46 protein-coding genes (2 of these 46 cut by a window edge) are annotated in these 57,671 nt (G+C 67.9%); 24 read left to right on the top strand and 22 right to left on the bottom strand.

Annotated features, from left to right (window positions below; genetic code table 11):
* Positions 1 to 120, bottom strand: the 5' end (the start) of a protein-coding gene (locus WIX39_RS20795) for a DUF1801 domain-containing protein (protein ID WP_106934095.1). The gene continues 306 nt to the left of window position 1, outside the view; the window shows 120 of its 426 coding nt (coding positions 1–120); it begins with the start codon at positions 118 to 120; the stop codon falls past the left edge of the window.
* A 320-nt stretch (positions 121 to 440) separates the two neighbouring features.
* On the opposite strand from WIX39_RS20795, the gene hglS reads away from it, so the two are divergent.
* Positions 441 to 1,820 carry a 2-oxoadipate dioxygenase/decarboxylase HglS gene (gene hglS, locus WIX39_RS20790; protein WP_106934096.1) on the top strand — a complete coding sequence of 460 codons (1,380 nt, stop codon included), beginning with the start codon at positions 441 to 443 and terminating at the stop codon, positions 1,818 to 1,820.
* Positions 1,817 to 3,235: an FAD-binding oxidoreductase gene (locus tag WIX39_RS20785; RefSeq protein WP_106934097.1), complete on the top strand. Its 1,419-nt coding sequence runs from the start codon at positions 1,817 to 1,819 to the stop codon at positions 3,233 to 3,235. The genes hglS and WIX39_RS20785 overlap by 4 nt, the downstream gene beginning before the upstream one ends.
* Before the next feature lie 136 nt (positions 3,236 to 3,371).
* On the opposite strand, the gene WIX39_RS20780 is transcribed toward WIX39_RS20785, so the two are convergent.
* The 5 genes from WIX39_RS20780 to WIX39_RS20760 form a co-directional block, all read right to left on the bottom strand.
* Positions 3,372 to 4,067, bottom strand: a complete 696-nt coding sequence (locus WIX39_RS20780) for a substrate-binding domain-containing protein (RefSeq protein ID WP_106937412.1) — start codon at positions 4,065 to 4,067, stop codon at positions 3,372 to 3,374.
* Between the two features lie 106 nt (positions 4,068 to 4,173).
* The gene (locus WIX39_RS20775) at positions 4,174 to 5,154 is read right to left on the bottom strand and encodes a Bug family tripartite tricarboxylate transporter substrate binding protein (protein ID WP_106934098.1); all 981 of its coding nucleotides are present in this window, start codon (positions 5,152 to 5,154) and stop codon (positions 4,174 to 4,176) included.
* A gap of 35 nt (positions 5,155 to 5,189) precedes the next feature.
* The gene (locus WIX39_RS20770; protein ID WP_106934099.1) at positions 5,190 to 6,500 is read right to left on the bottom strand and encodes a gallate dioxygenase; all 1,311 of its coding nucleotides are present in this window, start codon (positions 6,498 to 6,500) and stop codon (positions 5,190 to 5,192) included.
* 15 nt (positions 6,501 to 6,515) lie between these two features.
* Positions 6,516 to 7,217: a 4-carboxy-4-hydroxy-2-oxoadipate aldolase/oxaloacetate decarboxylase gene (gene ligK, locus WIX39_RS20765; protein WP_199851908.1), complete on the bottom strand. Its 702-nt coding sequence runs from the start codon at positions 7,215 to 7,217 to the stop codon at positions 6,516 to 6,518.
* A gap of 2 nt (positions 7,218 to 7,219) precedes the next feature.
* Positions 7,220 to 8,248, bottom strand: coding sequence for an amidohydrolase family protein (locus WIX39_RS20760; RefSeq protein WP_409195744.1), 1,029 nt, complete (start codon positions 8,246 to 8,248; stop codon positions 7,220 to 7,222).
* A gap of 167 nt (positions 8,249 to 8,415) precedes the next feature.
* Between WIX39_RS20760 and WIX39_RS20755 the strand changes: the two genes are divergently transcribed.
* Positions 8,416 to 9,693: a LysR family transcriptional regulator gene (locus WIX39_RS20755; protein WP_106934101.1), complete on the top strand. Its 1,278-nt coding sequence runs from the start codon at positions 8,416 to 8,418 to the stop codon at positions 9,691 to 9,693.
* A gap of 6 nt (positions 9,694 to 9,699) precedes the next feature.
* Here the strand turns inward: WIX39_RS20755 and WIX39_RS20750 are convergent, their stop codons facing one another.
* The 3 genes from WIX39_RS20750 to WIX39_RS20740 form a co-directional block, all read right to left on the bottom strand.
* The gene (locus WIX39_RS20750; RefSeq protein WP_106934102.1) at positions 9,700 to 10,149 is read right to left on the bottom strand and encodes a GNAT family N-acetyltransferase; all 450 of its coding nucleotides are present in this window, start codon (positions 10,147 to 10,149) and stop codon (positions 9,700 to 9,702) included.
* Between the two features lie 64 nt (positions 10,150 to 10,213).
* Positions 10,214 to 11,863, bottom strand: coding sequence for a methyl-accepting chemotaxis protein (locus tag WIX39_RS20745; protein ID WP_106934103.1), 1,650 nt, complete (start codon positions 11,861 to 11,863; stop codon positions 10,214 to 10,216).
* 156 nt (positions 11,864 to 12,019) lie between these two features.
* A complete protein-coding gene (locus WIX39_RS20740) occupies positions 12,020 to 12,853 on the bottom strand; it encodes an alpha/beta hydrolase (protein ID WP_106934104.1) in 834 nt (277 codons plus the stop codon).
* Between the two features lie 145 nt (positions 12,854 to 12,998).
* Between WIX39_RS20740 and WIX39_RS20735 the strand changes: the two genes are divergently transcribed.
* Positions 12,999 to 14,900, top strand: a complete 1,902-nt coding sequence (locus WIX39_RS20735; RefSeq protein WP_106934105.1) for a GspE/PulE family protein — start codon at positions 12,999 to 13,001, stop codon at positions 14,898 to 14,900.
* A gap of 133 nt (positions 14,901 to 15,033) precedes the next feature.
* Complete coding sequence (locus WIX39_RS20730; protein ID WP_106934106.1) at positions 15,034 to 15,861, top strand: HDOD domain-containing protein; 828 nt, start codon at positions 15,034 to 15,036, stop codon at positions 15,859 to 15,861.
* A gap of 12 nt (positions 15,862 to 15,873) precedes the next feature.
* Here the strand turns inward: WIX39_RS20730 and kdsA are convergent, their stop codons facing one another.
* The 4 genes from kdsA to WIX39_RS20710 all read right to left on the bottom strand — a co-directional run bounded on the left by kdsA (position 15,874) and on the right by WIX39_RS20710 (position 22,083).
* A complete protein-coding gene (gene kdsA, locus WIX39_RS20725) occupies positions 15,874 to 16,719 on the bottom strand; it encodes a 3-deoxy-8-phosphooctulonate synthase (RefSeq protein ID WP_106934107.1) in 846 nt (281 codons plus the stop codon).
* Positions 16,720 to 16,792: 73 nt separating this feature from the next.
* A complete protein-coding gene (locus tag WIX39_RS20720; RefSeq protein WP_106934108.1) occupies positions 16,793 to 17,752 on the bottom strand; it encodes a S1C family serine protease in 960 nt (319 codons plus the stop codon).
* A 97-nt stretch (positions 17,753 to 17,849) separates the two neighbouring features.
* The gene (locus WIX39_RS20715) at positions 17,850 to 20,099 is read right to left on the bottom strand and encodes a hypothetical protein (RefSeq protein ID WP_234382493.1); all 2,250 of its coding nucleotides are present in this window, start codon (positions 20,097 to 20,099) and stop codon (positions 17,850 to 17,852) included.
* A 283-nt stretch (positions 20,100 to 20,382) separates the two neighbouring features.
* Positions 20,383 to 22,083, bottom strand: coding sequence for an alpha/beta hydrolase (locus WIX39_RS20710; protein WP_409195743.1), 1,701 nt, complete (start codon positions 22,081 to 22,083; stop codon positions 20,383 to 20,385).
* Positions 22,084 to 22,290: 207 nt separating this feature from the next.
* Here WIX39_RS20710 and WIX39_RS20705 point away from each other — a divergent pair, with 207 nt between their 5' ends.
* From WIX39_RS20705 to WIX39_RS20665, 9 genes are all read left to right on the top strand, one after another.
* Entirely contained in the window at positions 22,291 to 22,557 is a 267-nt protein-coding gene (locus WIX39_RS20705) for a hypothetical protein (RefSeq protein WP_081269608.1), read from the top strand.
* A 184-nt stretch (positions 22,558 to 22,741) separates the two neighbouring features.
* Entirely contained in the window at positions 22,742 to 24,652 is a 1,911-nt protein-coding gene (gene glgB, locus WIX39_RS20700; RefSeq protein WP_409195742.1) for a 1,4-alpha-glucan branching protein GlgB, read from the top strand.
* A complete protein-coding gene (locus tag WIX39_RS20695) occupies positions 24,649 to 26,715 on the top strand; it encodes an alpha-1,4-glucan--maltose-1-phosphate maltosyltransferase (protein WP_409195741.1) in 2,067 nt (688 codons plus the stop codon). Before glgB ends, WIX39_RS20695 begins: the two co-directional genes overlap by 4 nt.
* A gap of 14 nt (positions 26,716 to 26,729) precedes the next feature.
* Positions 26,730 to 30,074 (top strand): maltose alpha-D-glucosyltransferase, encoded by a 3,345-nt coding sequence (gene treS / locus WIX39_RS20690; RefSeq protein ID WP_409195740.1) that lies wholly within the window; start codon positions 26,730 to 26,732, stop codon positions 30,072 to 30,074.
* 33 nt (positions 30,075 to 30,107) lie between these two features.
* A complete protein-coding gene (locus WIX39_RS20685; protein ID WP_081269604.1) occupies positions 30,108 to 30,869 on the top strand; it encodes a mechanosensitive ion channel family protein in 762 nt (253 codons plus the stop codon).
* 40 nt (positions 30,870 to 30,909) lie between these two features.
* Complete coding sequence (glgX, locus tag WIX39_RS20680; RefSeq protein WP_285411118.1) at positions 30,910 to 33,072, top strand: glycogen debranching protein GlgX; 2,163 nt, start codon at positions 30,910 to 30,912, stop codon at positions 33,070 to 33,072.
* On the top strand, positions 33,069 to 34,937 hold the full coding sequence (gene treZ / locus WIX39_RS20675; protein WP_409195739.1) for a malto-oligosyltrehalose trehalohydrolase: 1,869 nt from the start codon (positions 33,069 to 33,071) through the stop codon (positions 34,935 to 34,937). The genes glgX and treZ overlap by 4 nt, the downstream gene beginning before the upstream one ends.
* A complete protein-coding gene (locus tag WIX39_RS20670) occupies positions 34,930 to 40,104 on the top strand; it encodes a malto-oligosyltrehalose synthase (RefSeq protein ID WP_409195738.1) in 5,175 nt (1,724 codons plus the stop codon). Before treZ ends, WIX39_RS20670 begins: the two co-directional genes overlap by 8 nt.
* Positions 40,105 to 40,174: 70 nt before the next feature.
* On the top strand, positions 40,175 to 40,501 hold the full coding sequence (locus WIX39_RS20665; RefSeq protein WP_106934116.1) for a cell envelope biogenesis protein TolA: 327 nt from the start codon (positions 40,175 to 40,177) through the stop codon (positions 40,499 to 40,501).
* Positions 40,502 to 40,536: 35 nt separating this feature from the next.
* Here WIX39_RS20665 and WIX39_RS20660 read toward each other — a convergent pair whose 3' ends face one another.
* Complete coding sequence (locus tag WIX39_RS20660; protein ID WP_285411115.1) at positions 40,537 to 40,743, bottom strand: hypothetical protein; 207 nt, start codon at positions 40,741 to 40,743, stop codon at positions 40,537 to 40,539.
* A 72-nt stretch (positions 40,744 to 40,815) separates the two neighbouring features.
* Positions 40,816 to 41,049 (bottom strand): hypothetical protein, encoded by a 234-nt coding sequence (locus tag WIX39_RS20655; RefSeq protein ID WP_106934118.1) that lies wholly within the window; start codon positions 41,047 to 41,049, stop codon positions 40,816 to 40,818.
* A gap of 177 nt (positions 41,050 to 41,226) precedes the next feature.
* On the opposite strand from WIX39_RS20655, the gene WIX39_RS20650 reads away from it, so the two are divergent.
* The 5 genes from WIX39_RS20650 (at position 41,227) to WIX39_RS20630 (ending at position 45,049) form a co-directional block, all read left to right on the top strand.
* Positions 41,227 to 41,505, top strand: coding sequence for a hypothetical protein (locus tag WIX39_RS20650; RefSeq protein WP_106934119.1), 279 nt, complete (start codon positions 41,227 to 41,229; stop codon positions 41,503 to 41,505).
* 57 nt (positions 41,506 to 41,562) lie between these two features.
* Positions 41,563 to 43,236 (top strand): methyl-accepting chemotaxis protein, encoded by a 1,674-nt coding sequence (locus WIX39_RS20645; RefSeq protein ID WP_409195737.1) that lies wholly within the window; start codon positions 41,563 to 41,565, stop codon positions 43,234 to 43,236.
* A gap of 342 nt (positions 43,237 to 43,578) precedes the next feature.
* Positions 43,579 to 43,830, top strand: coding sequence for a hypothetical protein (locus WIX39_RS20640; RefSeq protein WP_155742590.1), 252 nt, complete (start codon positions 43,579 to 43,581; stop codon positions 43,828 to 43,830).
* Positions 43,797 to 44,261: a hypothetical protein gene (locus WIX39_RS20635; RefSeq protein ID WP_409195736.1), complete on the top strand. Its 465-nt coding sequence runs from the start codon at positions 43,797 to 43,799 to the stop codon at positions 44,259 to 44,261. The genes WIX39_RS20640 and WIX39_RS20635 overlap by 34 nt, the downstream gene beginning before the upstream one ends.
* Positions 44,262 to 44,326: 65 nt before the next feature.
* Positions 44,327 to 45,049: a hypothetical protein gene (locus WIX39_RS20630; protein ID WP_409195735.1), complete on the top strand. Its 723-nt coding sequence runs from the start codon at positions 44,327 to 44,329 to the stop codon at positions 45,047 to 45,049.
* Positions 45,050 to 45,141: 92 nt separating this feature from the next.
* Here the strand turns inward: WIX39_RS20630 and WIX39_RS20625 are convergent, their stop codons facing one another.
* Genes WIX39_RS20625 through metE form a run of 3 tightly spaced genes read right to left on the bottom strand, consistent with a single transcriptional unit; the run spans position 45,142 to position 50,000 of the window.
* Entirely contained in the window at positions 45,142 to 46,986 is a 1,845-nt protein-coding gene (locus WIX39_RS20625) for an ABC transporter ATP-binding protein (RefSeq protein ID WP_409195734.1), read from the bottom strand.
* Between the two features lie 18 nt (positions 46,987 to 47,004).
* Complete coding sequence (gene alkB / locus WIX39_RS20620; protein WP_409195733.1) at positions 47,005 to 47,652, bottom strand: DNA oxidative demethylase AlkB; 648 nt, start codon at positions 47,650 to 47,652, stop codon at positions 47,005 to 47,007.
* Positions 47,653 to 47,708: 56 nt separating this feature from the next.
* On the bottom strand, positions 47,709 to 50,000 hold the full coding sequence (gene metE, locus WIX39_RS20615; RefSeq protein ID WP_409195732.1) for a 5-methyltetrahydropteroyltriglutamate--homocysteine S-methyltransferase: 2,292 nt from the start codon (positions 49,998 to 50,000) through the stop codon (positions 47,709 to 47,711).
* 108 nt (positions 50,001 to 50,108) lie between these two features.
* On the opposite strand from metE, the gene WIX39_RS20610 reads away from it, so the two are divergent.
* The 4 genes from WIX39_RS20610 to WIX39_RS20595 all read left to right on the top strand — a co-directional run bounded on the left by WIX39_RS20610 (position 50,109) and on the right by WIX39_RS20595 (position 55,075).
* Entirely contained in the window at positions 50,109 to 51,026 is a 918-nt protein-coding gene (locus tag WIX39_RS20610; protein WP_081269591.1) for a LysR family transcriptional regulator, read from the top strand.
* An 80-nt stretch (positions 51,027 to 51,106) separates the two neighbouring features.
* Positions 51,107 to 51,337, top strand: a complete 231-nt coding sequence (locus WIX39_RS20605; RefSeq protein WP_081269590.1) for a hypothetical protein — start codon at positions 51,107 to 51,109, stop codon at positions 51,335 to 51,337.
* Positions 51,338 to 51,417: 80 nt separating this feature from the next.
* Positions 51,418 to 53,046, top strand: coding sequence for a phospholipase D family protein (locus WIX39_RS20600; protein ID WP_409195731.1), 1,629 nt, complete (start codon positions 51,418 to 51,420; stop codon positions 53,044 to 53,046).
* A 118-nt stretch (positions 53,047 to 53,164) separates the two neighbouring features.
* On the top strand, positions 53,165 to 55,075 hold the full coding sequence (locus tag WIX39_RS20595) for a hypothetical protein (protein ID WP_409195730.1): 1,911 nt from the start codon (positions 53,165 to 53,167) through the stop codon (positions 55,073 to 55,075).
* 19 nt (positions 55,076 to 55,094) lie between these two features.
* On the opposite strand, the gene WIX39_RS20590 is transcribed toward WIX39_RS20595, so the two are convergent.
* From WIX39_RS20590 to WIX39_RS20575, 4 genes are all read right to left on the bottom strand, one after another.
* Positions 55,095 to 55,610, bottom strand: coding sequence for a murein hydrolase activator EnvC family protein (locus tag WIX39_RS20590; protein ID WP_106934130.1), 516 nt, complete (start codon positions 55,608 to 55,610; stop codon positions 55,095 to 55,097).
* Positions 55,611 to 55,750: 140 nt separating this feature from the next.
* On the bottom strand, positions 55,751 to 56,233 hold the full coding sequence (locus WIX39_RS20585; RefSeq protein WP_106934131.1) for a CreA family protein: 483 nt from the start codon (positions 56,231 to 56,233) through the stop codon (positions 55,751 to 55,753).
* Between the two features lie 14 nt (positions 56,234 to 56,247).
* Entirely contained in the window at positions 56,248 to 56,799 is a 552-nt protein-coding gene (locus WIX39_RS20580; protein ID WP_081269586.1) for an NUDIX hydrolase, read from the bottom strand.
* A gap of 17 nt (positions 56,800 to 56,816) precedes the next feature.
* The gene (locus tag WIX39_RS20575; RefSeq protein ID WP_106934132.1) at positions 56,817 to 57,518 is read right to left on the bottom strand and encodes a fumarylacetoacetate hydrolase family protein; all 702 of its coding nucleotides are present in this window, start codon (positions 57,516 to 57,518) and stop codon (positions 56,817 to 56,819) included.
* Positions 57,519 to 57,633: 115 nt separating this feature from the next.
* Between WIX39_RS20575 and WIX39_RS20570 the strand changes: the two genes are divergently transcribed.
* A protein-coding gene (locus WIX39_RS20570; protein WP_106934133.1) for a tetratricopeptide repeat protein crosses the window boundary here: on the top strand, positions 57,634 to 57,671 show its 5' end (the start). The gene runs 877 nt beyond the window's last position; only the first 38 of its 915 coding nucleotides appear in the window; its start codon is at positions 57,634 to 57,636; the stop codon falls past the right edge of the window.

The raw sequence follows: 57,671 nt of genomic DNA, 5'->3' as shown, positions 1-57,671 counted from the left end.
GATGAGCTTGCGTATCCTGGCGAGCGTTTCACCGCGCCAGTCGCCAAGCTCGGCGATTTTGTTCGAAATGAGCTCCGAGGCCGATGGGCTCGGGTCCGCGTCGTCCGATGACTTTTTCATGTCTTCCTCCTGGAGGGTTGCCTCGACGGTGATGCGAATGGTAGCCGCCGAAGGCGGCGCGGATCCGCGCAGACCTGCCTGGCCCCCAATCAAGATCGCTGCCTCCCCTGCCCATGGCTTCACGCCTGCGTGGCTATCAATGTCAATGCCGAGTCAACAAGGACGCGACGGGAGCGGCAAGTTCATGCGCTGAAGGAATGACATCAGGCGAGAAGATCGTTTGACCCGACTGCCCGCGCTACCGAAAATTTTGGCTGCGCACTCGGCCGATGCGCTCCGGGAATGCCGGGCGCATCGCGACACTTCAAGATCACTCCCCAATGAACGACACCACCTTCCTCTCCAGCGACGAGATCCGTTCGCTGTTCTCCCGCCGCATGTCCGAGATGTACCGCGCCGAGGTGCCGCTGTACGGCGATCTGCTCGACGTCGTTGCCGACGTCAACGCGGACAGCATGCGCGAGCCGACGCTGCTGGCACAGCTGCGCAGGAACGGCGAGCTGGAGCGCATCGACGTCGAGCGCCACGGCGCCATCCGCTTGGGCAAGCCCGAAGAGCTGGCCACGATGCGGCGCCTGTTCAAGGTCATGGGCATGGCGCCGGTCGGTTACTACGACCTCTCCGTCGCCGGCGTGCCGGTGCACTCGACGGCCTTCCGCCCGGTGACCGATGCGTCGCTGTCGAACAACCCGTTCCGGGTCTTCACTTCGCTGCTGCGGCTCGAGCTGATCGAAAACCCCGCGCTGCGTGCGGAAGTGCAGGAGATCCTCGCCCGCCGGAACATCTTCACGCCGCGCGTGTTGGCGCTCATCGAGCAGGCCGAGACGGCCGGCGGCCTGACGGCGGCGCAGGCTGAAGAGTTCGTGGCGCAGGCCCTGGAGACCTTCCGCTGGCACAGCGAGGCCACGGTGAGCAAGGCCACTTACGACAAGCTGCTGGCGGCGCACCGCCTCATTGCCGACGTGGCCTGCTTCAAGGGCCCGCACATCAATCACCTCACGCCGCGCACGCTGAACATCGACGACGCGCAGGTCGAGATGACGCGCCGCGGCATGGCTGCCAAGGACGTCATCGAAGGCCCGCCGCGCCGCAAGGTGCCGATCCTGCTGCGCCAGACCAGTTTTCGCGCACTGCAGGAACGCGTGGCGTTCGTGGGGGAGAGCGAGGCCGAGGCCGGAACGCACACCGCACGGTTCGGCGAGATCGAGCAACGCGGCGTGGCCCTGACCCGCAAGGGCCGTGCGCTCTACGACGCGCTGCTCTCCCGCGTGCGTGACGCGAATGGTGCCGGCAACGCGGGCGCCGACTACCAGGCCCGCCTGGATGCCGCGTTCAGCGACTTCCCGGACGACCTGAAGACGATGCGCGAAGCGGGCCTCGGCTTCTTCCGTTATGCGCTGACCGACGAGGGCCGCGCCGCGAACCAGGACGCACTTGCCGCGAAGTCGCTGCAGGCGCTCGTCGACGAAGGCTGGCTGGATGCCGAGCCCATTACGTACGAAGACTTCCTGCCCGTGAGCGCCGCCGGCATCTTCCAGTCCAACCTCGGCTCGGACGAGCAGAAGAGCTACGCGGCCAACAGTGCGCAGGCCGTGTTCGAGGCCGCCTTGGGCGCGAAGGTGCAAGACGAGATCGCGCTGTATGAAGAAGCTCAGGCGCGTTCGTTGAAAGCGGCTGTTCCTTTCCTGTCCGCAGCGTGACCGCACTGATCGACCAATTGCGCGCCATCGTCGGCGCCCAGCACGTGCTCAACGAGGGCGACCTCACCGCCTACGAACAGGACTGGCGCAAGCGCGCGCGAGGCAAGTCGCTGGCCGTGGTGCGCCCAGCCAACACGCAACAGGTGGCCGACGTGGTCAAGGCCTGTTCCGCCGCCGGCACGGCCATCGTGCCGCAGGGCGGCAACACCGGCCTGGCGGTCGGCTCCATCCCCGACGACAGCGGCACCCAGGTGGTGCTGAGCCTGCAGCGCCTGAACGCCATCCGCACCATCGACGCCGCCAACCTCACCATGACGGTGGAGGCCGGCTGCATTCTTCAAACACTGCAGGAAACGGCCGAGAAGGCCGGCTTCCTGTTCCCGCTGAGCCTGGCCGCAGAAGGCAGCTGCACGATCGGCGGCAACCTGGCCACCAATGCCGGCGGCACCCAGGTGGTCCGCTACGGCAACACCCGCGAGCTGTGCCTGGGGCTGGAAGTGGTCACGCCACAAGGCGAGATCTGGGAAGGCACCAGCGGCCTGCGCAAGGACAACACCGGCTACGACCTGCGCGACCTGTTCGTGGGCAGCGAGGGCACGCTGGGCATCATCACCGCCGCCACCATGAAGCTGTATCCGCTGCCGGCGGCCCAGCTCACGGCCTGGGCGGCGGTGCCTTCGCTCGACCATGCGGTCACGCTGCTGGGCCTGGCGCACAAGCACCTGGGCCCGGGCCTCACCGGCTTCGAGGTGATGGGCAAGTTCGCGCTGAGCCTGGTCGACAAGCACATGCCGCAACTGCGCGTGCCCTTCATCAACGAAGAGGCGGTGCCGTACTGCGTGCTGCTGGAGAACTCCGACAGCGAATCCGAGGACCACGCCCGCGCCCGCTTCGAGGCCCTGCTGGAAACCGCGTTCGAAGACGGCTGCGTCACCGACGCGGTGGTGGCCGAGAACCTCGCGCAGGCGCACCAGCTGTGGCACATCCGCGAGAGCATTCCGCTGGCGCAGGCCGAGGAAGGGCTCAACATCAAGCACGACATCTCGATCCCGGTGTCGCGCATTCCGGCGTTCGTGGAAGAGACCGACGCCTTGCTCAAGCGGGAGATCGAGGGCGTGCGCCTCGTGAACTTCGGACACCTGGGCGACGGCAACCTGCACTACAACGTGCAGGCGCCGGAGAACATCGACACCAAGGCGTTCCTGAAGAACGAGGAAGAGCGCATCAACACGCTGGTGTACGACGCGGTGGAGAAGTTCGGCGGCTCGTTCTCGGCCGAGCACGGCGTGGGCTCGCTGAAGGTCGACAAACTGGAGAAGCACAAGTCGCCGGTGGCGCTGGAGATGATGCGGGCGATCAAGCGCGGGCTCGATCCGAAGAACACGCTCAACCCGGGGCGGGTGGTGCGGGTCTAGTTTTCGGGTATTTCTCCCTCCCCTCCCGGGGGAGGGCCGGGGTGGGGGCATGACGGCCTCATCCCATTCACAACGCTCCTTGGGCACTGCCCCATCCCAGCCTTCACCCGGGAGGGGAAAGAGCAAAAGCCATCGCTCAAGTATCGGCAGGCTCCATGCCGAAGCGGCGCTTTGCCGCTTCGCTTTCTCTTGAGCGCATGTAGGCGAGCAGGTCAGTCACAGCGTCGTGTTGCGACGTACCCGTGCCGGGCGCGGCACAGAAAGTCGTCGTGATCTGAATCTCCGCCGGCAGCGGCCCCAGCAATGCGATGCCCTCGACCCCCATCAACTCGCTCAGCTGCTGGAACCCCAGCGCGGCCTCTCCTCGCGCGATGAGCGATCCCACCGGCACGCCGGCCGGTGCCTGCACCAATCGTTCCCTGACAGTGTCGGCAATGCCCCAGCGTTCGAACAGCGCCATCAGCGCCACGCCGCTCGGCCCGGTCGAGCAGGCGATGCGTTCGGCCTCCAGCACCGCCCGCCGCACCGCGTCTTCGCTGGAGATGTCGGGCCGCGCCGCATTCGCATGCACCGCCACGGCAACGCCGCAGCGGACCACATCGACCTTGCGCGACGCATCCACCTTGCCGTCGGCCGCAAGCTTGTCGATCGCATCCGATGCCAGCACCACCAGATCGAATGACTCGCCCGATGACACGCGACGCGCGGCCTCGACGCCGCCGACCGACTCGAAGGTAACCGCCACGCCGCTCGAGCGCGTGTACGCCGCCGTCAGTTCCAGCATCAGGCCACGCGTGGCCATCGAGCCGATTACCCGGATTGTCCTGCTCATGTGCATCTACCGGAAGGTCAGGCGGCACGGCTTGCCGGCAGAAGAGCGGCCGCTGCTGCCGCAAGGCAGGCCTGGCGACGGGTGATGCTGGTGGACATGGCGTTCGTCAATCGGGCTTGATGCCGGCTTCGCGGATCAGCTTGCCGTAGCGCGCCACGTCGGTTTTCAGCAGCTTGGTGAACTGCTCGGTCGGCCCCGGCAGCGGAATGCCGCCGGCCGCCGCGAGTTGCGCCCGCACCTCTGGCGAGTCGATGGCCTTCTGCACGGCGTCGTGCAGCTTGTCGACCACGGCCCTGGGCATGCCGGCCGGACCGACGAAGCCATACCAGACGCTGGCCTCGAAACCCGGGTAGCCCGACTCGGCCACCGTCGGTACGCCCGGCAGTACGGCGGAGCGCTCGGCGCTCATCACCGCGAGCACGCGCAACTTGCCCGACTTGGCGAGCGGCAGCGCCTCGAGCGCATTCACCGCGACCACGTCGACATGGCCGCCGAGCACGTCGGTGAGCGCCTGTGCGCCGCCCTTGTAGGGCACGTGCCGCAGTTGCAGGCCGGCAGTGTGCTGGAACAGCTCCATGGCCAGGTGCGGCGTCGATCCGTTGCCCGGCGTGGCGACGGTCAGGCCGCCAGGCTTCGCTTTTGCCGCCGCGACCAGCTCGGGCAGCGTCTTGATGGCCGACTCTTCTCGCACGGTGAAAACCACAGGCACGCGGCCGACCGATGCCACCGGTGTCAGTTCGCGCTCCAGGTCGTAGGGCGCGGGCTGGAACAGCGACGGGTTCACCGCCAGCGCATTGGCGGCCAGCAGCAGCGTGTAGCCGTCGGGCGGGCTGGTGATGACCGACTTGATCGCGATGTTGGTGCCCGCGCCGGGCTTGTTCTCGACGATCACCGGCTGCCCGAGGATGGCCGACATCTTCAGGCCCACCGAACGCGCGATGGCATCGACCGCGCCGCCGGCGCTGTAGCCCACGAGCACCTTGACTGGCTTGGACGGGAACGCGTCGGCCGCGCCGGCAGTGCCGAAGTGGCTGGACATGGCCAGCGCGGCCACGCCGAGGAAGAGGCGTCGGGAAAGTAATTTCATTGCTTGTTGTCTCCGGATTCGAAATCGGGCGGGGCTCAGCGCCCCGGGCGGTGCGCTGCGTCGTCGTTGTTCCAGGCTTGCGGGGGCGCGTCCTTGCCGGCCACCGAATAAAGCGCGCCGGGCGCGTTGCGGGTCTGCTGGAAATCTTCGAGCGACTGGCCGCGCATGGCGGCATAGATGTGCAGGTTCGACACGCCCACCACCGCGCCCAGCTTCTCCAGCATGAAGAAGATCACGCCGTACTGGATCAGGCTGCGCCAGTCGCGGTGGCGCACCATGTCGCGTTCCTCCGCGGTCAGCGCCGCGGCCTCGAAGGCGGCTTCCTCGTCGGCCAGGAAGGCGGCGCGATGCGCCGGGCGCGTCATGCCGTGCAGGAACTTGTTGAGGCGGTAGGCGCGCACGCTGGTCTCCAGCGTGAACGGATAGGTGCCGCGCAGCGCTTCCACGCCCGCGAGTTCCTCGTCGATGTGGCGGCGATGCCGCTCGACCTCGCCGGCAACCGGCGGGCTCGCCAGGTTCTCGTAGATGGCCGTGGCAATGCCTGTCATCGAGGGCAGGTAGTAGCTCTGGTGGGTCTTGCGCACGTTGGACGACAGCGCGCCGCGCATCACCAGCCACATGATGACTTCGGCGCCTTCCATGCCGCCGAGCGTGGCCAGTTCGGCCTGCGTCATCTCGGTCAGCCGTACCGGGTCGTTCTCGATCAGGTCCAGAAACTGCGCGTCCCATGCGGTGTTGTTGAAGCCCGCGCGTTCGCCGTGTACCTGGTGCGACAGGCCGCCGGTAGCGACGATCGCCACTTCGATGTCGTCCGGGTAGCTTTCGATCGCGCGGCGCAGCGCCTGGCCGAGCCTGTAGCAGCGGCGCGCCGACGGCACCGGCGACTGCAGCACGCCCACCTGAAGCGGCACCACCGGAATCGGCCATGCCGGCTCGTGCGGGCACAGCAGCGACATCGGCGAGAACACGCCGTGGTCCAGCGCCCGGTCCTGGAAGAAGGACATGTCGAACTCGTCCGCCACCAGCGAGCGTCCGATGTGCCGCGCCAGCGCCGGATGGCCTGCCAGAGCAGGAAGGTCGCGCGCGCCGCCGCCTTCGTCGGCCACCTCGTGCAGTTCGCCCACGCCGAGGGAAAAGGCCGAGTAGTGGTCGAAGAAGAAGGAGCTGACGTGGTCGTTGTAGATGAAGAACAGCACGTCGGGCTTCTTGTCGGCCAGCCATTGCTGCACCGGCGCGAAGGCCTCGAAGATGGGCGCCCAGACCGGGTCCTGCTGCTTGTTCTTGTCGAACGCGAAGCCGATGGTGGGCGTGTGCGAGCAGGCGACGGCGCCGATGATGCGAGCCATGGGTTGTTCCCTCGCTCAGTCGATGTAGCGCAGGCCGGCCTTGGCGAGCGGCTCGCGCATGGCGTACATGTCCAGCCCCAGTTCGCCCGCCGCGAAGCGCGCGCGCTTGCCGGCTTCATTGGCCTCGCGGGCCTGCGCGGCGTCTGCCACGCGCGCTGCAAGCGGCGCCGGCACCACCACCACGCCGTCGATGTCGGCCACCACCACGTCGCCGGGCTGCACCAGCGCGCCGGCGCAGACCACAGGCACGTTGACCGAACCCAGCGTGGCCTTGATCGTGCCTTTCGAGTGGATGGCGCGGCTGAACACGGGGAAGTCCATGGCGATGAGGTCGTGCACGTCGCGCACGCCGCCGTCGATCACCAGGCCCTTGCAGCCGCGTGCCTTGAGCGACGTGGCCAGCAGGTCGCCGAAGAAGCCGTCGGTGCAGTCGCTGGTGCAGGCGGCCACCACCACGTCGCCGGGCTGCACCTGCTCGGCCGCGACATGCAGCATCCAGTTGTCGCCGGGTTGCAGCAGCACGGTGACGGCGGTGCCGCACAGGCGCGCCTCGGGGTGGATGGGGCGGATGCGCGGCGCCATCAGGCCCAGCCGGCCCAGCGCCTCGTGCACGGTGGACACGCTGAAGCGCGACAGCTTCTCGACGGCGGCCGCATCGGCGCGCGCCACACGGCGATGCACCACGCCGAGTTCCTGCAGTACGGGAGCGGTCGTCATGTTCAGAGTCCTTTTTGCGAGAGGGCGCGGTCCAGGCGCGGATACACGCGGCGCGCGTTGCCTTCGTAGATCTGGCGGCGGGCCTTGTCGTCGAGCATGGGCGTGGCGTCGATGTAGCGGCGCGTGTCGTCGTAGTTGAAGCCGGTCTCGGGGTCGATGCCGCGCACCGCGCCGATCATTTCGCTCGCGAAGAGCACGTTGTCGACCGGGATCACGCGCGTGAGCAGGTCGATGCCCGGCTGGTGGTACACGCAGGTATCGAAGAAGATGTTGTTGAGCAGGTGGTCCTTCAGCAGCGGCTTCTTCATCTCCTGTGCCAGCCCGCGAAAACGGCCCCAGTGGTAGGGCACCGCGCCGCCGCCGTGCGGAATGACGAAGCGCAGCGCCGGGAAGTCCTTGAACAGGTCCGATGCAAGGCACTGCATGAAGGCCGTGGTGTCGGCGTTCAGGTAGTGCGCGCCGGTGGTGTGGAAGCAGGCGTTGCAGCTGGTGCTGACATGCACCATCGCGGGAATGTCGAGCTCCACCATTTTTTCGTAGATCGGATACCAGTGCCGGTCGGACAGCGGCGGGCTGGTCCAGTGGCCGCCCGACGGATCGGGGTTGAGGTTGATGCCCACGAAGCCGTATTCGTTCGAGCAGCGCTCCAGCTCGGGGATGCAGCTGGCCGGATCGACGCCCGGCGATTGCGGCAGCATGGCCGCGCCGATGAAATGGTCGGGGAACAACTCGCTCACGCGGAAGCACAGCTCGTTGCAGACGGCGGCCCAGGTCGATGAGACCTCGATGTCGCCGATGTGGTGCGCCATGAAGCTCGCGCGCGGGCTGAAGATCGTGAGGTCGCTGCCGCGCTCCTTCATGAGGCGCAGCTGGTTGCTCTCGATGGACTCGCGCAGTTCATCGTCGCTGATCTTCAGCTCGGACACCTTGGGCCTCTCCGATGGCGCCGTGATGCCGGCGATCTGCCGGTTGCGCCATGTCTCCAGGGCCTTGGGGGCGGTCGTGTAGTGGCCGTGACAGTCGATGATCATTCGCAGCGCTCCGGGCGGTGTGCAGTGGTGGCTTCAGGCATGAGAGAAGTCTGCGCGGACGCGGCGTCGCGTGGCGTGAGTAAGCGTTGCGCTGCCATCATTCTTTTTATCGAAAAGGGTTAACCCTCGGAGTAAAAAAGGCATGATCCAAGCGAAAGAGGCAGTCCGTGGACACACCAGCCGCACATCACAAAGTTATCGGGCATGCCGACAGCGTGGCGCTCGGCATCAACCTGCGGCACCTGCGTGCGTTCTCCGCCGTGGCCGCGGCGGGGAGCGTGGCGGCCGCCGCGGAAGCGCTGTACCGGGTGGCGTCCGCGGTGACGCGATCGGTGCTGGACCTGGAAGCCGCGCTCGGCCGGCCGCTGTTCGACCGGCGCGCGCGGGGCATGGCGCTCAACGCCTACGGAGAACTGGTGCAGGTGCGCGCGCTGCGCATCGAGCGTGAGTTCGAGGAGGCGCGCACGCAGCTTGTGGCGCGCGGCGGAATGGACGGCGGCGCGGACGTCCATTCGCTCTTCACATCGATCCTGAACGGCCGCCGCCTCGCCGTGGTCGCCAGCCTTGCGCAGAAGCGCAACATGCCCGCCGTGGCGCGCGAGTTCGGCATCACGCAGCCGGCCATCAGCAGCGCGCTCAAGGACCTGGAGAGCGGACTGGGCGTGGCGCTCTTCACGCGAACGGCCAGGGGGCTGTCGCCGACGCCGGCCGGCGAAATCGTCGCCTTCTATTTCAAGCGCGTGCTGTCGGAGCTGCGGCACATCGGGCCGGACATCGCGGCCAGCGAAGGCAGCCTGCAGGGCAGCGTGACCGTGGGGGCGCTGCCGCTCGGGCGCACGCAGATCCTGCCGCTGTCGATCGCTTCCCTGCTGGCGCGGCACCCGCAGCTGCATGTTTCAACGGTCGAGAGCCCCTACGACGCGCTGGCGGCGTCGCTGCGCAGCGGTGACGTCGACTTCATCCTCGGCGCGCTGCGCCACAACTCCGGCGAGGTGAAAGACCTGCAGCAGCAGCCGCTGTTCGAAGACCGCATCTCCGTGATCGCCCGCGCCGGCCATCCGCTGGCCCGCGAAAAGCGCATCGATTTCAGGATGTTGCGCGAGGCGCGATGGACGCTCTCGCGGCAGGGCTCGCCGTCGCGCGAGTTGCTTGAGCGCTTCTTCTCGAATGCGCGGCAGGCGCCGCCGTTGCCGGCGGTAGAGACGGGCGACCTCGCGGTGCTGCGCGGGCTGCTGCTGGAGAGCGACATGCTGACCGCGATCTCGCCGCACCAGCTTCGCTACGAGATCCGCGACGGGAGCCTGGTGGTGCTGGATTTTCCACTCGAGGAGACGCGCCGCGAGATCGGGCTGACGCAGCGCCTGGGCGCATTTCCGTCACCGGGCGCGCGTGCCCTGATGGAGGAAATCGGCAAGGTGGTGGCGGGGTCCGCGGACTTTCGCTGAGCCCAGCTACTCGGCGTGCGGCTTGGCCACGAAGGCCTGCTTGCCGTGGCGGTCGAAGCCCGCGCCCTCATAGAACCTGAGCGTTGCCTCGTCCTTGCGGCCGGTCATGAGCATGACCTTGTAGCAGCGCTGCGCCCACGCGAAGGCGAGCGCCTCGTGCAGCACAGCCTTCGCATGGCCATTCTTCCGGTGGTCGGCATGCGTCACCACGTTCTCGATGAGGCCATAAGGCCTGCAGCCCCGCGTGAGATTCGGGATCACGGTGATGGTGCAGCTGCACACCAGTTGATCGCCGACGTAGCCGCCGAAGTAGCGGCAGCGTGGGTTGCCGAGCAGTTCTCGCCAGACGGCCGCCAAATGCGCTTCGTCGGGAATCGGGTCGTCGGCTTCGTGAAGATGGCGGTAGAGCGCCATCAACGCCGGGAGTTCGGATTCGGAGATCTGGCGTATCTGCATCCCGCCATTCTGACGGGGCTGGCCCGGGGCGCGGCTCGGTCTTCCTGAACTCCTGGGCAGGGCCTTACTGGAACCCCAGCTCCGGCATCGCCAGCCCACGCGATGCCTTCTTCTGCTCGCCGGCAATGGCGCGAAGGCCCTTGTCCGGCGCGGGCGCGCCTTGACCGCCTTCCAGCCTGAACCGGCCGACGATCTGCGCGAGGCTTCCCGCCTGCTCCTGCAGCGATTGCGCCGCCGCCGAGGCTTGCTCGACCAGCGCGGCGTTCTGCTGCGTGACCTGGTCCATCTGCGTGATGGCCTGGTTGATCTGTTCGATGCCCGAGGTTTGTTCCTGGCTCGCGGCGCTGATCTCGCCCATGATGTCCGTCACTCGCTTCACGCTGCCGACGATCTCGTCCATGGTGCGGCCGGCGTCGGCCACCTGGCGGCTGCCTTCCTCGACCTTCTCGACGGAGTTTCCGATGAGCGTCTTGATTTCCTTGGCCGCCGCCGCCGAGCGTTGCGCGAGGTTGCGGACCTCCGAAGCCACCACCGCGAAGCCGCGTCCCTGGTCGCCCGCGCGGGCTGCTTCGACCGCCGCGTTCAGCGCCAGGATGTTGGTCTGGAACGCGATGCCGTCGATCACGCTGATGATGTCGACGATCTTCTTCGACGACGCATTGATCGAGCCCATGGTCTCCACCACCTGGAACACGACGCTGCCGCCCCGCATGGCGACTTCCGATGCCGAGGTGGCCAGCTGGTTGGCCTGGCGGGCGTTGTCGGCGTTCTGCTTCACGGTCGAGGTGAGCTCCTCGATCGACGCTGCGGTTTCTTCCAGCGAGCTGGCCTGTTGCTCGGTGCGCGAAGACAGGTCCTGGTTGCCGCTGGCGATCTGCGTGCTGGCGGTCGACACGTTCATCACCACGCCATGCACCTGGGTCAGCGAGCCCTGCAGGGCGTCGCGCATCAGGTCGAGGGCGCGCAGCAGGTGGCCGGTTTCGTCGTTGGCGTAGCTCTGCTGGGGCTTGCCGGTGAGGTCCATGGCGGCGATCGATTGGGCGATGGTCTCTGCGTTGTGCAGCGGGCGGGTGATGCTGCGAGCCAGGAACCAGGCCAGCAGCGCACCCAGCACCAGGCTCACCGTGGAACACACGATGAGCAGCGTGCTGGTCTGCGCGCGCAGGTCGTTGGCGCGCGCCGCGGCGGCGTCGAGCTGCTCGCGCTGCTGGTTCACGACCTGTTGCACGCCTTCGATGTAGCTGACCGACGTGGGCTGGAACTGCGAGTCGAAAAGGCGGTTGGCGCCTTCGAGGTCGCCGCTGATCTTTGCCTTGCTCACCGCCTCGCGTGATGCGAGGTAGCTTTTGCGCAGGGCGGCGACCTTGTCGAGCAATTGCTTCTCCTCGGGCTTGACCAGCTTGCTCCCGACGAACTTCTGCAGCTCGTTGGTGTCCTTGATCGAGGCGGCCGTGGCCGGGGCGAAGTAGTCGATCAGGCTGGAGTCGCTGCTCTTGGCGATGGCGGCCGCGCGCTGGACGCCCGCCGTGGTGTGGCGCAGCCAGTCGGCCCCCGCGCGTTCGGTCCTGACGTTGTCCTCGATCATCGTGTCGATCTCGACGCTCAACTGGCGAAGCTTGAATATCGCGGCCACGCTGGTGGCGAGGAAGAGCGCCAGGATGAGGCCCAGCACGATGGCCAGGCGTTTGCCTATTGAGATGTTGCTCAGGAACATGGTCGGACTCCAATACTCGGGAAATGGCAAGGCCGCCCCGTTGGTCGTGGCGGGCAGCCTTGAAAGGGCAGAAGGGCGGCGGTCGCCGCGCTCCACTTCCGGTTATCGGCAGTCCAATTGCAAACTTTAGGTAAACGATGCGCCCGGCAATGCGATTCAGGCGGCTTCCGAGCTCGGGAGGATGGCCGTGAGGGCGAAATCGATCAGGTAGAGCCAGGTCGCCTCCAGGCCCATGATGTTGTGATGGTCGGAGTCGGGCACCGTCTGCACGCTGATCGGCGTGGGCCAGGCCGCAATGAGCTTCTGCGAGCGCTCGGGCAGCACCACGTCGTCTTTCGCGGCCAGCAGCACCTGGGTCTTGGCCGCCACTTCCTTGCAATGCTCGAGCGAATTGAACTGGTGGCGCAGCAGCAGCGACAGCGGCACCAGCGGAAAGCGGCGCTTGGCGACTTCCAGCATGGAGTCGTAGGGCGTGACCAGCTGCAGGCTCGCGAAGTCCTGCCGCGCCACGAGCTGGATGGCCACGCCGGTGCCCAGGCTGCGGCCGACCACGTGCAGGCGGGCCTGCGGGTAGGCGCGGCGCAGGTGCCTGGCGAACTGGCTCGCGTCTTCCACCGACGCGATTTCCGACGGATGCCCTTGCGAGTCGGCCACGCCGCGGTAGTTGAGCGCCGCGAAGCCGAAGCCTTCCGGCAGCCAGTGCAGCATCTGCGCGGTGGCGCGCACGTCTTCGCCCCGGCCGGCGAAATAAACGAACAGGTCCTGCAGCGCGGCTTCGCCCTGCGGGTGGTACACGTAGCCGCGGACCATGCCGCCGGGCACCGTGTGCGAGTAGGTGGAGAAGTCGTCCGAGAGATGGACGACCGGCAGCTTGCGGGCATTGAAGAGGATCTGGCCCTGGCGCGTTGCCAGCAGGGTCCAGTACGCCGCGATGCTGCCGATGGCCGCGGCAGAAGCCGAGAGCGCGATGCGGGAGACTTTGGATGGCAAGTGATGTGCTCCGAGAGAGGGTGCGAGGTCCGAGTTTCGCTGTTCTTCTAAAGTGTTAACTTGTGTGCTGAAAAATTGAACTGCTGGCCGGTACCCGCGTTGCGTTTTACGATGTGATGCAATTTAAAACAGCCAGGAGGTACCCATGTCATCCGCCGAAGTCATCTCGCCGGCGCAACTGCTGCGCGCGCTCGAATTACAGAGCCACGCGCCCGTCGCGCGAATCGGCGAGGCCTTGGTCTCGCTGGGCATGGTCAGCGATGAGCAACTGCGCGCCGGCCTGTCCCGACAGCGGCGCGAACCTCAGGTGCCGCTGGGCGAGATGCTGGTGCGCATGGGTGTAGTGAGCCGTGCCCAGCTTCAGATCGCGCTGGTGCGCAAGATGGGTTATCCGCTGGTGAACCTGCACCACTTTCCGGCGACGGCCGAAGCGCTGCGCAAGGTCGGCCACGGCGTGGCGCGGCGCCTGCAGGTCATGCCGCTCATGCTGCACGACGGCCGGTTGGTGGTCGCGATCGACGACCCGAGCAGCCGGCACTCGGCGCTCGACGAGATCGAGTTCATCGCGCAGATGAAGGTGACCCCGGTGGTGGGACAGTGCCTGGACCTCGACGGCGTGCTGAACGCCGCCTACGAAAAGATCGGCGACACCTCCGCCAACCCCTTCGCCACCAGCACGGACCCGGGGCGTCCGCTGGAGTTCGACCTGGCCGGCACCAGCGAGCTGCTTCAGACCCTCGAGAAGGAAGGCCCCGCCGCGTCTGCGCCCGCGCCCGAGGCTTCCAGCGAGCAGTCCGACAACTCGCTGGTGCGCATGATCAACAGCATGATCCAGGAGGCGCACCGCGAAGGCGCCTCCGACATCCACATCGAAAGCTACCCCGGCCAGGAAAAGACCCGCATCCGGTTTCGCCGCGACGGCCAGCTCTACACCCACCTGGAGCTGCCGCCGAGCTACCGCAACGCGATCGTCGCGCGCGTGAAGATCATGTGCGACCTCGACATCAGCGAGAAGCGCAACCCGCAGGACGGAAAGATCAACTTCGCCAAGTATTCACCGCAGCACCGCATCGAGCTGCGCGTGGCGACCATCCCGACCAACAACGGCCTGGAAGACGTGGTGATGCGCATCCTGGCGTCGTCCAATCCGATTCCCCTGAGCGAACTGGGCCTGTCGCCGAACAACCTCGCGCAGCTGACCAAGGCCGTCGAGCGGCCCTACGGCATGGTGCTGTGCGTCGGCCCCACGGGCTCGGGCAAGACCACCACGCTGCATTCGGCGCTGATGCACATCAACACGCCCGAGCGAAAGATCTGGACCGCGGAAGACCCGGTCGAAATCACCCAGCCCGGCCTGCGGCAGGTGCAGATCAATCCCCGCATCGACTGGACCTTTGCCAAGGCGCTGCGCGCGTTCGTGCGCGCGGACCCGGACGTCATCATGGTCGGCGAAATCCGAGACGGGGAAACCGCCAGGACCGCGATCGAGGCCTCCCTGACAGGCCACCTTGTGCTGTCGACCCTGCACACCAACAGCGCGCCCGAGACCGTGACGCGCCTGCTCGACATGGGCATGGACCCGTTCAATTTCGCGGACTCGCTGCTGGCCGTGCTGGCACAGCGGCTGGTGCGGCGCCTGTGCAGCCGCTGCACCAGCAGCAGCCCGGCAAGCCCCGAGACGGTCGAGGAACTGCTGGACGACTACCTGCATTCCTTCGGCACCCGCGAGGACGACGCCGGCCGGCAGCGCGACGCGGTGCGCGACGTCTGGCTGCGCCGCTACGGGCGCGAGGGCCAGCTGCACGCCTACGTCAGCGTCGGCTGCAAGCATTGCTCGGGTACGGGCTTCAAGGGGCGCGTGGGCATCCACGAGCTGATGGTGATGTCCAAGACGCTGCGCCGGCTGGTGCAGACCGGCGCGCGCGCCGAAGAACTCCAGCAGGCGGCACTGCAGGAGGGCATGCGCACGCTGCGCCAGGACGGCATCGAGAAAGTGCTTGCGGGGCATACCACCATCGAGGAGGTGCGCGCGACCAGCAACGTGTGATGGCGTCGCTTGGCCGGGCGGCCTACCGGAATCCGTAGAAATTACAGATTCGCACCGAATCGGCGTTGACCGGCCGGGGTACTGGAGCAAAATCTTTTGCATACATACAACGAGGCAACACCGCCCAAGCGCCATGACACTCGACGAACTGTTCGCCAATGACGAGTCGCTTCCTACCGTCCCCAGGGTGGTGTCCGACCTCATCGAGATGCTGCGCGACGACGACGTGCCCTTCGCGGCCATCGCGCATCGCATCGAGCTCGACCAGGTGCTTGCGGCCAGGGTGCTGCAGATGGTCAATTCGCCGTTCTTCGGGCTGCCGCGCAAGATTTCGTCCATCCAGGGCGCGATCCTGATGCTCGGGCTCTCGGCCATCCGGTCGTTGGTGGTGAGCTCGGGCCTGTCGGGCTCCTTCAGGAAGGTGGAAGGCGTCAATCTGCCGGAGTTCTGGGCCCACAGCCTGCGCGTGGCGTCGGTCTCCCGGTATCTCGCTTCAAAGACCCGCCGCGTCGATCCCAACCTGGCGTTCACCGCGGGCAGCATGCATGCCATCGGCCACCTCATCATGGCGCAGGCCATGCCCGGGCGCATGGCCGAACTGAACACCGTCCACCCTTTCGATGCACTGGGGCGCGCCCAGCTCGAACTCGTCGAATTCGGCTACCACTACGGCGACGTGAGCGCCTCGCTGGCGCGGCGCTGGGAGTTCGCGCCCGAGCTGGTCGGTGCGCTCTCCAGCTTCGTGACCCAGGCGAAGGCGGAGCGGCCCGATGCGCTCGGCGGCATTCTTCACATGGCCGTGTGGCGCGTGGCGCTGGAGCGCCAGGGCATGGACCTGGGCAACTTCGGCGCCTTCTGGCCGGCCCAGTCGGCGATGGCCGTGGGCATCACCGAGGACATCGTCCAGGGCATGCCGGCACCGCGCGTGCTGGCCGCCGACCTCGAATCGATGATCGCCTGAGCGGCCGCGTCCTCAGATATCCAGCGGCGCGAACGACTTGACCAGGTCGTCCAGCGCCTTGATCTGCGTCAGGAACGGCTCCAGCTTGTCGAGCGGCAAGGCGCTGGGGCCGTCGCACTTGGCTTGCGCCGGGTCCGGATGCGCTTCCAGGAAGAGCCCCGCCAGCCCCACCGCCATGCCGGCGCGCGCCAGGTCGGCCACCTGCTCGCGGCGGCCGCCCGAGGCCGCGGCGCCGGCTTCGCGCTGCTGCAGCGCATGGGTCACGTCGAAGATGATGGGCAGGTTCTGCGTGACCTTCTTCATGACGCCGAAGCCCAGCATGTCCACCACCAGGTTGTCGTAGCCGAAGCAGGTGCCGCGGTCGCACAGGATGAGCCTGTCGTTGCCGGCTTCCTTGAACTTCTCGACGATGTTGAGCATCTGCGGCGGGCTCAGGAACTGCGGCTTCTTGATGTTGATGGCCCGGCCGGTCTTGGCCAGCGCCACCACCAGGTCGGTCTGGCGCGCGAGGAACGCGGGCAGCTGCAGCACGTCGACCACCTCGGCCACCGGCGCGGCCTGCGCGACCTCGTGCACGTCGGTGATCACCGGTACGCCGAACGCGTCCTTCACCGCCTGGAGGATCTTCAGCCCCTCGTCGAGGCCCGGGCCGCGGTAGGAGTGGATCGACGAGCGGTTGGCCTTGTCGAAGCTGCCCTTGAAGACATAGGGAATGCCCAGCTTGCCGGTAACGCGCACGTACTCTTCTGCGCTGCGCAGGGCCAGGTCTCTGGACTCGAGGACGTTGACGCCGCCGAACAGGACGAAGGGGCCGTCGTTGCGGGCGTGGACGTTGGGGGTGATGGTGACAGTGGTCAAGTTTTTCTCCTGGCTAGGTGCCGATTGTCGGTCGGGCCGGGCTTTCGCCGTCTCGCCGATTTTCCGGCAGGCATCAACCGCCGGGCGTCACCGTCAGGTAAAGCGTCGTCAGGGTGCCCGCCACGGGCCGCAGCAGCTTCAGCAGCAGCGGCCGCCCGTAGCCTTCGCCGGCCAGCCGCTTCAGCAGGTCCGACAGCTGCGCCAGCGGCGTGCCGTCGCAGCCGATCAGGATGTCGCCGCTGCGCAATCCGTCGCGTGCCGCCGCCGAGCCTGCCACCACCTCGACCACACGCACGCCGGTGGCGACGGGCCATTCGTTCTCGCGCACCCAGCGCCGGGGCAGGGCCATCGCGGCGCACTGCACGCCCAGCTTTCCGCGCCGCACCGCGCCGTGGCGCATCAGCTCGCCGGCCACCCAGCGCGCGGTGTCGATGGCCACCGCGAAGCTCAGGCCCTGGGCCGACGGAATCACCGCCGTGTTCACGCCGATGACCTGCGCGGCGCTGTCGAGCAGCGGGCCGCCCGAATTGCCGGGGTTCAGCGCCACGTCGGTCTGGATCACGTCCTCGATCATCCGGCCGCCGCGCGAGGGCAGGCTGCGGCCCAGCGCGCTCACGATGCCTGCGGTCACGGTGAAGTCGAAACCCAGCGGGTTGCCGACCGCCACCGCCAGCTGGCCGGGCTGCAGCGCCGCCGAGCTGCCCAGCGGCAGGAAGGCGCTGGGGTGCGACTCGATGCGCAGCACCGCCACGTCGGTGGAAGCGTCGATGCCGACCAGGCGCGCCACGCTCTCGGTGCCGTCAGCGAAGGCCGCGCGCAGTTCGCTCGCGCCTTCGACCACGTGGGCGTTGGTGATGGTGAAGCCGTCCGGCGTGAAGAGAAAGCCCGAGCCGCTGCCCTGGCCGCCCGCGTTGCCGCGCTGCGGCTGCTTGCGCACCTTGATGTGCGCGACCGCCGCGCTGGCGGTATGTGCCACGCGGGTGACGGTGTTGGAGTAGGAATCGAGCAGGAATTCGTCTTCGCGCGCGCCCATGTGAGCACCTCTTTCAGTCGCCGGCATCTCCGGGAATCCAGCAGAAATGGCGGCGCGAAAGAGCTTTTCAAGCGCCCGGGCCGGGGCTCGGGCAGGCTCAGGCGGCCCCTGGGGGCACCGCGGCCTGCGCGGTCGGCGAATGCTGCAGCGCGGCCGGCAGGCGGTCGTCCAGCCAGTTCATGCGCCAGGCCAGCAGCGTCACCGCGAGCACCAGCACCGCCAGCGCGGCCACGCCCGTCGCGCCGTGGCGGTCGCGGTACGGGTCGCGCACGATGCGCCGTGCGCCCGGCGGCACCCGCGCGGTCTGCGAGAGCATGCCGCCCAGCCGCACATTCACCTTCATGCGCCCGTTGATGGCCCAGCCGCTCGCGTCCAGGATCGGCCCCAGGCTGCGCTGGCGCAGCTTGAGCCACGCGATCAGCATGCTCGGCCCCGAGATGGCGAGCACGATGCCCAGCAGGGCCACCGGTATCCATTGCCCGAGGTCGATGAATTTGCCGAAGATGGCCACCAGCACCGCGCTGATGCTCCCCAGCGCCACGCCGATGGCGGCCACCGTGCCCACGTCGACGCGGCCTGTGGGGCGGGGCGCCGTGGCCGCTGCCTTGGCTGCGTTCGCGGCCTGGTCGGCGGTGGTGAGCTTTGTCGCGAAGCTGGTCAGGCTGCCCTGGCCGGCGGCGTCCTGCGCGGCGGCGCGCTTGGCCACCTGTTCCTCGATCACGCGCACGAACTTCTTGTACGGCGCGAAGAAGGCCTGTGCCACGCTCGTCGGGTTCTCGATCAGCTTGGTGATGGTGGCGTCCCAGTCGCGGCCCTGGCGGTCGTAGAACACGCCGTTGCGACCCACGAAAAGGAAGTCGACGTCGCCGGCCGTGAAGGCGGCGGCAATGCTCATCTTCGCGCCCTGGCGCGTGCAGTCGCAGTAGGCCAGGCAGGTCTTGGCCAGGCCCGCGAGCACCGCGTGCCTGGCCGTGTCCTGCACCTGCACCGTCAGCTCGCAGCTGCGACCGTCGAGGTACAGCGTGCCCGCCTGGAAGATCGCGCCCTCGCGCCGGTAGAAGGCCTTGAACGACACGAAGTTGTCGAGCAGCACCATCAGGTCGCGCTGCAGCCGGATCAGTTTTTCCAGGTCGACCAGCAGTGCGTTGTGTTCCTCGGCGGCTTCGTCGTCGCGGATCAGCCCGAGCAGCGCATCGCGCGTCCGGAGCAGCGCGTCGAGCTTGTCGAGCGGGAGCGCGGCGGCCCAGTTGTCGGGCCGCCTGGCCATCAGGGCCTGCAGCGGCGCGAGCTTGCGGCGAATCGCGAGCCAGTCGGCCTCCGCGAGTTCTTCGCGCGCGCCGAGCAGCGGCGCCACGCTGCGTTCGGCAAAGGCGGCCACGGCATCGGCCCACGCGGGATTGAGCGAGGTGCCGCCCAGCGGCAGCACGCAGCGCGGCGTGACCGGGGCCAGCGGCAGTTCGGCGATGGGCTCCGCATGCAGGTCGAGGCTGTTCGCGGCGAGCGCGTCGTAGGCCTTGGCGGAAGGGTTGAGCGCGGTCACGGCCTGGGCGTCGAAAGCGGCCACGCGGCAGCGCGCGAAGAAATCGTCGAGCTTGGCCTGCACCTTGAGCGCCGCGTCGGCCGCCGCCAGCGTGGGCTCGCCCAGCGGCATCAACTCGGCATTGCCGGCGTCGGCCTGGGCATGCCAGTCGCGCGCTGTCTGCACTTCGGCGAAGAAGGCTTCCACGCGGGCGCGGTCCACGCCGGGCGTCTGCTTGTGGCGGTCGGGCACGCTGCCGTGCAGCCGGATGACTTCGGCGATGGTGGCGCGCACGGATTCGTCCTGCGCCGTGTCGGGCGTGACCACGCCGTCGCCGTTGAAGCGCATGGCGGCCAGCAGCTCGCCCCGGTCGGCGATGTCGGCGAGGGTGAGCGTGTCGGCATCGGGCCTGCCCTTGATCTGCAGCAGGCGGCGCGCTTCCTCCAGCAGCCGCGCGCCGGCGGGGTTGCGGTCGTCAAGGTCGCCCAGCGTCAGCACGTCGCTGCCTTGCAGCAGCACGTCGGGGTTGCGCAGGCGCGCGCAGACCCATTCGCACGCCGCGACCACTTCGGGCGGGCGCACGCGGCCGTCGCGGTCGGTGTCGATCAGGTCGAGGGTGCGGGTGTCGAAGTCGATGCCGCGCGTCGGGCACGCGAGCGCCACCCAGAGCTTCTGGTCGAGCTCCGCGATGCGGGCGATGTCCTCGCCGGTGCGAAAGATCACCTGGTCGGCGCCGCCCGTGCGGATGAACTGCCAGCGGTGCGGCGTGTGCGAGGGAAGGGCGTCGGGGCTCGAAGGATGGGGTCGATTGCTGGGGCTGTTGCGCATGGCAGCACCGTAAGGGACCACGCGCTGCGCGTTTGAGGACGCACGGCGCACAGCCATGTCGTCCGAGGCCGACATGGCTGTGCGCGCATGCGGCAGGCGCCGTAGGTCTTGTCTGTCCCGAGGAGGCGGCATTCCCTTTGAATCCGCCGCGCGCGCCCTCTATAACTTTGGGGTCGACGGTTGTGCCGTCCCTCGTATTCCTCCCTTTGCGAGGGCTTCGCTGCGTGACAGCAACGAGGCTTGGACCCGGCTCCTGCCGGGTTCTTTTTTGTGGGAAGCCCGCTCAGGGCGCCTTGGCGGCCTGCGCCGGTCCCTTCGGCCGCGACGACGGCTCCCACGAGTCAGGCGTGGTGGCCACCAGCGACTTGAAGTCCTTCCACGGCCGCGCGCCCGGCATGGTGCGTCCGCCGACGATCACCGTCTTCGCGAACAGCACCATGCGCTCGCGCAGGTAGTCGCGGTCGGACGCGGGCCAGGTCTCGATGGAGTGCGGCCCGCGAGCCAGCACGATCTCCTTCACGCCGCGAATGCGGTTGTAGGCGGCCACTGTTCCTTCGAGCGTTTCCGCGCGGTCCCACAGGCCCTTGCCGAAGAACGCGGCCGGCCACCGGTCCATGCCCGCCAGGGTGGACGAGTTCGGATAGAAGACGATGTGATGGTCCGCCGCCATGCCGCCCAGGAACAGGTTGCGGTCGGCCAGGTCGGGCGAGTCGCCCACGTAGCCCGCGCCGCTGGCAAACGACGACAGCAGGATGGCGCCGTGGATGTTCTTCAGCCCCTTGGGCGGCGTGCAGCTGGGCTGCGGCATGTCGAAGGTGCATTCGGCCACGTAGTTCTTGGTCATGGCCCAGGCGGTGGACATCGAGCCGCGCGAATAGCCGCCGAGCACCAGCGGGATCTCGTTGGCCTTCATGCCCGCCAGCAGCCGGCCGCGCGCGGTCTCGCCTTCGAACAGTTCGCCCGAGGGCGAGAGCAGCCGCAGGCCGCGTCCGCCTTCCAGCGCCGCCAGCGCGCGGAACACGTCCTCGCCCTGTTCCAGCGTGTTGGTGTCGCTGAAGCCGCCCGACAGGCCTTCGCCGCGCCGGTCGTAGGCCAGCACGTCGAAGCCGGCCTGGTTCAGCGCATGCAGGTTCTCGCGCCACCAGCGCTGGCCCATGGTTTCGGTCGTCGCGTTGGGAAAGTTGACCGGAACGGTGTTGCCGGTCTTCTCGTCGATGCGGTAGGCCGCTTCGTCCGGATGCTGGATGGCCGTGAGCTGGCCGCCGCCGCCCGGCGCCATGATGGCCAGCGCGCGCACCTTCTTGCCCCTGCCGTCGTCGATGCCGGCGCCCTCGATGTACCAGCCGCGCAGCTTGATGTCGCCGGTCATCTTCAGGTCGATGCGCTCGAAGGCGTCGCGCGGCGCGGTGAACTCCACGATCCAGGTGCGGGCGTCGGCCTCGGCGATGCCTTCGCGGTAGGGCGCCTTGGCAAAGAAGGCGGGCCGGCGGATCTGCTTCAGGTCGACGTTGCCGTCCGGATCGATCCTGCCCGACGGGTCGACCACGCCGGTCGAGCGCGTGGCGCGTTCCTTGTTGGGCGGCAGCCAGCGCTGCATCTGCGCGTCGATGCGCTTGAAGCACGCGGGGTCTTCCTTGCAGGCGCGCCAGCGGGCCTTGAGCTTGTCGTCGGTGAATTCGCTGATGTAGTAGTCGCCGCCCGCATAGTCGGGGGGCGGGTGGTTGGCTGTCATGAGCACCGGCACGCACTCCTTGGCGCCGGTTCCCTTGGGACCTTGCCCCAGCAGGTAGCCGCCCATCATGGCGTTGCGGTCGGTGCCGACCCAGGCGGTGCAATCGGTGGGCGGCGGGGCGCTGGCGGTGGCCTGCCGCTGGGCCTCGGTGGGGCCGGTGCAGGCGCCCAGCAGCAGCGCGCCTGCGGCCAGGGTGAAGGCCGCGGCGCGGCGATGCAGGAGCAGGGTGCTCGGAATCTTCTGTGCAGTCATCGAGGCGGATGTTCCAGGGAAGGTGCGGGAGCGCAGCCCGATCTTCGCCGCATCCACGCCCGAAAGCCACGGCCCAAGCCGCGTCCGGCTGCAAGCGAAGGCCGCCCTTGCTGTAGGAAATTTCCTGCATGCGCATGCGCGGAATTCCGCTCTTCTTCGGCCTGCGCCGCGCGCTCAATCTGCGCCGAATTCAAGGAGACAAGACAGATGAACTTCGAAGGCATCTACTGCTTCGACATGGCGAGCGTGCGCTTCGCCTTCTATCCCGAAGGCCCCGGCGGCCCACGCGTCCTCGCGCAGATCTCCGAGGAAACGCTGCACGACAAGTTCGGGGCGCGCGAAATCGGCGAGCGTTTGCTGGAAGCCTGCCGCAAGCACTTCCACGCCATCGAGCCCGCCGCCATCGCGCGCTACCGCAACGCGCCGCGCCGGCCGATCACGCTGACCACCGAAGACTTCGCGCTGCACGCCTGAGCCGGCGCGGCGCCTGAAGGGACACGGGCAACTCTCCGACAAGGCGAGGCGGCTCAGGCCGTAACCGCGGCCACCGGCATCCCAGCAAATTGGCGTTCAAGCCAAGCGAGAACCGCAGTCGTTCCCCGCGTGGCCGTCGCCCCGACGGCCATGAACCCCTGCCTCGCTGGCCTTCAATCAAGGAATGCCGGTGCCTTTGAACCATTCACTCCCAGGCGAGCGAGACGCCTATCTTTTCCACGAAGGAACGCACGCGCGGCTCTACGACTTGCTGGGATGCCACGTGCAGCCGGAAGGCGGCGCGCGCTTCGCCGTATGGGCGCCCAATGCCGAGTCGGTCTCGGTGGTGGGCGACTGGAACTACTGGTCGGGCGACGCCGACCCGCTGTCGCCCAGCCCCGACCAGACCGGCATCTGGATCGGCCACGTGCCCAACGCGGTGCCCGGGCAGGCCTACAAGTACCGCATCCGTTCGCGCCAGGGCGGCTACACCGTCGACAAGGCCGACCCCGTCGCCTTCAGCGCGGAACATCCGCCGGCCACCGGCTCGCGCATCTGCGAACTCGCCTACGAATGGGGCGATGACGAATGGATGGCCACGCGCGGCATGCACAACTCGCTCGAGGCGCCGATGTCGGTGTACGAGGTGCACCTGGGCTCCTGGCGCCGGCATGACGGGCAGTTCCTCGGTTATCGCGAGATCGCGCACGAACTGGCCGCATACGTCAGGAAGATGGGTTTCACGCACGTCGAGCTGATGCCCGTGACCGAGCATCCGTTCTACGGCTCCTGGGGCTACCAGACCACCGGCTACTTCGCGCCCACCGCGCGCTACGGTTCGCCGCAGGACTTCATGTACCTCGTCGACCACCTGCACCAGCAGGGCATCGGCGTGCTGCTGGACTGGGTGCCTTCGCACTTCCCGACCGACGAGCACGGCCTCTATTTCTTCGACGGCACGCACCTGTTCGAGCATGCCGACCCGCGCCAGGGCTTCCACCCGGAGTGGAACTCCAGCATCTTCAACTACGGCCGGCCCGAGGTGCGCAGCTTCCTGGTGTCGTCGGGCCTGTTCTGGCTCGACCTGTACCACCTGGACGGACTGCGCGTGGACGCCGTGGCTTCCATGCTGTACCTCGACTACGCCCGCAAGCACGGCGAGTGGATCCCCAACCGCCACGGCGGCCGTGAGAACCTGGAGGCCATCGATTTCCTGCAGACGCTGAACCGCGCCGTCTACCGCGAGTTTCCGGACACGCTCACCGTGGCGGAGGAGTCCACCGCGTGGCCGCGCGTTTCGCGCCCCACCGACATGGACGGCCTGGGCTTCGGCGAGAAATGGAACATGGGATGGATGCACGACACGCTGGCCTACATGAAGGAAGACCCGGTCAATCGCAAGTACCACCACCACAAGCTGACCTTCTCGCTGGTGTATGCCTTCAACGAGAACTTCGTGCTGCCTTACTCGCATGACGAGGTGGTGCACGGCAAGGGCTCGCTCATCAACAAGATGCCCGGCGACAGCTGGCAGCAGTTCGCCAACCTGCGTGCGCTGTTCGGCTTCATGTGGGCGCACCCGGGCAAGAAGCTGCTCTTCATGGGCGACGAGTTCGGCCAGCGCCGCGAATGGACGCACGACGGCGAGCTCGAATGGTGGGTCACCCAGCAGCAGGGCCACGGCGGCCTGCAGCGGCTGGTGGCGCAGCTCAACCGGGTGTACCGAGAGTCGCCCGCGCTGCACCAGCTCGACTTTTCTTCCGCCGGCTTCGAATGGATCGCGGCCGACGACGCCGAGCACAGCGTGTTCGCCTTCCTGCGCAAGGCGCGCGACGGCAGCCCGCCGCTGCTGGTAGTCAGCAACATGACGCCCGTGCCGCGCACCAACTACCTGCTGGGCGTGCCCGGCGGCGTGGGCAGCGGCTTCTGGCGCGAACTGATCAACACCGACGCGGCCGAGTTCGGCGGCGCCGGCTGGGGCAACTTCGGCGGTGTGGAAGCCGCGCCGGTGCGCTCGCACGGGCGCATGCAGTCGGTGTCCCTGACGCTGCCGCCGCTGTCGACCCTGATCCTGGAACAACGCCCGTCACCATGAAGAACATCTTCTCCACCCGCCACGCGGCCAGCGTGGCTCCCGACATTGCAACCGGCACCGACAACCCCGGCGGCGACGTGCGCGCCGTGATCGATGCCGTGCTGCCCGCCGTCGACAACGGCCGCTTCGCCGTGAAATGCGTGGCCGGCGAGCGGGTGTGCGTGCGCGCGCACTGCTTCACCGACGGCCACGACGTGCTTCGCGTGCAGCTGTGCTGGCGCGCGCACGACCAGGCCGAGTTCCGCGAAGTGCCGATGAAGCCGCTGGGCAACGACGTGTGGGAGGCCGGCTTCTCGCCGCCCGCGATAGGCCGCTACGTGTACACCGCCGTGGCCTGGGTCGACCCGTTCGAGTCGTGGCGCAGCGAGATGACGCGCCGCGTCGACCCCGACGACGTGCGCATCGCCTCGGAAGTCGGTGCGGCCGAAGTGGCTGCCGCCGCCGCGCGCGCCGAGGGTGCCGACCGCATCGCGCTGCAGCGCTGGGCCACCGAGCTCCAGGCCTCGGCCTCCGCGCCGGGCACCGATGCGGTGTCGCTCAAGGCATTGGCGCTCGACGAGGAACTTGCCGAACTCGCGCGCCGCCATCCCGACCGGCGCCACCAGGTGCGTCACCCGGTCGAGCTGCCGCTGGTGGCCGACCGCGAGCGTGCCCGCTTCAGCACCTGGTATGAGCTGTTCCCGCGCTCGGCCGGCACCGAGCCCGGCGTGCACGGCACTTTCAAGGACGTGGAAGCGCGCCTGCCGGCCATCGCCGAGATGGGTTTCGACGTGCTGTACTTTCCGCCGATCCACCCCATCGGCCGCGTACAGCGCAAGGGCCCGAACAACAAGCTGGTGAGCGGCCCCGAAGACGTGGGCAGCCCCTGGGCCATCGGCGCCGCGGAAGGCGGCCACAAGGACATCCTGCCCGCGCTCGGCACCGCGCAGGACTTCCGCCGCCTGCTGGCGCGCGCGGCCGACCACGGGCTGGAGATCGCGCTGGACATCGCCTTCCAGTGCGCGCCCGACCACCCCTACGTGAAGGCGCACCCCGAATGGTTCCGCTGGCGCCCCGACGGCACCGTGCAGTACGCGGAGAACCCGCCCAAGAAGTACCAGGACATCTATCCCTTCAATTTCGAGAGCGAAGACTGGCGCGGCCTGTGGGCCGAACTCAAGAGCGTGATCGACCACTGGGTGGGCGAGGGCGTGCGGATCTTCCGCGTCGACAATCCGCACACCAAGGCCTTCCCGTTCTGGGAGTGGGCCATCGGCGAAGTCAAGCGCGAGCACCCCGACGTGATCTTCCTGGCCGAGGCCTTCACCCGGCCCAAGGTGATGCACCGGCTGGCCAAGCTGGGCTTTTCGCAGAGCTACACCTACTTCACCTGGCGCAACACCAAGGAAGAACTGGTCGAGTACTTCACCGAGCTGTCCACCGCGCCGGGCATCGACTACTTCCGCCCCAACGTATGGCCCAACACGCCCGACATCCTGCACGAGCAGCTGCAGCACGGCGATGCCGCGACCTACATGGCGCGGCTGGTGCTGGCGGCCACGCTGTCGGCCAGCTACGGCATCTACGGCCCCGCCTACGAGCTGCGCGAGCACCTGCCGCGCGAGCCGGGCAGCGAGGAATACCTCGATTCCGAGAAATACCAGCTGCGCCACTGGAACCACGACAACCCCGAAAGCCTGGCGCCCTTCATCGCGCGGGTGAACCGCATCCGCCGCGAGAACCCCGCGCTGCACCAGGACCGCACGCTGCGCTTCCTGCACATCGACAACCCGCAGCTGCTGGCCTATGCCAAGGCCTCGGCCGACGGGGCCAACGTGATCGTGACCGTGGTCAACCTCGATCCGCACAACGCCCAGTGGGGCTGGCTGGGGCTCGAACCCGGCAGCGTGGGTGTGAACCCGCCCTCGCGCGTGTTCCAGATGCACGACCTGCTCAGCGGCCAGCGCTTCCAGTGGCAGGGCGACTGGCACTACGTGCGGCTGGATCCGCAAAGCTGCCCCGCGCACGTCTTCGTCGTTCGTCGGCGTCATGGCGACGAGCGCGACTTCGATTATTTCCTCTGAGAGGTCGCCCGCCCATGAATGCACCCGTTTCGCACATCGCACTGGAAACCGTAGAGATCGACAACAGCGACGACCCCCTGTGGTACCGCGACGCGGTCATCTACCAGCTCAACGTCAAGGCCTTCTTCGATTCGAACAACGACGGCATGGGCGACTTCCAGGGCGTGACCGCCAAGCTCGACTACGTGAAGGACCTGGGCGTCAACACGATCTGGCTGATGCCGTTCTATCCCTCGCCGCTGCGCGACGACGGCTACGACATCTCCGAATACGAAGACGTCCACCCGCAGTACGGCTCGCTCGCCGACTTCCGCCAGATGCTGGCCGAGGCGCACAAGCGCGGCCTGCGCGTCATCACCGAGCTGGTCATCAACCACACCTCGAGCGAGCACCCGTGGTTCAAGGCCGCGCGGCTGGCGCCGCCGGGCTCCCCCGAGCGCGACTTCTACGTGTGGAGCGACACCGACCAGCTCTACCAGGGCACGCGCATCATCTTCACCGACACCGAGACCTCGAACTGGACCTGGGACCCGGTGGCCAAGCAGTACTACTGGCACCGCTTCTTCAGCCACCAGCCCGACCTGAACTTCGACAACCCGGCGGTGCTGGAGGCCATCTTCAAGACCATGCGCTTCTGGCTGGACATGGGCGTGGACGGCTTCCGGCTCGACGCCATTCCCTACCTGGTGGAGCGCGACGGCACCAGCAACGAGAACCTGCCCGAGACGCACGCGGTGATCAAGCGGCTGCGCGCGGCCATCGACGCGCAGTACAAGAACCGCTTCCTGCTGGCCGAGGCCAACATGTGGCCTGAGGACGTGCGCGAGTACTTCGGTGACGGCGACGAATGCCACATGGCCTACCACTTCCCGCTGATGCCGCGCATGTACATGGCCATCGCGCAGGAAGACCGCCACCCCATCGTGGAAATCATGGCGCAGACGCCCGACATCCCCGAAGGCTGCCAGTGGGCCATCTTCCTGCGCAACCACGACGAGCTCACGCTCGAGATGGTGACCAGCAAGGAGCGCGACTACATGTACAACATGTACGCCGCCGACATGCGAGCGCGCATCAACCTGGGCATCCGCCGGCGCCTGGCGCCGCTGATGGAGAACGACCTGGACCGCGTGAAGCTCATGAACGGCATGCTGCTGTCGATGCCGGGCTCGCCCATCATCTACTATGGCGACGAGATCGGCATGGGCGACAACGTGTTCGTGGGCGACCGCAACGGCGTGCGCACGCCCATGCAGTGGAGCCCCGACCGCAACGCCGGGTTCTCGCGCGCCGACCCGCAGCGCCTGTACCTGCAGCCCATCATGGACCCGATGTACGGCTACGAGGCGCTCAACGTCGAGACCCAGGCGCGCGACGCCAGCTCACTGCTCAACTGGACCAAGCGCATGCTGGCCGTGCGCAAGACCAGCCACGCCTTCGGGCGCGGCAAGCGGCGCTTCCTGAAGCCGGGCAACCGCAAGATCCTGGCCTACCTGAGCGAGTACGAAGGCGACGTGATCCTCGCCGTGTTCAACCTCTCGCGCGCGGCCCAGCCGGTGGAGCTGGACCTGTCGGAGTTCCGCGGCTTCGTGCCCATCGAGATGCTGGGCCGCTCCCCGTTCCCGCCCATCGGCGAGCTGCCTTACCTGCTCACGCTGTCTTCGTACGGCTTCTACTGGTTCAAGCTCACCGCGGAGGCCGACGCGCCGAGCTGGCACGAACAGGGCGTGGCGCTGCAGGAGTGGCCCACGCTGGTGCTGTTCGACGGCTGGACCAGCTTCTTCCGCGACCGCGTGATGCCGTGGCGCATCGGCATGTCCGAGCGCATGCGCAACCAGTTCGAGCTGGAAACGCTGCCGCGCCACATCGAGATCCAGCGCTGGTATGCCTCGAAGGGCACCGCCATCGAGCGTGCGCGCATCGTCGACCACGCGGTGTGGGAAGTGAACGGCCTGAGCTGGATGCTGCCGCTGCTCGCGCTCGACGGCCCGCCCGGCGGCGCCACCTATTTCATGCCCCTCGCCCTGGCCTGGGAGGAGCGCGACGAAGAGCGCATGGCCGGCGTGGCGCAGGCCGCGCTTGCCAAGGTGCGCCAGCAGGCGCAGGTCGGCCTGATGGGCGACGCCTTCTATGACGAGGCCTTCTGCCGCGAACTGGTCCGCGCCATCGGAAAGGGCGCCGAACTGCCCACGGCCGGCGGCAAGCTGGTGTTCACGCCGACGGCGGCGTTCGCCCAGCTCGGCGTCGACCTTGACGCGCTGCCGGTCGGGCGGCCCAGCGGCGTGAGCAGCAACACGGTGGTCACGCTCAACGAGACGCTGTTCCTCAAGGGCTACCGCAACGTGCGCGAAGGCATCAACCCCGAGCTCGAGATGGGCCGCTTCCTCACCGAAGTGGCGCACTACCCGCACTGCGTGCCGGTGCTCGGCGCACTCGAATACATGGGCGCCGACGGCCGCACCATGACGCTCGCCCTGGTGCAGAGCTATGTCGCCAACCAGGGCGACGGCTGGGACTACACCCTGGGCTATCTCGAACGCTTCCTGCGCGACGTGGCCACCACCGACGGTGCCATCGACGCGCCCGACGTGCTGGCGGTGCACGGCGGCTTCCTCGCGCTGATCGGCACGCTGGGCCGCCGCACCGCCGAGCTGCACCGCGCGCTGGCCACCCGCACCGGCGCGGCGGCCTTCGACCCCGAGCCGCTGTCGGCCGAAGACGTGGCGGGCTACCGCACCCATGCCGCCGGCGATGCCACGGCCACGCTGGCACTGCTGCGCGAACGCCTCGGCGCGCTGCCTCCCGGCGCGCAGGCCGACGCCGAGAGCCTGCTGCGCGCCGCCGACACGCTGCAGGCCAGCATCGCCGAGCGGCGCTTCGTGGGCGAGGGCGGCAGCGGCGCCGCGCTCAAGAGCCGCTACCACGGCGACTACCACCTGGGCCAGGTGCTGGTGAAGGACAACGACTTCGTCATCATCGACTTCGAGGGCGAGCCCGCGCGCAGCTTCGAGGAGCGCCGCGCCAAGAGTTCGCCGCTGCGCGACGTGGCGGGCATGCTGCGCTCCTTCAACTATGCGCGCTGGTCGGCCTTGCGGCGCGTGGCGCAGAGCCCGGAAGAAGCCGAGAAGCTGGCCGCGCCCGCGGTCGCCTGGGAACAGGCCACGCGCAACGCCTTCATGGAGGGCTACGCCGGCACGCTCGCGCAGCCGGACGGCGCGCCCATCGACGCCGAACTGCTCGCGCTGTTCGAGCTGGAGAAGGCGCTCTACGAACTTCGCTACGAACTCAACAACCGCGCCGACTGGGTACAGGTGCCGCTGCACGGCGTGCTCGCGCTCATCCAGCCGAACGGGGCCTGAGGCCGCCGTCGTCATTCACTCGGGGAAATACACATGGAAAACTTCGGCATTCACCTGGAGCCACTGCGCGCCATCCTCTACCAGGTGGGGGCGTTCGTTCCGCGCCTGCTGGTGGCGCTGGTGGTGGTGTTCGTGGGCTGGCTCATCGCCAAGGCGGCGCGCTTCGCCGTGACCAAGGCCTTGCGCGCCATCAACTTCAACGTGCTGACCGAGCGCGCGGGGCTCGACAACTTCCTGCGCCAGGGCGGCCTGGCAGGCGACACCAGCAGCCTGTTCGGCATCCTGGCTTACTGGCTGGTGATACTGGCGTCGCTGCTCATCGCCTTCAACGGCATGGGGCTGAGCTACATCGCCGACCTGCTGGGGCGCATCGTCTGGTTCGTGCCCAACGTGTTCGTCGCCTTGCTGGTGCTGGCCTTCGGCTCGTACTTCGCCAAGTTCGTGGGCGACGCCGTGGGCAGCTATTTCCGCGGCGTGAAGATGCAGGACGCCACGCTTTTCGCCAAGGTGGCGCAGTACGCGGTGATGGCTTTCGTGATCCTGATCGCGCTGGACCAGATCAAGGTGGGCGGCGACATCGTGCGCGAAAGCTTCCTGGTGATCCTGGCGGGCGTGGTTTTTGCGTTGGCCCTGGCATTCGGGCTGGCCGGCAAGGACTGGGCGAAGGCGCAGATCGAGCGCTGGTGGCCCCGGCAGCAGCAACTGACGAAGACGGGCACCGGCAGGGAAGTGCCGGGCGTGCCCACGCCACCGCCGCCGCCAGCATCGCGTTTCGACGACCGCCCACCCCGCTGACCTGCATTTCTCCCAACGCAAGCAACCGCCCGACGCCTGAATGACAAGAAAAACCAACCCGACCATCACCGCCGTCTGGCCCGGACGCCCTTACCCGCGCGGCGCCACCTGGGACGGTGAAGGCGTCAACTTCGCGCTTTTCTCGCAGCATGCCGACAAGGTCGAGCTGTGCCTTTTCGACGAGCGCGGCCGCCACGAGCTGCAGCGCATCGTGCTGCGCGAGCGCACCGACGGTGTGTGGCACTGCTACCTGCCCGAGGCCCGGCCCGGCCAGGCCTACGGATTTCGGGTGCACGGCGCCTACAAGCCCGAGGAGGGGCACCGCTTCAACCCCAACAAGCTGCTGGTCGACCCCTACGCCAAGGACCTGGTGGGCCAGTTGCGCTGGGGCGACGCACTCTATGGCTACACGGTCGGCAGCAAGCGCGAAGACCTTTCCTTCGACCGCCGCGACAGCGCGCCGCTGATGCCCAAGGGCCGCGTGCTCGAAACCGCCTTCACCTGGGGCGACGACCGCCGCCCCTCGGTACCCTGGCAGGACATGGTCATCTACGAGATGCACGTGCGCGGCTTCACCATGAACCATCCCGACGTGCCGCCCGAGCTGCGCGGCACCTACGCCGGCCTGGCCAGCGCGCCGGTGGTCGACTACCTCAAGCGCCTGGGCGTGACCACCGTCGAGCTGCTGCCGGTGCACAGCTTCCTCAACGACCGGCACCTGGCCGAGAAGGGGCTGCAGAACTACTGGGGCTACAACACGCTGGCCTTCTTCGCCCCCGAGATGCGCTACAGCGCCTCGGGCAAGGTGAAGGAGTTCAAGACAATGGTCAAGACGCTGCACTCCGCGGGCATCGAGGTGATCCTGGACGTGGTCTACAACCACACCTGCGAGGGCAACCAGCTCGGCCCCACGCTGTCGATGCGCGGCGTGGACAACGCCTCCTACTACATCGTGAACTCCGACAACCGGCGCTACTACGACGACTTCACCGGCTGCGGCAACACCGTCAACCTCGAGCATCCGCATGCGCTGCAACTGGTGATGGATTCGCTGCGCTACTGGGCCGAGGAAATGCACGTCGACGGCTTCCGCTTCGACCTGGCATCGGCACTGGCGCGCGAGGCGGGCAAGGTGGAAAACCTCGGTGGCTTCTTCGACGCCATCCGGCAGGACCCGACGCTCAACCGCGTCAAGCTCATCGCCGAGCCCTGGGACCTGGGCCACGGCGGCTACCAGGTGGGCAACTTTCCGCTGGGCTGGGCCGAGTGGAACGACCAGTACCGCGACGGCATGCGTGGCTTCTGGAAGGGCGACGGCGGGCTCATCGGCGAAGTGGCCAAGCGCGTGACCGGCTCCGAAGACCTGTACGGCTGGTCGGGCAAGCAGCCCAGCGCGAGCATCAACTTCGTCACGGCGCACGACGGCTTCACGCTGCACGACCTGGTTTCCTACAACGACAAGCACAACGAGGCCAACGGCGAGGACAACCGCGACGGCAACAGCCACAACGTGTCGTGGAACTGCGGCGTCGAAGGCCCCACCGACGACCCCGAGGTGGTGAGCCTGCGCGAGCGCCAGAAGCGCAACCTGCTGGCCACGCTGCTGCTGTCGCAGGGCGTGCCGATGCTGCTGGCGGGCGACGAGCGCGGCCATACGCAACAGGGCAACAACAACGTCTACTGCCAGGACAACGCGCTGGGCTGGCTCGACTGGACGCCCACGCCCGAGCGGCTGGCGCTGGTCACCTTCGTCGAGCGCATGGTCGCGCTGCGCCGCGCGCATCCGTCGTTCCGCCGCCGCACCTTCTTCGCCGGCAAGCCGGCCGAGGGCGAGACCGTGACCGACGTCTATTGGCTCAAGCCCGACGGCGCCGAGATGCGCACGGAAGACTGGAACGACACCAACGCTCGCTGCATCGCGATGTACATCCCCGGCGGCGGCATCGCCGACCGCGGGCCGCGCGGCGAGCACCAGCACGACGACGACTTCCTGATCCTGATGAACGCCCACCACGACGAAATTCCTTTCACGCTGCCGGCCATGCCGCACGGCGCCTGGCGCCTGCTGGTCGACACCGCGAGCACCACGCCGCCGCCCACCACCGAGGACGCCGCCGCGCTGGCGCCCGCATGGTCGGAGCCGGCCTATCCGCTGCAATGCCGCTCGCTGGTGGTGTTGAGCCGGCCGGACGTGCGGCCATGAACCGCGCGCACCGCATGCCCTTCGGTGCCACCGTCCTTGAGGACGGCGGCGTGGCCTTCGCACTGTGGGCGCCCTCGGGCGGCGACGTGCGGCTGGAACACCGCCCGGTCGGTGGCGAAAACACCACGCACCCGATGGCCCGTGACGCACAGGGCTGGCACACGCTCACGCTGCCCGGGGCGGCCCACGGCGACGGCTACCGCTTCCACCTGCCCGACGGCACCGCCGTGCCCGACCCCGCCTCGCGCTTCAACCCCGAGGACGTGCACGGCCCCAGCGTGGTGATCGATCCGCGCCGCCATCAATGGCGCGACGACGCCTGGCGCGGCCGCCCGTGGGAAGAGGCCGTGGTGTACGAACTGCACATCGGCGCCTTCACCGCCGAAGGCACCTTCAACGCCGCGCGCGAGCGGCTCGGCGACCTGGCCGAGCTGGGCGTGACCGCCATCGAGCTGATGCCGCTCGCCGACTTTCCGGGGCGCCGCAACTGGGGCTACGACGGCGTTCTGCAGTTCGCGCCCGACGCCTCCTACGGCACGCCCGACGAACTGAAGGCGCTGGTCGACGCGGCGCACGGGCTGGGGCTGATGGTGCTGATCGATGTGGTCTACAACCACTTCGGACCAGAAGGCAACTACCTGCATGCGTACTGCCCGGAGTTCTTCAATCCGGCGCATCGCACGCCCTGGGGCTCGGCCATCAACTTCGACGGGCCGGGCGCGCGCACGGTGCGCGACTTCTTCATTCACAACGCGCTGTACTGGGTGGAGGAATATCGCTTCGATGGGCTGCGCATGGATGCGATCCACGCCATTCGCGACGACTCGCATCCGCACATCGTGCAGGAGATCCGCGACGCGCTGCAGGCCGGCCCGGGCCGCGAGCGCCACATCCACATCGTGCTGGAGAACGACACCAACCAGGCCTCGATGCTCGTGCGCGACGGCCACGGCGTGCCGGTGGCAGGCACCGCGCAATGGAACGACGACCTGCACCATGCGGTGCATGTGCTGGCGACCGGCGAGCGCGACGGCTACTACGCCGACTACGCGGACGACCCCGTGTGCAGCTTCGCGTGCGCGCTGGCCGAAGGCTTCGTGTACCAGGGGCAGCCCTCGGCATTCCGCAACGGCGAGCGGCGCGGCGAGCCCAGCACGCGGCTGCCGTCGCAGGCCTTCGTGTCCTTCCTGCAGACGCACGACCAGGTCGGCAACCGTGCCTTCGGCGAGCGCCTGCATGCGCTCGGCGACCCGGTGCTCACGCGCGCGGCCATGGCCTGCCTGCTGCTGTCGCCGCATGTGCCGATGCTGTTCATGGGCGACGAGTTCGCGGCCTCGACGCCATTCCTTTACTTCTGCGACTTCGGGCCCGAACTGGCGAAGGCGGTGTCGGACGGGCGGCGCTCCGAGTTCGGCGGCTTCGCGGCGTTCAAGGACGAGGCGGCGCGTGCGCGCATTCCAGATCCGAATGCGGAGTCGACCTTCCTGGCGTCCAAGCTGAACTGGCGTGAGCGGGGCTCGCGTGCCCACTTCGCGCGGTTCAGCGAGGTGCAGCAGTTGCTCGAACTACGCCACCGGCTCATCGTGCCGCACCTGGCCGGCTCGACCGGCGCGGGCGTGTTCCTCTGCGAGAACGGCACGCTGCGGGTGCACTGGGACCTGGGGCCGCCGCGCGAGGGGCACGAAGGGCGCACCGCAACGCGCCTGCACCTGCTCGCGCACTTTGGCGACGGGCCCGATGCAGCGGCGGTGTCGCCGCCCGGCACGCTGGTCTACAGCAGCGGCGCGCGGCAGGCCGAGCCCGGCGCCTTGCTGCTCGAGCGCGGCGCGGTGCACGCGACGCTGGAGGACATGCGCGGTGGATGAGGTTTTTCATCACGACACGGCGGGCGTGCTGGCGGCGCTGTGCGAACACTACGGCATTGCCACCGCCTACCACGACGCCTTCGGCACGCGCCGGCAGGCCACGACGCAGAGCATGCTCGCGCTGCTGGCGGAATTCGGCGTGCGCATCGGCACCGCGCAGGACGCCCACCGCGCCCTCGAAGCCGCGCATGCCATGCGCTGGACGGAAGCCCTGCCTCACGTGCGGGTGGTCGATGCATCGGCCACCGAATGGAGCGTGCCCCTGCGCCTGCCGCTGGCCATGCGCTCGCTGCGCTGGCAGCTCACCGACGAAGCCGGCCGCACGCGTCACGGCGAGGCCGATGCCTCCACGCTGCACGAGACGGCGCGCAGCGAGCGCGACGGCATCTGGCTGAGCGAACGCGTGCTGCCGATGACGCTCGCGCTCGACGCGGGCTACCACCGGCTGCGCATCGACGGGCTGGCCGGCGAGACGCTGGTGCTTGCGTCGCCGGGCCGCTGCTACCGGCCGCCCGCGGTGCGGGACGGCGGCCGCGTCTGGGGGCCGGCGGTGCAGCTGTACAGCCTGCGCTCGCAGCACAACTGGGGCATCGGCGACTTCAGCGACCTGCAGGATCTGGCGGCCCGCATGGCCGCGCAGGGCGCCGACATCGTCGGCGTGAACCCGCTGCATGCGCTGTTCGCGGCCAATCCGGCGCATGCGAGCCCGTACAGCCCGTCGTCACGCCAGCAGCTGAACGCGCTCTACATCGATGTCGAGGCGGTGGATGAATTCGCGCAGTGCGAGGCCGCGCGAAAGCTGGTCGATTCACCCGCGTTCCAGGCGCGCCTGGCGGCACTGCGCGCTGAACCGCTGGTGGACCATGCGGGCGTTGCATCCGCCAAGTTCGAAGTGCTGGAGCTGCTGTTCGCGCACTTCCGCGAGCGCCACCTGCCGGAAGACGGCGCGCCGGACGAAGAGGGCCTGGCGTTCCTGTCATTCGTGGCGGAGCGCGGCGAGGGCTTGCGGCAGCACGCGCTGTTCGAGACGCTGCATGCGCACTTTCTGACGGCGGACCCCGCGATGTGGGGCTGGCCCGTGTGGCCCGCCGCATACCGCGACCCCGATTCGGCCGAGGTCACCGCATTCGCCGTGCAGCATGCGCAGCGCCTGCAGTTCCACCAGTACCTGCAATGGCAGGCCGCGCGGCAACTGGCGCGGGCTGGCGAACGCTGCGCCGCCCTGGGCATGGGCGTGGGCCTCTACGTGGACCTGGCGGTGTCGGTCGACCGTGCCGGCTCCGATGCCTGGACGGCGCAGTCCGTGTTCGCGGCCGGTGCCAGCATCGGCGCGCCGCCTGACGAGTTCAACCCCGCCGGCCAGAACTGGGGCCTGCCGCCGCTGCGTCCCGGCCGGCTGCGCGCGGACGGCCACCGCTTCTTCATGCAGACGCTGCGCGCGAGCATGCACGGCGCGGGCGCCTTGCGCATCGATCACGTCATGGGGCTCATGCGCCTGTTCTGGATACCGCCGGGCCGCGGCGCGCACGACGGCGCGTATGTGTACTACCCGCTGGACGAGCTGCTCGCCATCGTCGCCATCGAGAGTCATCGCCACCGCTGCATGGTGATCGGCGAAGACCTGGGCACGGTGGAAGACTCGGTGCGAGAGGCGCTGGGCAAGGCCGACGTGCTGTCTTACCGCCTGCTGTACTTCGAGCGGCTTGACCGGCACCAGGGCAGCGGCTTCAAGCCGCCGGCCGCGTATCCGCCGGCCGCGCTGGTGGCCGTGAGCACGCACGACCTCGCGACATTCGCCGGCTGGTGGGCCGGCCACGACCTGCGCACCCGCCTGTCGCTGGGCCTGTTCCCCGACGAGCGCGTCTTCGACAAGCAACTGCTCGACCGCGCGCAGGAGCGCATCGAGCTGATGCTGGCCGTGCAGCAGGCCGGGCTGCTGTCGCGCGAAGAGATCGCCGAGGCCGCGGGCCTCGCGCTGCCCACGGCGCGCGTGGTGGAGGCGGTGCACGCCTGGCTCGCGAGGACGCCGTCGGCATTGATGATGGTGCAGCTCGAAGACATGGCGGGCGTGGTCGAGCAGGCCAACATGCCCGGCACGGTGAGCGAACAGCCCAACTGGCGGCGCAAGCTGCCGGTGCCGCTGCACGCGCTGGCCACGGGCGAGCGCATGCAGGGGCTGGCCGCGCAACTTCGCGCCGCGCGCCCCGCGAGCCGACCCGATGCGCCGCAGCACGCGCCGCAAGACCTGCGCGCCCGCGTGCCGCGCGCCACCTACCGGCTGCAGTTCCACAAGGACTTCGGCTTCGACGACGCGGTGCGCGTGCTGCCGTACCTCGCGCAACTGGGCGTGAGCCACGTCTACTGCTCGCCGATCCAGCGCGCGCGCGCCGGCAGCATGCACGGCTACGACGTGGTGGCGCACGACGAGATCAACCCCGAGCTGGGCGGCGAAGAAGGCTTCGCGCGCTTCGTCGCGGCGCTCAAGGCGCACGGCATGGGCCAGCTGCTGGACATGGTGCCCAACCACATGGGCGTGTTCGGCGCCGACAACGCATGGTGGATGGACGTGCTGGAGAACGGCCCGGCCTCGCTCTACGCGCAACACTTCGACATCGACTGGCAGCCGCTGAACGTCGAGCTCACGGGCAAGGTGCTGCTGCCGGTGCTCGGCGGGCACTACGGCGAGGTGCTCGGCAGCGGCGAACTGGCGCTGCGCTTCGAGGCGGAAGAGGGCGCCTTCGCGATCGGCTATTTCGGCCACCGTTTTCCGCTCGCGCCCGAGAGCTATCCCGCGGTGCTGGCGCGAGCCCTCGCGCAGCTCGACGAATCCGCCGACGACGCGGCGGCGCTCGCGAGCATCGCCACCGCTTTCGGCCACCTTCCGGGGCGGCAGGCGGCGCAGCCGCAGTTGCGCACAGAGCGCGCGCGCGACAAGGAACTGCTGAAGGCCCGCCTCGCGCGCCTGGCGCAGCGCCATCCTTCGGTCGCGAAGGCGGTGGCGACGGCCGTGGCCGAGCTGAACCTGGCCACGCCCGAGGCGCGCGACGCCATGCATGCGCTGATCGAGGCCCAGGCCTACCGGCTGGCCTACTGGCGCGTGGCCTCGGACGAGATCAACTACCGCCGCTTCTTCGACATCAACGACCTCGCGGCCGTGCGCATGGAGCGCGACGACGTGTTCGAGGCCACGCAGTCCTTCGCGCTCGAGCTCGCGGCTGCGGGCACGGTGGACGGCTTGCGCATCGACCACCCCGACGGCCTCTACGACCCCGCGCGCTACTTCGAGAAGCTGCAGCAGGGCTACGCGCGGCGCGCGGGGCTTGCATTGCCCGCGCACGATGCGCAAGGCAGGCCGGCACGGCCGCTCTACGTGGTGGCCGAGAAGATCGCGGCGGACAACGAGGAAGTGCCCGAGAGCTGGCACGTGCACGGCACCACCGGCTACCGCTTCGCGAACGTGGCCAACGGCGTGCTGGTCGATACCTCGGCCGCCGAGACCATCGGCCATGCATGGCGCCGCTTCACCGGCGAGACCCAGGGCTTTCATGCGCTCTCGCAGGCCGGCCGGCGCGAGGTGATGCGCAATGCGCTGTCGTCGGAGCTCAACGTGCTTTCAAGCGAACTGCTGCGCATCGCGCGGGCCGACCGCGCCACGCGCGACTACACGCTCAATGCGCTGCGCCGCGCGCTGGCCGACGTGGCGGCCAACATGCCGGTGTACCGCACCTACATCGTCGAGAAGCCCTCGGCGCAGGACGAACGCTTCATCGGCGAAGCGACGCAGGCGGCCGAACGGCAGAGCGGCGATGCCGACCGCTCGGTCTTCGCCTTCGTGCGCGGCGCGCTGCGCGGCGAGGCCGTGGCGGGTGCGCCGCGCGAACTGGCCGAGCGGGTGCGTCGCTTTGCGGTGCGCTTCCAGCAGTTCAGCGCGCCGGTCACGGCCAAGGGCGTGGAAGACACGGCGTTCTATCGCTTCTTCCCGTTGAGTTCGCTCAACGAGGTGGGCGGCGAGCCCGACCACTTCGGCTTCGAGGTGGACGAGTTCCATGCGCTCAGCGCCGACCGCGCGCTGCGCTGGCCGCACACCATGCTCGCCACGTCGACGCATGACAACAAGCGCTCCGAAGACGTGCGCAACCGCATCGACGTGCTCTCCGAAATGCCCAACGACTGGGTGCTGGCGCTGACCCGCTGGCACGGCATGTGCCGCGACACGCGGCGCAAGCTGGAGACCGACGACGCACCATCGCGCGCCGACGAATACCTTTTCTACCAGACGCTGCTGGGCACGCTGCCGGCAGGCGGCCTCGACGCGGCCGAAGCGCCGGCCTTCGCCGACCGGCTCTGCCAGTACATGCAGAAGGCCGCGCGCGAAGCCAAGCTGCGCACGCGCTGGACCCAGCCCGACGCCGCCTACGAGGCCGCGCTCGAAGGCTTCGTGCGGGGCGTGATCGGCAACATGGAAGAGGGCGGCTGCCTGGCGGACATCCAGCTCTTCGCGAAGCGGCTCGCCTGGTTCGGCGCATGGAACGGGTTGACGCTCACGCTGCTGAAGTACGCATCGCCGGGCGTGCCCGACCTCTACCAGGGCAGCGAGCTGATCGAGCTGAGCCTCGTGGATCCGGACAACCGCCGGCCCGTGGACTACGCGGCGCGGCAGCAGCGGCTCCATGAACTGCAGGCCATGGCCGCCGATGCGCCTAGCCTCGCCGCGCGGGTGCGCGCGCTGGCGGCGTCGCCGCACGACGGGCGCGCCAAGCTGTGGTTCATCTGGCGTCTGCTGTCGCTGCGGCGCGAGCATGCGGAGCTGTTTCGCGATGGCGGGTACGAAGGGCTGGCTGTGGAAGGCGCGTTGTCGCGCCATGTCGTGGCCTTTGCGCGGCGGCATGGAGACGAGATGCTGGTGGTTGTGTCGGGGCGGCTGTTCGTCGGGTTGGCATCCGGCAACGGCGGCATGCCTTCGTTGCCCGAGGCCGGCATCTGGAGCGACACGGCGGTGCAACTGCCGGCGGAGCTGGCAGGCGCGCAGCTTCAGAACCTGCTGACCGGCGAAACGCTGCACGCGGGCCAGGATGCATCGCTGCCGCTGGCCCAGGCGTTCGGAAGCATCCCGTGGGCCGCTTACAAGGTGCGCACTCCTAAGCATGCGAGCCGCATTCCTACATGAGCGGCGATCGGCAACCCCGAATCTCCTTCGCTGACCGCCCCTTCCGGGGTTTTTATCCAGGAGATCTCCAATGACGAAATCTGTGTCCGTGTTTTCCGTGCTGGTGGCAGGCTTGATTGCGACCGTGGCGCATGCCCAGTCGAACCCGCCCGGCGCGGCCGTGCCGCCCAACTCGCCCGGCTACGCCACGGGCAAGTCGGAAATGGCCGGCGAAGCACGCAAGGACCGCCGGCCGCAGAAGGGTGTTGCACCCGCTGCGGGTGACGAAGCCAAGACTCCGGAAGGCGGCGCCATTGGCACGGACCGCGCGGCCAGGGCCGGTGAGCGCCGTGCGGAGACGCGCGACGCTCGCCGCCCGGGCAAGCCGGTGCCGGTGCCCGGCGGTACGCCGAAGTAAGTCAAGCCGCAGTAAAACGGCCGAGGCCTTGAGCCTCAGTGCTGACGTGGGCTCGCGCGCTGGCGGATCTCGCTGCGCAGCGCGCGCTGGCCCGCTGAGAGGGCGGTCTCGTAGCTGTCTTCGGCATCGAATGCGCGCCGCAGCAGACGAGGGCTCTCGCCCTTGTCGTCGGTTTCGAGCAGCTGCCAGACATAGGCGCCCGGCAGCGGCTCCACGATGGTGAGTTCGATCGGGTGGTTCATGCATTCACCATGGACCTGCCCGAGCGGCCTGTCTGTAGGCCGAATTCCACGGGTCGGATGGCGCATCCGAGGTCATGTTTCTTCCGTCTTGAAGAGACCGCGCACGTTGAGTGCCGCCAGGCACACCTGCAACGCGATCAGCGCCCACGCATCGGTGTGAATGCCCCACACCACCCACAGCACATTGCTCAGCAGGAAGATCCAGAAGCCGACATTGCGGCGGGATTTGTCGCGCGACGCGACCAGCCATGCGGCGGCCAGCGAAGCCGCGAAGGCGGGCCATTGGATGAGTGCGAGAAGGTCCATGTGGATGTGTGTGCAGGCAAGTGAAGTGATGAGACCGACCTTGGCACGTTGCGCATTGCCCGCACAGGTGCTGCCAGCCGACGCATGGCGTGGGCCGGTTCCCACGCGCAGGGCCGGTGCTGCACCGCAGGCTCGATATCAGCCAGGAATTTCAACGAACACACAGGAGCAACCAGCATGGATGCCAACACCCCAACACCCGCCGTCGAGGAACGCCTCGTCACCTTCACCTACCTCGGCCGGTTTTTCCTTTGCCGCGCCGAGCGGCTGGACAACCAGACCTACAGGCCCGTGGTGGTCTGCCGCAGCCGCGTCGCGGACCAGCCCGACGTCGAACTGCCCCCGGACACCGACAACGTTTCCTACGCCACCGAGGCCGAGGCGCTGCGCCACGCGGAGCAGCAGGCGATGCGCTGGGTGCACGACCGCACGGGGGACGGACAGGGCCGGCTCTGACGGAGAGCCCAGGCACGCTCACGGTCAGATAGACAGCCCCACGCGTCGAAGCCCGCCATGGAGCCTGACATATGTCAGGTGTCACGCGGCTTCAAAGCGCCGATAGCCATAGGCCGGCTGGAGTCGGCGCCGTGGGCTGTTCTTATTCTGATTGTGGGTTCTATGAAATTTCCAGCGAAGCTTGGAATCGCCAAGCGTCTCTATTGCGTTCTTGCCATCCTGGTCGCCAGCCTGACCGGTCTTGCGAGTTTTTCGTGGAGCGACCTGTCGCGTGTGAGCGATCTTGCTGCCGCCACCGAAGACCTGCGCGTGCCGCAACTCCAACGCATTGCAGCCATAGAACTCAACGTGATCCGCGCGTCGCTGCAGATCAGGCACGCGATGCTCGTGAAGTCGCCCGAGGACCTTCAGGCCACGCTGGCCGACATCGGGCAGCGGCGCCAGCTCATCGAGAAAAGTGCGTCGGACTATCGCGCGGGCCTCACGGACACCGCGGACCTGAACGACTTCAAGGAGTTCGAGAAACTGGCGGCCGAATTCTGGCCGATTGCCGACACGAACGTCGCGCTGGCCAAGCGCGCGGACATCGATGCGGCTTTCAACCAGCTCGTGCGGGAGACCATTCCTGCCCGCAACCGGCTGCTGGTGTGGCTCGACCGCGCGAAGAAGCGGCAGGGCGACGAACTGAAAACCGAACTGGCGGCAATACGCACCAACGCGGATCAGACCCGGCTGCAGCTCGCGGCCCTGGTCGCTGCCGTGGCCACCGGCATGACGTTGTTCTTCCTGCACATCGTCAGGCTGGTGCGCCGGCGCATCGCCGCCGCGCAAGCCGTTGCCAACCGCGTGAGCCGGGGCGATCTCACGGTGGCCATTGCCGATCCCCATCGCGACGAGTTCACGCCGCTGGTCGATGCCCTCGCTGACATGCAGCACAGCCTGGTGCGCATCGTGAGCGGTGTGCGCCAGGGCACCGAAGCCATGCTGTCGGCGTCCTCCCAGATTGCAACCGGCAATCAGGATCTGTCGGCCCGCACCGAGCAGCAGGCAAGCTCTCTGCAGGAGACGGCCGCCTCGATGGTCCAGCTGACATCGACGGTGCGGCAGAACGCGACGAGCGCCATGCAGGCGAATCAGCTCGCGGTGTCGGCCTCCGACGTGGCGCGCCGCGGGGGCAGCGTCGTGAACCAGGTGGTCCACACCATGGGCTCGATCAACGAGGCCTCCGGCAAGATCGTCGAGATCGTCGGGGTCATTGAAGGCATCGCCTTCCAGACGAACATCCTGGCGCTCAATGCGGCCGTGGAGGCCGCGCGAGCGGGGGAGAAAGGGCGCGGTTTCGCCGTGGTGGCGTCGGAGGTGCGCAATCTGGCGCAGAGGTCTTCTGCCGCCGCGAAGGAGGTCAAGAGCCTCATCGACGATTCGGTCAGCCAGGTCAGGGCCGGCACGCGCCACGCGGCGGATGCCGGTGAAGCCATGAAGGAGATCGTGAGCGGCGTGCTCCGCGTGACCAGCATCATTGGCGAGATCACGAACGCCAGCCACGAGCAGACTACCGGCATCGAGCACATGAACCTCGCGCTCGCCCAGATCGAGGGGACCACCCAGCAGAATGCGTCGCTGGTGGAGCAGGCCGCCGCGGCTTCCAGTGCTCTGCAGGACCAGGCGGGCAGGTTGATGCAGGAGGTCGATGTGTTCAGGCTCATGGAGCGGCAAGTCCGGGCAAGCTAGTGCTTGTCGGAGCGCTCCGAACGGGGCGGGCGGTGGTTCGAAGCCGGCAGCCATGCGAGGTCGTCGGCGACGTTGACTGCGCAAATCTTTGACGGACGTTAACTATCGAGCTTCTCCGTGACCCGCAGTTAATTCATACGTATCAACCGCGAAATAGGAATTCGGAGGAACAATCGGTGCCACCGCCAACGTAGGCGGCCAACTGTATGGCAATGGAGCAACCAAGCTTGTTGCCCGGAATAGGTGGCACCAGCGTTGGCAGCTTCCTGCAGGAACTCGGAATGCCGGAGTCAATGGCCAAAGTGCTTCGCCCAGCACTGGCAATCCGAATAGAGGTGGTAGATGATTCAAGCAAAAAGTACAGGTTTGAGGATGTTGGGAGTCTTGTTGCTGACATTCCTCTTCATGATTGGCGTCGGGTTTTCCGTGGGGGCCTTACTTGCGATGCCCCTGATTCGCTGGGCGATTCACCGTGTACTTTATTTTCCTGTTGCGCCATCTGAGCTGCTCAGTTTGCTGGCAGTGATCCTAGGCGTGACTGTTGTTGCAACGCTCGTCATGTGGTCGGCTGGACGGTTCAAGGGGCAGTGGTGAAACGAGGCCATGTAATCTGCGCCATCGCGCTGGCATGCATCGCGCTGGGAGCCTGCCGAACCGCGCCGTTGTATGAACCGAGTCGCCGAGCGCTGGTGGCCGCAGAGGAGGACGAAGAGCGCACTGTCGTCGGTCAGCCTGTGCCGGGCACCGCGATCGCCCAGCTTCATGCCGGGATGACCTACGCGCAGGCCGTCAAGATCATGGGCAAGCCGGATGCTGAGACGGTGAACAACACTGGCAAGGCCTGGATCCCTACATACAACGGGACGGACCGGTGGCGCCACTACCTCGCCTACAAGGGGCAGGGCGTATTGGTTTTCGCGGGCGCCGCAGGAGGGGAGATTGCCGAGATCTCCCGCACGAAGGCTTACACGCCTGATGTGCTGATTCAGATCGTCCACAACCCCAAAGACACCGGTCGGTTCTGACATTTCAATCGCAGCGTGCACGACGGATGTCCGTGCCAGCATTAGCCATCAATCAAAAATTTTCCATGCGCATTTATTTCCTCACCGCTCTTGTTGCATTCGGTCTGTTATCAGGTTGCGCCCGATCTCCGGTTGTCCCTCAGCAGCAGGCCCCCGTTAAACGCGTCATGGTGGTCCCGGTGACGCCCATCGACAAGCTGCATACCGAAAACAAGGGCATCCCGCTCGGCGTGCTGTGGCAGTCCGTTGCAGACCGCATCAAGAGTTCGGACTTCAACGACCGCATGGAGGCGACTCGAAAAGACATGGGGCCGAAGCTCACTGCAGCGTTGGTTCGGCAGCTGGCAGCTCAGGGCTTTGAAGCGAAGGTCGTCGAAGGCGCTTCGAGCCGCTCGGCGGAATCTGCGATCGATGAAAGCAAGCTGCCTCCGACCGATGCGGTGCTGCGCATCTATCTCAACGAAGTCGGCATGTTCTCCGCCCGCTTCTCGAAAGACTATGTTCCGCGCGTCAATCTGAGTGCTTATCTGGTTCGAGGCGAAACGGAAGACAGCCTCTACAGCGAAACGCTTTACTACGGGGCTGATGCGACGAGCGAGAAGGCTTCGTGGAGCGTGCCGGCGAACCCTGAGCATCGTTGGTCGAGCTTCAGTGAATTGGTGGAGCGTCCGCAAGAGGTCGTTCAGAGCTATGACCATGCGGTCGATGCGCTGGCGACGAGGATTGCTCAGAACATTCGCGCACAGGTTGCGCCGAGCTCGGTCGCGGTGCGGCCGGCAATGCCTTGAGTCCAACGATTCGCGCGCCAGGTTGGCCGGCGCAGGCTGCGTACGGAATGACAACGATGGTCTTCGCCGTCTGAACTGCTACCCACCGACAGTCAGTGCCCGGCCCCACCGGCCGGCGCCACCATCCGCTGCAACAGCGGCTGCCGCGCCAGCACCGCATCCCGCGGCCCGTGGTCGACCACATGCCCGGCTTCCATCAGCACCACCGTATCGAAGCGCTCCAGCAGGCTCAGCCGGTGGATCGACGCCACCACGCAGGCATCGGGAAACGCACGGGCGATGCGCTCCAGCACGCGTGCTTCGGTGCCCGCGTCGAGCGCGCTGGTCGGTTCGTCGAGCAGCAGCAACGAGCTGCCCTGTGCGGCCAGCACGCCGCGCGCCAGGCACAGTCGCTGCCGCTGTCCGCCCGAAAGATTGAAGCCCCGCTCCGACACGGCGGTGTCGAGGTCGCCGTGGTTCGCCTTCAGCACTTCGTCGAAGGTGCTGGTGTGCAGCGCTGCCAGCAGCAGCGCGTCGTCGCGCGGCTGGCCGAAGGCGAGGTTCTCGCGCACGCTGGCTTCGAACAGTTCGGTCTCCTGCGGGATCAGCGTGGCAAGGCGGCGCAGTTGCGTCCAGTCGACGGGCTTTCCGTCGAGCGACAGGACGCCGCTGTCCGGTGGATACAGCCCGGCCAGCACGCGCAGCAGGGTGCTCTTGCCGCCGCCGCTCGGCCCGACCAGCGCGACCCGGTCGCCACGGCGCAGGCTCAGTTTCACGTCGTGCAGGCCGCTGCTGCGCTTCACGGGTTCGGAGGGCTCCGCTTGCGGCTTCCCGCGCGCCGCATAGCGCCAATGCAGCCCGTCGACATCGAGCCGGCGCCACACCGCCGATGCGTCGATGCGCTCGCGCTCCGGCACCTGCTCGGGCACGCTCGCGGCCACATCGCCCGAGGGCGCCTGCCATATCGGCTCCGCGCTGCTGTAGTCGGTGTGCATGCGCGCGAAGAAGCTGAAGTTGGCGGCCACCGATGTGACGACGCCGGCGGCCTGCTGCGCGTACTGGTAGATCATGAACACGGCCCCCAGCATCACGGCCTGCCCGGGTGCGCGTGCCTGCCACACGTACACCACGACCAGGCCCCAGGTCAGCCCAAGCCCCATCAGGTCGACCGCGAACCACTTGCCCTCATTGAGCACCACGGTGCGCTTCAGCGGCAGCGATATGGCGGCCATGCGCCTGCGCAGCAGCAGGCGTGAAGCCCCCTGCAGCCGCAGGCCGATGACGGTCGATGCATTGCCCAGGAAGTCGAGCAGCGCGGCCACGTACCGGCGGTCGGCGTCGTTCTCGGCGCGCGCCAGTTTCATCAGCGCACGGTCGATGCGCACGATGACGAGGCCTATCAGCACATAGCCCGCGAGCGCGGTCATGCCGCTGGTGCGCGACAGCAGCGCCAGCGCAACCAGCGGCCCCACGAAGTTGACGGCGTTGGTGAGCCAGATGAACTGGTTCTGCGCAAAGTCCGACAGCGCGCGGCTGGCCTGGTGCACGCGGTGCTGCAGCTCGCCCGAGTGGTGGCCGTCGTGCCAGGCGAGCGGCGCGGCGGCGATGCGCGCATAGAGCTGGTCGGCCAGCGTCTCGCGCACCCGCATGCCCACGTTGCGCTCCAGAATGCGCCCCGGCCCGTGCAGCGCCCATGCACCCACGTACACGCCGGCCAGCGCGGCGATCCAGCGGCCGGCGCCGCTCAGCTCGCCGCGCTGCAGGGCATTGATGGCCTGCCCGGCAAGGTAGGGCAGCGCCAGGCGTATGAGCTGCGACATGGCGAGCAGCGCCGTGGCGCCAAGCAGCTGCGCACGCGCACCTGCTGCGAAGTGCCAGAGGGCCGCATAGAGCTCGCGGATCGCGTTGCCGGGGCTGTTGCTCTTCTTCGTGCCGGTGGTCGTGGTGGTCGCCTGCATGCGTTTTCAGTCAGTCAGTCAGCCCGCCTTGCGGAATGTGAGGTTGATGCGCTGCGCGCCCAGCAGCGGGTGGGGCGCTTCCTTGAGTGGCAGCACGCCGTGGTAGCGCAGCCGGTCTTCGCCGCCCCAGACCACCACGTCGCCATGCACGAGCGGCACGCGCACGGCCTTGTCGCCGCGCGCGAGACCGCCGAACAGGAACACGGCCGCCATGCCGAGCGACACCGACACGATGGGCGCGCCGTAGTCATGCTCGTCCTTGTCCTGGTGCAGCGAAAGCCGCGCGCCGGGCGCATAGCGGTTGACGAGGCAGGCGTCGGGCACGAAGCCGTCGAAGCCGGCGGACCCGGCCGCCTCGCGCGCCAGCCGCATGAAGGGCTCCGGCATCGCGGGCCACGGCAGCCCGCTGCCAGGGTCGATGGGGCTGTAGCGGTAGCCGCGCCGGTCGCTGGTCCAGCCCAGCGCGCCGCAGTTGGTCAGCGCCACGGACATGGTGAAGCCGCCCGGGGTGACGAGATGGCGGAACGGCGCGCGCTCTTCCACCGCGCGGATCGCGGGCAGCAGTTCATCGACGAAGGGCAGCGCGAAGCCGGGCAGCACGATGGCGCCGGAGCCGAGCGGTTCGCGCGCTGGGCGGGGCGGGTCGTCGAACAGGGCGAGCGTCATGCACGCCATTGTCGCCATCGCCGCGCCCCGCGCCTGCGGCCGGCGATGGCCGGGCCTCAGGCCGAGGCGCGCAGCGTCTTGGCGGCCGCCACCATGTTGGCCAGCGCGGGCAGCACTTCCGCCCACTGGCGCGTCTTCAGGCCGCAGTCCGGGTTGACCCACAGGCGCTCGGCGGGCACGCGTTCGGCGGCCTTCTTCATCAGCTGCACGATGTGCTCCTGGCTGGGAATGTTCGGCGAGTGGATGTCGTACACGCCGGGGCCGATCTCGTTGGGGTACTTGAAGTCGTCGAAGGCGTCGAGCAGCTCCATGTCGGAGCGAGAGGTCTCGATAGTGATCACGTCGGCGTCCATGTCCGCGATCGACGCGATGATGTCGTTGAATTCCGAATAGCACATGTGCGTGTGGATCTGGGTCTCGTCGCGCACGCCGTTGGCGGTGATGCGGAACGACTCCACCGCCCAGTCCAGGTACTCCTGCCATTGCGACTTGCGAAGCGGCAGGCCCTCGCGCAGCGCGGCTTCGTCGATCTGGATCACGCGCACGCCGCCTTTTTCCAGGTCGAGCACTTCCTGTCGGATGGCCAGCGCCAGCTGCTTGCACGAGGCCGAGCGCGGCTGGTCGTCGCGCACGAAGGACCAGTTCAGGATGGTGACGGGGCCGGTCAGCATGCCCTTCATGGGCCGCTGCGTGAGCGACTGCGCGTACCGGGTCCACTCGAGCGTCATCGCCTTCGGGCGGCTGATGTCGCCGAACAGGATCGGCGGCTTCACGCAGCGCGAACCGTACGACTGCACCCAGCCGAACTGGCTGAAGGCATATCCTTCGAGCTGCTCGCCGAAGTACTCGACCATGTCGTTGCGCTCGGCTTCGCCGTGCACCAGCACGTCCAGGTCGAGCGCTTCCTGCTCGCGCACGCTGCGGGCGATCTCGGCCTGCATCGCGGCCTTGTAGCCGGCGTCGTCCAGCCGGCCGGCCTTGTACTCGCTGCGCGCATGGCGGATTTCCGCGGTCTGCGGGAACGAGCCGATGGTGGTGGTGGGGAACTTCGGCAGCTTCAGGAATGCGGCCTGCTTGGCCGCTCGATGGGCATAGGCGCCTTCGCGCTGGCCCAGTTGGCTGGAGAGCCCGGCAACCGCTGCCTGCACTGCCGGGTTGTTGACGCGGGGCGACGCACGGCGCGCGGCGAGGGCGGCGCTGTTGGCGGCCAGGGCGTCCTTCACGGCGTCGCGGCCGTCGCGCAGAGCGGTGGCCAGCACGCGCAACTCCTCGAGCTTCTGCAGCGCGAAGGCGAGCCACGACTTGACCTCGGCGTCGAGCTTCTGTTCGCTGGCCAGGTCCACCGGCACATGCAGCAGCGAGCACGAGGGCGCGATCCACAGGCGGTCGCCCAGGCGCGCGGCCAGCGGTTCCAGCCAGTCGAGGATGGAGGCGAGGTCGCTCTTCCAGATGTTGCGGCCGTTGATGACGCCCAGCGACAGCACCTTGTGCGCGGGCAGCATGGTCAGCAGCGGAACGATGTCGTCGCGGCCGTTGACGGCATCGACGTGCAGGCCCGCCACCGGCAGGTTGGCGGCCAGGTACTTGTTTTCCTGCAGCTGGCCGAAGTAGGTGGCGACGAGGATCTTGATGCGCGCGGCCTTGAGCTGGTGGTAGGCCGTGTTGAATGCGTGCTGCCAGTCGGCGTCGAGTTCGGTGACCAGCAGGGGCTCGTCGATCTGCACCCATTCCACGCCCTGGGCGGCCAGCGTTTCGAGCAGCTCGGCATACACCTGCAGCAGGCGCGGCAGCAGCGCCAGCTTTTCGGAATCGTCCTTGGCCTTGCCGATGGACAGGTAGGTGACGGGGCCGACCAGCACCGGCTTGGCCTTCACGCCCTGGGCCCTGGCTTCGGCCAGTTGTTCCAGCAGGCGCGAGGCGTCGAGCGTGAATTCGGTCTGCGCGGTGAACTCGGGGACGATGTAGTGGTAGTTGGTGTCGAACCACTTGGTCATTTCGCCGGCGGCCACGCCGCCGCAGCAGCCGGCGTGGTCTTCCGCGCCCTGGGCCGAACGGCCGCGCGCCACGCGGAAGTAGTTGTCCAGCGCGTCGCCGTGGAAGCCGCGCACGCGCTCGGGCAGGTTGCCGAGCGTGAAGCTCATATCCAGCACCTGGTCGTAGAAGGCGAAGTCGCCCACGGGCACCAGGTCGATGCCGGCCTGGTCGTTCCAGTGGCGTTGGCGAAGCTGGGCGCCGAGGGCCTTGAGCGCGTCGCGCGAAGACTCGCCTTTCCAGTACGACTCCAGCGCGAACTTCAGTTCGCGCCTGGCGCCGATGCGGGGAAAGCCGAGGTTGTGGGTAGTGGTCATGGGGTAGCGGAAACGTCCGGCAGTCAGGAAAGGGCTGGATCGTAGGTTTGCCGACCTGTGAAGTAAAATGGTCTTATTTCACGTATCGATGAATTTCACTCATTAGCCATGCTGGAACGCGCTCATCTGTCGATCGTCCAGGAAGTGGACAAGCAAGGCTCGCTCACGGCCGCCGCCGAGGTGCTGCACCTCACCCAATCGGCCCTGAGCCATTCGATCCGCAAGCTCGAAGCCCAGCTCGGCACCGAGATCTGGCAGCGCGAAGGGCGCAGCCTGCGGCTGACCCAGGCGGGGCAGTACCTGCTGGCGGTCGCCAACCGGGTGCTGCCGCAACTGGACCTGGCCGAGGAGCGCCTGCGCCAGTTCGCCCAGGGCGAGCGCGGCTCGCTGCGCATCGGCATGGAGTGCCATCCGTGCTACCAGTGGCTGCTGAAAGTGGCGTCGCCCTATCTGGCGAGCTGGCCCGACGTGGATGTCGACGTGAAGCAGAAATTCCAGTTCGGCGGCATCGGCGCGCTTTTCGGCTACGAGATCGACCTGCTTGTCACGCCAGACCCGCTCTACAAGCCGGGCCTGCACTACGAGCCGGTGTTCGACTACGAGCAGGTGCTGGTGGTCCCGCGCGGCCACGCCCTGGCAGGCGTGCCTTACGTGAAGCCCGAGCACCTGACGCAGGAAGTGCTGGTGACCTACCCGGTCGCCACCGACCGGCTGGACATCTACAACATGTTCCTCATGCCCGCCGGCGTGACGCCCAGGCGCCACAAGGCCATAGAGACCACCGACATCATGTTGCAGATGGTCGCCAGCGGCCGGGGCGTGGCGGCGCTGCCGCGCTGGCTGGTGCAGGAATACGCGGAAAAGATGGACATCGTGCCGGTGCGGCTCGGGCCGCGCGGCATCGCCAAGCAGATCTTCCTGGGCGCGCGCGAGGCCGACATCGAAGTCGACTACCTGAAGGCCTTCGTCGAGCTGGCAAGGCAATCGCGCGAATTGCTCGAAAAAGGAAAAAACTCGCTGACTTGAGCCTGAAAAGCGCCTGAAAAGTAGTCCTTAGGGTTTCAATTCTTTGAACTGCGGAACAAAAGAGTTATGGTGTTTACATCATGGACACCGCCCGGCTCGACCTCCGTGTGCCAGCAGGCTGGAGCTGCTGGGTCGAGCTCATGCGCACGCCGCGCGGCACCTACGTCGGCTTCGCCGAGCTGAGCCAGAGCGGCATTCCGCGTTGCGCGCTGGTGATCACGCAGCAACTCTCATGGGACGCGGCCGTGGAGCGCGCCACGCTGCGGGCCGACCATTTCGTTCGGCAGTGGGGCGCGGCGCGGGGGCACTGAGCAGGCGTCGGCGACAGCGCCGCCGGGCGCGGGCGTGGTAGAAACCGCGAGCGTTTTCAACCCCCCACGTTCCGCTTCCGATGCCGCACTCTTTCCGCCGGGCTACCCCAATACCGCGCGCAAGGTGGCTGGCTTGGCTGCTGGCCGGCGTGACCATGCTGTTCCTGGCCGGCTGCGCGGGCCTGCCGGCCGACGTGCAGCGCAAGCCCTCCACGGCCATCGCGGACGGCGCGGACACCACGCTCGGGCGCCTGGTGCAGGCGGCGGCACCGCCCGGCGAGCCGCTGAGCGGCTTCCGCCTGCTGCCGATGCCGCAGTTCTCTCTGCATGCGCGCGTCGAGCTCGCGCGCCGTGCCCAGCGCTCCATCGACGTGCAGTACTACCTGGTGCAGAACGACGAGACCGGGCGCTACCTGCTGCGCGCGCTGCGCGACGCGGCCGACCGGGGCGTACGCGTGCGGCTGCTGGTGGACGACCTCTACACGGCCGGCGCCGATCCGCTCTTCACCAGCTTTGCCGCGCATCCGAATGTGGAGGTGCGGCTGTTCAACCCGTTCCCGGCAGGGCGGGACCGTCTCGGCACGCGCTGGGCCTGGTCGATCCTCGACTTCGACCGCGTGCACCGGCGCATGCACAACAAGCTCTACGTGGTGGACAACGTGGTCGGCGTCATGGGCGGGCGCAACATCGCCAACGAGTATTTCCTGCGCGACGGCGGCTCCAACTTCATCGACATCGACACGCTCGTGGCGGGCGCGGTGGTGCCCAGGCTGTCGTCGCTGTTCGACATGTACTGGAACAGCCCGTACGTGTACCCGATCGAATCGCTGGTGCCCGCCACCGGCGAAACCCGGGCGCAGCTGCGCGAGCGCTTCGACAGGCTCACCACCGGCCCGGCCCAGCTGCACCCCGAGGAGCCCGGTTCCACCGACCTGCTCGGCAACAACCCGCTGGCCAAGGACCTCGACGCCGGCGCGCTGAAGCTGGTGTGGGCGCGCGCCGAGGCCTATGCCGACGCGCCCGCCAAGGCGCTCGCGCCGACCGAGGAAGCGCGCGGCCTGCCGGCGGACGAATCGAGGGACAGCGTGCTCTACAACGTGCGCCGCTACATTCGCGGCGCCGAGAACGAGGTCCTGCAGACCACGCCCTACCTGATACCCGGGCGCGGCGGCATGGAGAGCATCCGCATCGTGCGCGGCAACGGCGTGAGCTACAGCATCGTCACCAACTCGCTGGCGGCTACCGACGAGTCGCTGGTGCACATCGGCTACCGCCGCTACCGGCCCGAGATGCTGCGCCTGGGCGTGGAGCTGTACGAGCTGAGCCCCAAGCGGGTGGAGCAGACCAAGCGCTTCGGCATGTACGGCTCGGCCAGCGGGCGGCTGCACGGCAAGTCGGCGGTGATCGACCGCAGGATCGTGTTCATCGGCTCGATGAACTTCGATCCGCGTTCGATGCTGCACAACACCGAAGTCGGCATCTTCATCTTCAGCCCGCAGATCGCGCAGCAGCTCACCAGCCTGATCGGCTTCATCCGGCTGGACGGCGCCTACCAGTTGCAACTGGGGGCGACGGGTGCCATCGAGTGGGTAAGCCCGGCCTCGGGCGACGCGGCCGACACCATCCTGCACCAGGAGCCGGAGACGGACTTCTGGTCGCGCTGGAAGCTGGACCTGCTGGCGCCGCTGGTGCCGGAGAGCCTGCTCTAGCTGCCGCCGAGCCGCATCCTCAAAACAGAGGATGGTGAGTGGAAGGGGTCCACAGAAGAATCACACGGCTCGTAACGAGTTGATTCTTCTGTTTACTCCCTCTCACCTGAAACCATCCATGAAAACACCCTCCGTGGCCCCGGCCGCCTCCATCTCGTTCTTCAAGACGACGCGCTCCGCTTGCGCAGTGGCGCTCCTGATCTCGCTCGGTGCCTGCGGCGGGGGCGGGGGTGGTGGCGGCGGTAGTGGTTTTGTCGGCCTGCCCGTGGCCGGGGGCTCGAATCCCCCCGCCAGCAATCCGCCGCCGGCGTCCATGGCCTTCTCGGGCACGGCCGCGTCGGGCCTGCCGCTGTCGGGCACGGTGACCGTGAAGGACGCCAAGGGCGCCACCAAGACCGTGCAGCTGTCTTCCAACGGCGGCTACACGGTGGACGTGACCGACATGACCGCGCCTTTCGTGTTCCGCGCCGAAGGCACGGTGGGCGGCCAGCGCGTGGTGATCCACTCGGCCGCGACCGCCGCGGACGCCAACGGCACCATCAACATCACGCCGCTGACCGACCTGGTGGTGGCCAACATCGCCGGCAAGGTGGCCGACAAGTACTTCGACAGCGGCGATTTCGCTGCGCTGTCGGCCACGGAGCTCAAGGCCGAATCCGACGCGCTCAAGGCCAAGCTGCTGCCGGTGCTGCTGGCCATGGGCGTGGACTCGAGCATCGACCTGCTGCGCACCGCGTTCTCGCCGCTGTCGAGCGCGCTGGACAAGGCGCTGGATGTGCTGCGCGTGAGCGTGGACCCGGCCACCAACGTCGCGACCATCACCAACATCGTCACGCAGCAGCAGGTCGTGGACGACCTCGCGGTCAAGGCCGCCCAGGACGCCGGCACCACGCCGATGAGCGGCACCGGCATGGAGACCGCGGCCGACGACGTGGTGCTGATCCGCAAGGCGCTCTCCGACATCACGGCCAGGTTCGCGAACGGGCTGCCCGCGCCGGCCGATCTGCTGCCGCTGCTGACCAGCACCAGCAACAGCGCCTACAGCTTCCGGCTGGCCGATGCGAGCGCCAGCGACTTCGTGAGCGACCTGGCGGGCGACACCAACATGGTGGGCGCGAGCTTTGCCGACGTGGTCATCAACCGCATCAACTACACGGTCGACGGCACCAACAACCTGGCGCCGCGCGCCTTCGTCGAGTTCACGCACAAGGACAAGAACGGCGTGGCTTTCAGCAACAACAAGAGCATGCAGATCGTGAAGGGCAACGACGGCGTGTGGCGCTTGCGTGGCGACGGCCGCGTGCTCGACATCAACCCGCACATCCAGGCCTTCAAGGACCCGGTGTCGGGCTGCGTGATCACGGGGCTGGAGTTCTCGATCAGGGACCCGAACCCCAACAACAGCAACGCGGCGGTCGCCGTGGTGGTGACCGGGCCGGGCCTTCCGCCGAACGGGCTGCGCCATGTGCGCCCCGCGTTGGCGGGCGACTACTGGCCGATCCAGGGCAACAACGGCAGCAACCAGTACGCGCTGGCATCGAACTGCGCCGGCGCATCGACGGCGGGGCTGAGCGACAGTGCCATCGCGGCGATACCGGCCGCGCCCGAGTACACCTTCACGGCCTACACCAGCAACGACACGGTCGCGCAGATCACGAACAGCACGTTCGACATCGTCTACAAGCAGAGCTTCAATGCGCGGCCGTTCACGCTGGCCGAGGCGGCGGCTTTGGCCTACCCGAGCTTCACGACCACGCCGGCGCTGGCTTCGTACAGCGGCGGCAGCGACTTCGCGGTCAGCGCGACGGGCCTGAACCCGGCGTTTTCGTCGGAGTTCTTCCTGGCGCTGGCCGGCGCCACCTCGACGCCGAGCAAATGGTCGGATCAGGCCGACGTGGCGCCGTCGGCCGCGGGTGCGGCGTCGCACACATTCAATGCGCCGGCCATGTCGGGCCTCGTGCTGCGCAGCATGTTCGTGAGCACGCGCGACGCCAACTGGCGCGAGGTGGTGCTGCGCCAGGCCAACTGAGGGAGCTGCCGGCTGGCGGCTATTGCGGCGGCTGGCGGCCGTTGAGGTAGGGCTCGGGGTCCACGGGGTTGCCGTTCCTGCGGATCTCGAAGCGCAGCTTCACGCGGTCGGCGTTGCTGCGGCCCATTTCGGCGATCTTGTCGCCCTGGCGCACCACGGTGCCTTCCTTGACGAAGATGGTCTGCAGGTGCGCGTAGGCGGTGAGGAAGGTCTCGTTGTGCTTGATGATGACCATGTTGCCGTAGGCCGGCAGTTCGCCGCCCACGTACACCACGCGGCCGTCGGCCGAGGCCAGGACCGGGTCGCCGAGCGTGCCGGCGATGTCGATGCCCTTGGTGCGGTCGCCGTCGAAGCGCGCAATGATCGGGCCGTTGACGGGCCGGATGAACTGTGCCGCGGGGCGCTGTGCCACCGGTGGCTTGGCCGCCGGGGCCGTGGGCCAGGGCGTGTTGAGATCGACGGTGGTGCACGCCGCGAGGCTCGCGGCAAGCAGCGCTGCAGCGCCGGTACGGAAAGCAAGAGTCTGGAGTTGCATGGCGCCTTGTTGGAACGGATTCGTTGCGGAGGGTTCCTTCGGTGCGGCTCCACCGGGCGGAGCCGCGCGAGCGATGCTAGCAAACTCGCGTGCCGGCTCCCCGGGAAGTGCCGGGCAGCAAAGGGGCAGTGGGGCGCGCGCTACTTGAGCGGAATCGGCGTGCCACGGTCGATGGGCACGGCGGTCACGCTGTTCTTCGGCGAGCCGTCGACCAGCAGGTCGGAGTAGGTCAGGTAGACCAGCGTGTTGCGCTTGGGGTCAACCATGCGCACCACGCGCAGCCGCTTGAAGAGGATCGACAGCCGCTCGCTGTAGACCTCTTCGCGCTTGGGCAGCGGTTGCGTGATGCTCACCGGGCCTACCTGGCGGCAGGCGATGGAGGCTTCGGACTTGTCCTCCGCCACGCCGAATGCACCGGCCAGCCCGCCGGTCTTGGCGCGCGACACATAGCAGGTGACGCCGTTGACCTTGGGATCGTCGTAGGCCTCGATCACGATCTTGTGGTCGGGGCCGATGAGCTTGAAGGCGGTGTCGACGTCGCCCACCGTTTCCGCGTGTGCCGTGGCAGCCAGGATGAACCCGAGGCCGAGCGCGGTGCGCAGCAGGATGGAGCGAAGTGTCATGGTGTCGTGCGGTTTCAGATGAGGTCGATGGTGTGGACGCGGTCGAAGCTGCCGCGCCGGCGGTCTTCGAAGTAGTGCTCGAGCGTTTCGCGAACGGTGCGAAAGGCGATTTCTTCCCAGGGAATCTCTTCCTCGGTGAAGAGCTTCGCCTCGATGGTCTCGTGGCCGGGGTCGAACTTGTCGTCGAGCAGGCGCGCGCGGTAGAACAGGTGGACCTGGCCCACGCGCACGACGCTGATCACCGAGAACAGGCCTTCCATCTCGAAGTTCGCGCCGGCCTCTTCGTCGGTCTCGCGGGCCGCGCCCTGGGCGGTGGTTTCCTCGAGTTCCATGAAGCCGGCGGGCAGGGTCCACTTGCCCCAGCGCGGCTCGATGTTGCGCTTGCACAGCAACACCTTGTCGCCCAGGACCGGAATGGTGCCCACCACGTTGAGCGGGTTCTCGTAGTGGATGGTGTTGCAGGCCGGGCAGATGGCGCGCTGCTTGGTGTCGCCGTCGTCCGGAACTCGGTAGACCACGGCGGTGCCGCAGTTCTTGCAGTGCTTGATGGGAACGCGCAGGAGCATGAAGCCGTCCGCCGCCTTCAGACGATCCTGACGGTCAGCGCCGGCAGGCCCGCGACTTGGCCCACCAGCGTGTCGCCGGCCACCACGGCGGCCACGCCTTCAGGCGTGCCCGTGAAGATCAGGTCGCCGGGCTGCAGCTCCCACGCGGCCGACAGGTGCTCGATGGTCTCGGCCACGTTCCAGATCAGCTTGCTCACGTTGCTGCGCTGGCGGTCGGCGCCGTTCACCTGCAGGGAGATCTCGGCCTTTTCGGCGTCGCCGGCCTGTGCCACGGGCACGATCGGGCCGATGGGCGCGCTCTGCTCGAAGCTCTTGCCGATGTCCCAGGGGCGGCCCTGCTTCTTCATGTCGTTCTGCAGGTCGCGGCGCGTCATGTCGAGCCCGACCGCGTAGCCGTAGATGTGCTTGTGCGCATCGGCTGCCGCGATGTTCTTGCCGCCGGTGCCGATCGCCACCACCAGTTCGATCTCGTGGTGCAGGTTCTTGGTGAGCGTGGGATAGGCCATGGTGCCGGTCTGGCCGGCATCGACCGTCACCAGCGCGTCGGCGGGCTTCATGAAGAAGAAGGGCGGCTCGCGGCCGGTGAAGCCCATTTCCTTGGCGTGATCTTCGTAGTTGCGGCCCACGCAGTAGATGCGGTGCACCGGGAAGCGGGCGGGCTGGCCGGCCACGGGAACAGAAACGGTGGCGGGCGGGGCGAAGACAAACTCGGAAGCCATTGCGACGTGTCCTTTTTCAGCGAAACCTGGCGGGGAAACCGGCAGTGTGCCAGAGGCGGGAGGCTCACAATAGCGCCTACCGCGCAACCCCATTTCTTCGTTTCCAGTTTTCACAATGCCAATCCGCCTCGGCAAAGCCGGCAAAGCCACCGC

Source organism: Variovorax sp. AB1(2024) (genome assembly GCF_037482385.2).
Lineage (GTDB): Bacteria > Pseudomonadota > Gammaproteobacteria > Burkholderiales > Burkholderiaceae_C > Variovorax.
This window is presented reverse-complemented; position numbering and strand designations above follow the sequence as displayed.

What these genes read in the sequence shown, in the direction of transcription:
- hglS (WP_106934096.1), top strand. Translation starts at nt 441, where the DNA reads ATGAACGACACCACCTTCCTCTCCAGCGACGAGATCCGTTCGCTGTTC.
- WIX39_RS20780 (WP_106937412.1), bottom strand. Translation starts at nt 4,067, where the DNA reads ATGAGCAGGACAATCCGGGTAATCGGCTCGATGGCCACGCGTGGCCTG.
- WIX39_RS20775 (WP_106934098.1), bottom strand. Translation starts at nt 5,154, where the DNA reads ATGAAATTACTTTCCCGACGCCTCTTCCTCGGCGTGGCCGCGCTGGCC.
- WIX39_RS20770 (WP_106934099.1), bottom strand. Translation starts at nt 6,500, where the DNA reads ATGGCTCGCATCATCGGCGCCGTCGCCTGCTCGCACACGCCCACCATC.
- ligK (WP_199851908.1), bottom strand. Translation starts at nt 7,217, where the DNA reads ATGACGACCGCTCCCGTACTGCAGGAACTCGGCGTGGTGCATCGCCGT.
- WIX39_RS20760 (WP_409195744.1), bottom strand. Translation starts at nt 8,248, where the DNA reads ATGATCATCGACTGTCACGGCCACTACACGACCGCCCCCAAGGCCCTG.
- WIX39_RS20750 (WP_106934102.1), bottom strand. Translation starts at nt 10,149, where the DNA reads ATGCAGATACGCCAGATCTCCGAATCCGAACTCCCGGCGTTGATGGCG.
- WIX39_RS20745 (WP_106934103.1), bottom strand. Translation starts at nt 11,863, where the DNA reads ATGTTCCTGAGCAACATCTCAATAGGCAAACGCCTGGCCATCGTGCTG.
- WIX39_RS20735 (WP_106934105.1), top strand. Translation starts at nt 12,999, where the DNA reads ATGTCATCCGCCGAAGTCATCTCGCCGGCGCAACTGCTGCGCGCGCTC.
- WIX39_RS20730 (WP_106934106.1), top strand. Translation starts at nt 15,034, where the DNA reads ATGACACTCGACGAACTGTTCGCCAATGACGAGTCGCTTCCTACCGTC.
- WIX39_RS20720 (WP_106934108.1), bottom strand. Translation starts at nt 17,752, where the DNA reads ATGGGCGCGCGCGAAGACGAATTCCTGCTCGATTCCTACTCCAACACC.
- WIX39_RS20715 (WP_234382493.1), bottom strand. Translation starts at nt 20,099, where the DNA reads ATGCGCAACAGCCCCAGCAATCGACCCCATCCTTCGAGCCCCGACGCC.
- WIX39_RS20710 (WP_409195743.1), bottom strand. Translation starts at nt 22,083, where the DNA reads ATGACTGCACAGAAGATTCCGAGCACCCTGCTCCTGCATCGCCGCGCC.
- WIX39_RS20705 (WP_081269608.1), top strand. Translation starts at nt 22,291, where the DNA reads ATGAACTTCGAAGGCATCTACTGCTTCGACATGGCGAGCGTGCGCTTC.
- glgB (WP_409195742.1), top strand. Translation starts at nt 22,742, where the DNA reads ATGCCGGTGCCTTTGAACCATTCACTCCCAGGCGAGCGAGACGCCTAT.
- WIX39_RS20695 (WP_409195741.1), top strand. Translation starts at nt 24,649, where the DNA reads ATGAAGAACATCTTCTCCACCCGCCACGCGGCCAGCGTGGCTCCCGAC.
- treS (WP_409195740.1), top strand. Translation starts at nt 26,730, where the DNA reads ATGAATGCACCCGTTTCGCACATCGCACTGGAAACCGTAGAGATCGAC.
- WIX39_RS20685 (WP_081269604.1), top strand. Translation starts at nt 30,108, where the DNA reads ATGGAAAACTTCGGCATTCACCTGGAGCCACTGCGCGCCATCCTCTAC.
- glgX (WP_285411118.1), top strand. Translation starts at nt 30,910, where the DNA reads ATGACAAGAAAAACCAACCCGACCATCACCGCCGTCTGGCCCGGACGC.
- treZ (WP_409195739.1), top strand. Translation starts at nt 33,069, where the DNA reads ATGAACCGCGCGCACCGCATGCCCTTCGGTGCCACCGTCCTTGAGGAC.
- WIX39_RS20665 (WP_106934116.1), top strand. Translation starts at nt 40,175, where the DNA reads ATGACGAAATCTGTGTCCGTGTTTTCCGTGCTGGTGGCAGGCTTGATT.
- WIX39_RS20660 (WP_285411115.1), bottom strand. Translation starts at nt 40,743, where the DNA reads ATGAACCACCCGATCGAACTCACCATCGTGGAGCCGCTGCCGGGCGCC.
- WIX39_RS20655 (WP_106934118.1), bottom strand. Translation starts at nt 41,049, where the DNA reads ATGGACCTTCTCGCACTCATCCAATGGCCCGCCTTCGCGGCTTCGCTG.
- WIX39_RS20650 (WP_106934119.1), top strand. Translation starts at nt 41,227, where the DNA reads ATGGATGCCAACACCCCAACACCCGCCGTCGAGGAACGCCTCGTCACC.
- WIX39_RS20645 (WP_409195737.1), top strand. Translation starts at nt 41,563, where the DNA reads ATGGAGCCTGACATATGTCAGGTGTCACGCGGCTTCAAAGCGCCGATA.
- WIX39_RS20640 (WP_155742590.1), top strand. Translation starts at nt 43,579, where the DNA reads ATGATTCAAGCAAAAAGTACAGGTTTGAGGATGTTGGGAGTCTTGTTG.
- WIX39_RS20630 (WP_409195735.1), top strand. Translation starts at nt 44,327, where the DNA reads ATGCGCATTTATTTCCTCACCGCTCTTGTTGCATTCGGTCTGTTATCA.
- WIX39_RS20625 (WP_409195734.1), bottom strand. Translation starts at nt 46,986, where the DNA reads ATGCAGGCGACCACCACGACCACCGGCACGAAGAAGAGCAACAGCCCC.
- alkB (WP_409195733.1), bottom strand. Translation starts at nt 47,652, where the DNA reads ATGACGCTCGCCCTGTTCGACGACCCGCCCCGCCCAGCGCGCGAACCG.
- metE (WP_409195732.1), bottom strand. Translation starts at nt 50,000, where the DNA reads ATGACCACTACCCACAACCTCGGCTTTCCCCGCATCGGCGCCAGGCGC.
- WIX39_RS20610 (WP_081269591.1), top strand. Translation starts at nt 50,109, where the DNA reads ATGCTGGAACGCGCTCATCTGTCGATCGTCCAGGAAGTGGACAAGCAA.
- WIX39_RS20605 (WP_081269590.1), top strand. Translation starts at nt 51,107, where the DNA reads ATGGACACCGCCCGGCTCGACCTCCGTGTGCCAGCAGGCTGGAGCTGC.
- WIX39_RS20600 (WP_409195731.1), top strand. Translation starts at nt 51,418, where the DNA reads ATGCCGCACTCTTTCCGCCGGGCTACCCCAATACCGCGCGCAAGGTGG.
- WIX39_RS20595 (WP_409195730.1), top strand. Translation starts at nt 53,165, where the DNA reads ATGAAAACACCCTCCGTGGCCCCGGCCGCCTCCATCTCGTTCTTCAAG.
- WIX39_RS20590 (WP_106934130.1), bottom strand. Translation starts at nt 55,610, where the DNA reads ATGCAACTCCAGACTCTTGCTTTCCGTACCGGCGCTGCAGCGCTGCTT.
- WIX39_RS20585 (WP_106934131.1), bottom strand. Translation starts at nt 56,233, where the DNA reads ATGACACTTCGCTCCATCCTGCTGCGCACCGCGCTCGGCCTCGGGTTC.
- WIX39_RS20580 (WP_081269586.1), bottom strand. Translation starts at nt 56,799, where the DNA reads ATGCTCCTGCGCGTTCCCATCAAGCACTGCAAGAACTGCGGCACCGCC.
- WIX39_RS20575 (WP_106934132.1), bottom strand. Translation starts at nt 57,518, where the DNA reads ATGGCTTCCGAGTTTGTCTTCGCCCCGCCCGCCACCGTTTCTGTTCCC.